The 57671-nt window shown below is 59.1% G+C and carries 48 protein-coding genes and 1 tRNA gene (1 of these 49 running past the window's edge); 12 read left to right on the top strand and 37 right to left on the bottom strand.

The window, feature by feature from the left end; translation table 11 throughout:
• The 3 genes in view from panF to NFR19_RS02465 are tightly spaced (each overlapping or abutting the next) and all read right to left on the bottom strand, a layout consistent with a single transcriptional unit that may run on beyond the window.
• Window positions 1–1383, bottom strand: partial view of a sodium/pantothenate symporter gene (panF, locus tag NFR19_RS02475; RefSeq protein ID WP_251212202.1) — the 5' portion only. The gene continues 99 nt to the left of window position 1, outside the view; only the first 1383 of its 1482 coding nucleotides appear in the window; the start codon lies at window positions 1381–1383; its stop codon lies beyond the left edge, outside the window.
• Window positions 1376–1657: a DUF997 family protein gene (locus NFR19_RS02470; RefSeq protein WP_251212201.1), complete on the bottom strand. Its 282-nt coding sequence runs from the start codon at window positions 1655–1657 to the stop codon at window positions 1376–1378. Before NFR19_RS02470 ends, panF begins: the two co-directional genes overlap by 8 nt.
• Window positions 1638–2912: a YkvI family membrane protein gene (locus tag NFR19_RS02465; RefSeq protein WP_251212200.1), complete on the bottom strand. Its 1275-nt coding sequence runs from the start codon at window positions 2910–2912 to the stop codon at window positions 1638–1640. Before NFR19_RS02465 ends, NFR19_RS02470 begins: the two co-directional genes overlap by 20 nt.
• Window positions 2913–3174: 262 nt before the next feature.
• Between NFR19_RS02465 and NFR19_RS02460 the strand changes: the two genes are divergently transcribed.
• Entirely contained in the window at window positions 3175–3807 is a 633-nt protein-coding gene (locus NFR19_RS02460) for a hypothetical protein (RefSeq protein ID WP_251212199.1), read from the top strand.
• A gap of 98 nt (window positions 3808–3905) precedes the next feature.
• Here the strand turns inward: NFR19_RS02460 and NFR19_RS02455 are convergent.
• The 5 genes from NFR19_RS02455 to NFR19_RS02435 all read right to left on the bottom strand — a co-directional run bounded on the left by NFR19_RS02455 (window position 3906) and on the right by NFR19_RS02435 (window position 9732).
• A tRNA-Leu gene (locus NFR19_RS02455) sits at window positions 3906–3992 on the bottom strand.
• Window positions 3993–4216: 224 nt separating this feature from the next.
• Window positions 4217–5500 (bottom strand): 23S rRNA (uracil(1939)-C(5))-methyltransferase RlmD, encoded by a 1284-nt coding sequence (gene rlmD / locus NFR19_RS02450; RefSeq protein ID WP_432762717.1) that lies wholly within the window; start codon window positions 5498–5500, stop codon window positions 4217–4219.
• A gap of 142 nt (window positions 5501–5642) precedes the next feature.
• Window positions 5643–6578, bottom strand: a complete 936-nt coding sequence (gene cysK / locus NFR19_RS02445) for a cysteine synthase A (RefSeq protein ID WP_251212197.1) — start codon at window positions 6576–6578, stop codon at window positions 5643–5645.
• A gap of 90 nt (window positions 6579–6668) precedes the next feature.
• Complete coding sequence (locus tag NFR19_RS02440; RefSeq protein WP_251212196.1) at window positions 6669–8825, bottom strand: HelD family protein; 2157 nt, start codon at window positions 8823–8825, stop codon at window positions 6669–6671.
• On the bottom strand, window positions 8806–9732 hold the full coding sequence (locus NFR19_RS02435) for a LysR family transcriptional regulator (RefSeq protein WP_251212195.1): 927 nt from the start codon (window positions 9730–9732) through the stop codon (window positions 8806–8808). The genes NFR19_RS02440 and NFR19_RS02435 overlap by 20 nt, the downstream gene beginning before the upstream one ends.
• Window positions 9733–9891: 159 nt before the next feature.
• On the opposite strand from NFR19_RS02435, the gene NFR19_RS02430 reads away from it, so the two are divergent.
• Complete coding sequence (locus tag NFR19_RS02430; protein WP_251212194.1) at window positions 9892–11277, top strand: sodium-dependent transporter; 1386 nt, start codon at window positions 9892–9894, stop codon at window positions 11275–11277.
• A 235-nt stretch (window positions 11278–11512) separates the two neighbouring features.
• On the opposite strand, the gene NFR19_RS02425 is transcribed toward NFR19_RS02430, so the two are convergent.
• From NFR19_RS02425 to arcA, 4 genes are all read right to left on the bottom strand, one after another.
• Window positions 11513–13180 carry a YfcC family protein gene (locus NFR19_RS02425; RefSeq protein WP_251212193.1) on the bottom strand — a complete coding sequence of 556 codons (1668 nt, stop codon included), beginning with the start codon at window positions 13178–13180 and terminating at the stop codon, window positions 11513–11515.
• A gap of 60 nt (window positions 13181–13240) precedes the next feature.
• Complete coding sequence (gene arcC / locus NFR19_RS02420; RefSeq protein ID WP_251212192.1) at window positions 13241–14197, bottom strand: carbamate kinase; 957 nt, start codon at window positions 14195–14197, stop codon at window positions 13241–13243.
• An 88-nt stretch (window positions 14198–14285) separates the two neighbouring features.
• A complete protein-coding gene (gene argF / locus NFR19_RS02415) occupies window positions 14286–15281 on the bottom strand; it encodes an ornithine carbamoyltransferase (protein WP_251212191.1) in 996 nt (331 codons plus the stop codon).
• 140 nt (window positions 15282–15421) lie between these two features.
• Window positions 15422–16645 (bottom strand): arginine deiminase, encoded by a 1224-nt coding sequence (gene arcA / locus NFR19_RS02410; RefSeq protein ID WP_251212190.1) that lies wholly within the window; start codon window positions 16643–16645, stop codon window positions 15422–15424.
• A 360-nt stretch (window positions 16646–17005) separates the two neighbouring features.
• On the opposite strand from arcA, the gene NFR19_RS02405 reads away from it, so the two are divergent.
• A complete protein-coding gene (locus NFR19_RS02405) occupies window positions 17006–18424 on the top strand; it encodes a PucR family transcriptional regulator (protein ID WP_251212189.1) in 1419 nt (472 codons plus the stop codon).
• Between the two features lie 34 nt (window positions 18425–18458).
• On the opposite strand, the gene NFR19_RS02400 is transcribed toward NFR19_RS02405, so the two are convergent.
• Genes NFR19_RS02400 through NFR19_RS02385 form a run of 4 tightly spaced genes read right to left on the bottom strand, consistent with a single transcriptional unit; the run spans window position 18459 to window position 24905 of the window.
• Complete coding sequence (locus NFR19_RS02400) at window positions 18459–19832, bottom strand: uracil-xanthine permease family protein (RefSeq protein WP_251212188.1); 1374 nt, start codon at window positions 19830–19832, stop codon at window positions 18459–18461.
• A gap of 53 nt (window positions 19833–19885) precedes the next feature.
• The gene (locus NFR19_RS02395) at window positions 19886–21388 is read right to left on the bottom strand and encodes a uracil-xanthine permease family protein (RefSeq protein ID WP_251212187.1); all 1503 of its coding nucleotides are present in this window, start codon (window positions 21386–21388) and stop codon (window positions 19886–19888) included.
• Between the two features lie 56 nt (window positions 21389–21444).
• A complete protein-coding gene (locus NFR19_RS02390) occupies window positions 21445–22272 on the bottom strand; it encodes a 4Fe-4S dicluster domain-containing protein (protein WP_251212186.1) in 828 nt (275 codons plus the stop codon).
• A complete protein-coding gene (locus NFR19_RS02385) occupies window positions 22272–24905 on the bottom strand; it encodes a molybdopterin-dependent oxidoreductase (RefSeq protein ID WP_251212185.1) in 2634 nt (877 codons plus the stop codon). Before NFR19_RS02385 ends, NFR19_RS02390 begins: the two co-directional genes overlap by 1 nt.
• A 219-nt stretch (window positions 24906–25124) precedes the next feature.
• Between NFR19_RS02385 and NFR19_RS02380 the strand changes: the two genes are divergently transcribed.
• Window positions 25125–26621 carry a helix-turn-helix domain-containing protein gene (locus NFR19_RS02380; RefSeq protein WP_251212184.1) on the top strand — a complete coding sequence of 499 codons (1497 nt, stop codon included), beginning with the start codon at window positions 25125–25127 and terminating at the stop codon, window positions 26619–26621.
• 39 nt (window positions 26622–26660) lie between these two features.
• Here NFR19_RS02380 and NFR19_RS02375 read toward each other — a convergent pair whose 3' ends face one another.
• Window positions 26661–27647: an ion transporter gene (locus NFR19_RS02375; RefSeq protein WP_251212183.1), complete on the bottom strand. Its 987-nt coding sequence runs from the start codon at window positions 27645–27647 to the stop codon at window positions 26661–26663.
• A 123-nt stretch (window positions 27648–27770) separates the two neighbouring features.
• Here NFR19_RS02375 and NFR19_RS02370 point away from each other — a divergent pair, with 123 nt between their 5' ends.
• Together NFR19_RS02370 and NFR19_RS02365 are read left to right on the top strand one after the other, a co-directional pair.
• Window positions 27771–28478: an ABC transporter ATP-binding protein gene (locus NFR19_RS02370; protein ID WP_251212182.1), complete on the top strand. Its 708-nt coding sequence runs from the start codon at window positions 27771–27773 to the stop codon at window positions 28476–28478.
• On the top strand, window positions 28472–29326 hold the full coding sequence (locus tag NFR19_RS02365; RefSeq protein WP_251212181.1) for a hypothetical protein: 855 nt from the start codon (window positions 28472–28474) through the stop codon (window positions 29324–29326). The genes NFR19_RS02370 and NFR19_RS02365 overlap by 7 nt, the downstream gene beginning before the upstream one ends.
• A 15-nt stretch (window positions 29327–29341) precedes the next feature.
• On the opposite strand, the gene NFR19_RS02360 is transcribed toward NFR19_RS02365, so the two are convergent.
• The 10 genes from NFR19_RS02360 to NFR19_RS02315 form a co-directional block, all read right to left on the bottom strand.
• A complete protein-coding gene (locus tag NFR19_RS02360) occupies window positions 29342–30262 on the bottom strand; it encodes a sensor histidine kinase (protein WP_251212180.1) in 921 nt (306 codons plus the stop codon).
• Between the two features lie 31 nt (window positions 30263–30293).
• Entirely contained in the window at window positions 30294–31217 is a 924-nt protein-coding gene (locus NFR19_RS02355; protein ID WP_251212179.1) for a hypothetical protein, read from the bottom strand.
• Window positions 31211–32131 carry an ATP-binding cassette domain-containing protein gene (locus NFR19_RS02350; protein WP_251212178.1) on the bottom strand — a complete coding sequence of 307 codons (921 nt, stop codon included), beginning with the start codon at window positions 32129–32131 and terminating at the stop codon, window positions 31211–31213. The genes NFR19_RS02355 and NFR19_RS02350 overlap by 7 nt, the downstream gene beginning before the upstream one ends.
• Window positions 32132–32228: 97 nt before the next feature.
• The gene (locus tag NFR19_RS02345) at window positions 32229–32948 is read right to left on the bottom strand and encodes a response regulator transcription factor (RefSeq protein WP_251212177.1); all 720 of its coding nucleotides are present in this window, start codon (window positions 32946–32948) and stop codon (window positions 32229–32231) included.
• Window positions 32945–34198 carry a chloride channel protein gene (locus NFR19_RS02340; RefSeq protein WP_251212176.1) on the bottom strand — a complete coding sequence of 418 codons (1254 nt, stop codon included), beginning with the start codon at window positions 34196–34198 and terminating at the stop codon, window positions 32945–32947. Before NFR19_RS02340 ends, NFR19_RS02345 begins: the two co-directional genes overlap by 4 nt.
• A 93-nt stretch (window positions 34199–34291) precedes the next feature.
• Window positions 34292–34555, bottom strand: a complete 264-nt coding sequence (locus tag NFR19_RS02335; protein WP_251212175.1) for a hypothetical protein — start codon at window positions 34553–34555, stop codon at window positions 34292–34294.
• Window positions 34512–35780: a Y-family DNA polymerase gene (locus NFR19_RS02330; RefSeq protein ID WP_251212174.1), complete on the bottom strand. Its 1269-nt coding sequence runs from the start codon at window positions 35778–35780 to the stop codon at window positions 34512–34514. Before NFR19_RS02330 ends, NFR19_RS02335 begins: the two co-directional genes overlap by 44 nt.
• Window positions 35781–35822: 42 nt before the next feature.
• Window positions 35823–37169, bottom strand: a complete 1347-nt coding sequence (locus tag NFR19_RS02325; RefSeq protein ID WP_251212173.1) for a DUF2252 domain-containing protein — start codon at window positions 37167–37169, stop codon at window positions 35823–35825.
• A 150-nt stretch (window positions 37170–37319) separates the two neighbouring features.
• The gene (locus tag NFR19_RS02320; protein ID WP_251212172.1) at window positions 37320–38249 is read right to left on the bottom strand and encodes a SufB/SufD family protein; all 930 of its coding nucleotides are present in this window, start codon (window positions 38247–38249) and stop codon (window positions 37320–37322) included.
• 12 nt (window positions 38250–38261) lie between these two features.
• Window positions 38262–39035: an ABC transporter ATP-binding protein gene (locus NFR19_RS02315; protein WP_251212171.1), complete on the bottom strand. Its 774-nt coding sequence runs from the start codon at window positions 39033–39035 to the stop codon at window positions 38262–38264.
• Between the two features lie 258 nt (window positions 39036–39293).
• Here NFR19_RS02315 and NFR19_RS02310 point away from each other — a divergent pair, with 258 nt between their 5' ends.
• Complete coding sequence (locus tag NFR19_RS02310) at window positions 39294–40784, top strand: MFS transporter (protein WP_251212170.1); 1491 nt, start codon at window positions 39294–39296, stop codon at window positions 40782–40784.
• A 3-nt stretch (window positions 40785–40787) separates the two neighbouring features.
• Here NFR19_RS02310 and panD read toward each other — a convergent pair whose 3' ends face one another.
• The 4 genes from panD to NFR19_RS02290 all read right to left on the bottom strand — a co-directional run bounded on the left by panD (window position 40788) and on the right by NFR19_RS02290 (window position 43848).
• Window positions 40788–41195 (bottom strand): aspartate 1-decarboxylase, encoded by a 408-nt coding sequence (panD, locus tag NFR19_RS02305; RefSeq protein ID WP_251212169.1) that lies wholly within the window; start codon window positions 41193–41195, stop codon window positions 40788–40790.
• Complete coding sequence (gene panC / locus NFR19_RS02300; RefSeq protein WP_251212168.1) at window positions 41186–42046, bottom strand: pantoate--beta-alanine ligase; 861 nt, start codon at window positions 42044–42046, stop codon at window positions 41186–41188. Before panC ends, panD begins: the two co-directional genes overlap by 10 nt.
• A 5-nt stretch (window positions 42047–42051) precedes the next feature.
• On the bottom strand, window positions 42052–42882 hold the full coding sequence (panB, locus tag NFR19_RS02295; RefSeq protein ID WP_251212167.1) for a 3-methyl-2-oxobutanoate hydroxymethyltransferase: 831 nt from the start codon (window positions 42880–42882) through the stop codon (window positions 42052–42054).
• Window positions 42883–43056: 174 nt separating this feature from the next.
• Window positions 43057–43848: a ZIP family metal transporter gene (locus NFR19_RS02290; RefSeq protein ID WP_251212166.1), complete on the bottom strand. Its 792-nt coding sequence runs from the start codon at window positions 43846–43848 to the stop codon at window positions 43057–43059.
• Between the two features lie 232 nt (window positions 43849–44080).
• Here NFR19_RS02290 and NFR19_RS02285 point away from each other — a divergent pair, with 232 nt between their 5' ends.
• Window positions 44081–44626 (top strand): methylated-DNA--[protein]-cysteine S-methyltransferase, encoded by a 546-nt coding sequence (locus NFR19_RS02285; protein ID WP_251212165.1) that lies wholly within the window; start codon window positions 44081–44083, stop codon window positions 44624–44626.
• 162 nt (window positions 44627–44788) lie between these two features.
• Window positions 44789–45505, top strand: a complete 717-nt coding sequence (locus tag NFR19_RS02280) for a DUF554 domain-containing protein (protein WP_251212164.1) — start codon at window positions 44789–44791, stop codon at window positions 45503–45505.
• Between the two features lie 83 nt (window positions 45506–45588).
• Here the strand turns inward: NFR19_RS02280 and NFR19_RS02275 are convergent, their stop codons facing one another.
• Both NFR19_RS02275 and NFR19_RS02270 read right to left on the bottom strand, forming a co-directional pair.
• Window positions 45589–46263 (bottom strand): HAD family hydrolase, encoded by a 675-nt coding sequence (locus NFR19_RS02275; RefSeq protein WP_251212163.1) that lies wholly within the window; start codon window positions 46261–46263, stop codon window positions 45589–45591.
• A 326-nt stretch (window positions 46264–46589) separates the two neighbouring features.
• Window positions 46590–47240, bottom strand: a complete 651-nt coding sequence (locus NFR19_RS02270; protein WP_251212162.1) for a metallophosphoesterase — start codon at window positions 47238–47240, stop codon at window positions 46590–46592.
• Between the two features lie 277 nt (window positions 47241–47517).
• Here NFR19_RS02270 and NFR19_RS02265 point away from each other — a divergent pair, with 277 nt between their 5' ends.
• From NFR19_RS02265 to NFR19_RS02255, 3 genes are all read left to right on the top strand, one after another.
• A complete protein-coding gene (locus NFR19_RS02265; RefSeq protein ID WP_251212161.1) occupies window positions 47518–47769 on the top strand; it encodes a type II toxin-antitoxin system Phd/YefM family antitoxin in 252 nt (83 codons plus the stop codon).
• A gap of 3 nt (window positions 47770–47772) precedes the next feature.
• Window positions 47773–48066: a Txe/YoeB family addiction module toxin gene (locus NFR19_RS02260; RefSeq protein WP_251212160.1), complete on the top strand. Its 294-nt coding sequence runs from the start codon at window positions 47773–47775 to the stop codon at window positions 48064–48066.
• A gap of 251 nt (window positions 48067–48317) precedes the next feature.
• The gene (locus NFR19_RS02255; RefSeq protein WP_251212159.1) at window positions 48318–49634 is read left to right on the top strand and encodes a hypothetical protein; all 1317 of its coding nucleotides are present in this window, start codon (window positions 48318–48320) and stop codon (window positions 49632–49634) included.
• A 102-nt stretch (window positions 49635–49736) separates the two neighbouring features.
• On the opposite strand, the gene NFR19_RS02250 is transcribed toward NFR19_RS02255, so the two are convergent.
• The 4 genes from NFR19_RS02250 to NFR19_RS02235 all read right to left on the bottom strand — a co-directional run bounded on the left by NFR19_RS02250 (window position 49737) and on the right by NFR19_RS02235 (window position 57253).
• A complete protein-coding gene (locus NFR19_RS02250) occupies window positions 49737–51686 on the bottom strand; it encodes an NAD(P)/FAD-dependent oxidoreductase (protein ID WP_251212158.1) in 1950 nt (649 codons plus the stop codon).
• Window positions 51687–51754: 68 nt separating this feature from the next.
• On the bottom strand, window positions 51755–53695 hold the full coding sequence (locus NFR19_RS02245) for a PAS domain-containing hybrid sensor histidine kinase/response regulator (RefSeq protein WP_251212157.1): 1941 nt from the start codon (window positions 53693–53695) through the stop codon (window positions 51755–51757).
• 23 nt (window positions 53696–53718) lie between these two features.
• On the bottom strand, window positions 53719–55296 hold the full coding sequence (locus tag NFR19_RS02240) for an MATE family efflux transporter (RefSeq protein WP_251212156.1): 1578 nt from the start codon (window positions 55294–55296) through the stop codon (window positions 53719–53721).
• Window position 55297: 1 nt separating this feature from the next.
• Window positions 55298–57253, bottom strand: coding sequence for a DHA2 family efflux MFS transporter permease subunit (locus NFR19_RS02235; protein WP_251212155.1), 1956 nt, complete (start codon window positions 57251–57253; stop codon window positions 55298–55300).
• Between the last annotated feature and the right edge of the window lie 418 nt (window positions 57254–57671).

The raw sequence follows: 57671 nt of genomic DNA, 5'->3' as shown, positions 1-57671 counted from the left end.
GATCTGGTGCATCCCGGCCACCTTGAAGCCTGCTGCCATGCACGCGCAATAGGCAGCGACTCCGCCTATCATGCTGGCGAGCGCGCCCGTCCTGTTCGCCCGCTTCCAGAACAGCCCGCATACCAGCACGAAGAAGAAGGCCGTTTCAAGACCACCGAATGCGAACATGTTGATCTTCCAGATAAGGTCGGGCGGCACCACCGAGAGCGCGAACACCAGTGCACCGAGCACCAGCGTGATAACCTGACTCGATGCCGCCACGCACCGCTCGGCCGGTTGACGCCCGCGATCGGCGCACCAGTGCAGATACAGATCCTTCACGATGGCCGAACTGGCTGAGATCAACAACGAAGAAACGGTTGATATGGAAGCTGCGATGGGTCCGATGATGGCAAGCCCTGCCAACACTGCCGAAAGCGTTCCGACCGTCACGAGCGGAATGATGTTATCGACACTGCCACCGTAGGTTGCTAAATCTTCTGTGAGCACACCTGATGCCAGCACGCCCAAACTCGTCATGCCGATCATCATGATGCCGATCACAACGGTACCCACGATCATGGCGTTATGCAAGGCTTTCGTGTCTTTGTATCCCATGGTGCGCACCACTGACTGCGGCAACACGAACGTGAAGACGCCCACGAGCAGCCACTGAGTCAGATACAGCGTCCACGGCATGCCGCCGCCGCTGAACGGCTCGAGCTTGTGAGGGGCTGTTTCTTGAATGGTCTGCATGATGTTCTCGTAGCCGCCACCCGCATTCAGAATGCCCAGCGCGAGCACCACCATGCCGATAATCATCATGATGCCGCACAGCGCATCGGTGACAGCGACCCCACGAAAGCCTCCGATGGTGGTGAACAGAATAGCCGCAATGCCGAACAGTGTCAGGCCAACGAGATACGGGTATCCCGTCACCGCCTCGAATATCTTGGCCCCTCCCACAAATTGCGCGACCATGGTAGCAACGAAGAAGACGACCACGACCAACGCGGACACATTCGCCAAAGCGTTCGATCCGTAACGCGCCCGCACCACATCCACCACCGTCACCGCATCGAGCTTGCGTGCGATCAGGGCCATCTTCTTGCCCATGATGCCATAGAGCAGCACCAGCGCCGTCACCTGCACGACAGCCATGTACACCCAGCCAAAGCCGATCTCCCACGCCTGGCCCGGACCGCCCACGAACGAGCTGACCGAACCGTAGGTAGCCACGGTGGTCATCGCCAGCACGAAGCCACCGAGCGCCCGATTGCCGATGAAGTAATCCTTCACAAAGCCGCCACCTGCGCGGGCAGCGCGCCTGCGCACGATCACAGACGCCACGAGCGTCACCACCAAGAAGAGCGCAAGGGGCGCCAAACCTATCAGATCAGTCATCCCCATCCGCCCTATCATCTAAATCAAAATTCGCGAACACCCGCTTGGCCAGCACCACCGCCACGATCACTGCCACCAACCATGTGCCCACCGTGCCACCAACGATCCACAGAGGGGTTGACGCGATGCGCACATCACTGTCTGCCAAACCGAACCCGAGCAACAGCCATGCAATGGCTATCACCCCAAGCGCCACCACCGTATAGGCTGCCTCACGGTTCGCGCGGCGCAGTTTGTCGCGATAGGTCCTGTATTTACGTCGATCGCGATCCATGGCCGCCTCCTTCCTCAGCACTACGGGCTGCGTCCTCGCTTGCGCCCGTCGGGTCGCCCGCAGACTGACAAGGAGCAATATCCATACCACTGCCGCACCGCGAAGCGCCCGCATCGGCCATGCGGTCGCAGTGTCGGGATACCTGATCAGAGATCGTGCGCACCACCATGAAGATCAACAACACCGCACCAATATAGCCATTCACCACGTACACGACGTTCACCAGCATGCGATACGGGAAGAACAGCCCGATCACCAGCCCGGTGACGCCCAGCACCGCCGCCAGCACGCGAAAGCGCAGCGTACCCTCTTCGGCAAAGCGCGCTACCGGGTTGTAGAGCAGCGGCACCGATGTCGCGCATGCCCCAATAAACACCACCACCGCATAGATGAAGGCGAGGGGCGGCCAGATGCGCTCAGCCAAGATCAGATTGGGAATGGGCGCATTCCATACAAACAGATCCCCCGTACCGGTATTGATGTTGGCCACCTGCGCCATGAAGATGATAGCGATGGCAGCGCAGATAGCCACCACTGCGATGATGAGGCCCGCACGCAGCGTACGTCGCTCGTTCTTCGCTCCCAAAAGCGTCATGAAGCTCGCGAACCACAGCAGCACGAACCCCGCATACGACAACCCCGCCACCAGCCAATGCTCGCCTGCGCGCACGATGCCCTCACCGTCACGCGCGCCAGCGAGCGTGCTCGCTTGGATAGCAGCAAGATTATCAGCGATCTGCGGCCAATCCATCACCACTACGATGAGCCCCACCATGATGAAAAATGCTATGTTGATCGGTCCGATAACGCCGATGATCTCGATCAGGCGATTGAGCCCCAGGCTCACCACGAGCACCACGATGATCGTCAGCAAGGTTGCGCCAGCCCATGCAGGAATGCCGAAACCCTGCTGCAAAGCCGAGGATGCCCCACCCACCATCACGAAGAACGACAGATAGCAGAACAGCGTGGAATAGTAGTCGAAGAAGGCGCCGATGCGCTTGCCGCAGTAGTAGCGAAAGACATCGTTGCCGCGTTCGTAGCGCTCGCGAGCCCCTACCTGCGCGAAGTTGAGGTTGTAGTAGATAAAAAGCGCAGCGAACACCGCGATGACCGCGAAGCCACCTAAACCGTACGCGGTGAAGTACTGAACCAGCTCTTGTCCAGTCGCAAAGCCCGTACCCACTACCAGCGCGATGATGGCGCCCGCTAAAACGAATGCCTTCCTGAGACTGAACCCTTCGCCCGATTCCACACGCATCTCCTTTTCGATCGAGATAGCAAAAGTCTAGACCATAGCCGCGCCGCCTTTTACGAGAAGTAGCCCAGATGCCCGATGCATTGGCAGATGCTTCGCCGTTCAACCATACGTGGCAACAAGTTCACGGATCGGTGAAGCATCCGAGCACGCCTGTGCTTTGCTGCGTTCAAGCTTATACACTTAAGGCAAGTCCGGAGTACGGCCGGATACGAAGATGGTTCTCTGCGCTGTCAGAGAAGAAAGAAGGTACACGAAGATGGCTGAATCAACGAAGGCGATCGCCAGCCTTAAGAAAGCGGCGAACTACACCAAGCTCGCCATGCGTGCCGAAGGTCCGCGCAGCTTCAAGCGCGGCCAGGGTGCTCTCATCAAGGTCATTCACAAATTTGGCAATGGAACGCTTGGCAAGGACGAAGCGAAGAAGGCGCTTGAGTGGCGCGGATGCGATGTGCGCACCGTAGCGCGAAAGGCCGAAGAGAACGGATATCTAACCATCTCCGATGCCGAGGAAGGCTTTCAGATGACGCTTACCAAGCTTGGCACTGAGGTAGTGAAAAAGCGCCTTGCAGCTGAGGATAAGGCAGCCGATGCGGTGCTGGCGGGTCTGACCGATGCGGAAAAGGAGCAACTGGTTGCTCTCTGTGACAAGATCAGCGCAACTGCCGAAGAGATGGGCATCAAGTACGCCACCATCCATAAGAAGCGCGGTCGGCGCTGCGCGCGCAAAAGCGAACATGCGGGTACCGAGAAGTGCTGTCGGCGCAAAAGCCACGGGTGCAAGCACCACGGGCACCACGGGCACCATGGCGCCCCTCAATACGTGTTCGTTTTCGAGAACGGTGACAAGCCCGATCATAGCAGCAAATGTTGTCGGCGCTCGCGCAGATAGCATCGCCTCGCACGAAGGCAACCCTAGAGCGCGCCCATCACGCTCATCGGTCATCACGCAAAAGAGCCGCCCGTGGGCGGCTCTTTTCATGTCTGAGATGGTGCGGGCGAAAGGACTTGAACCTTCATGAGCCGAAGCTCACATGGACCTGAACCATGCGCGTCTGCCAATTCCGCCACGCCCGCACGAATCGATGCTCCTCAACGAAGCGTTGCCCATGATAACCCACCGTCTAGCTGCGGGCAAGGGCTTTTTCTTGTCCGGTCGGCAAACCGGCTAAACAGCTCTCGTCTCATGCCGACACAACCTCCTCGCACATGAAGATGTCTCACGCAAAGCTGCCTTCACGGGAAGCAACGAACGCAAGGAGAACCATGCCTCGCATTGGCTTTCACCGCATCTTCTTGCGTTAGCTGCGCTCGAACAAGACGATGTTCTCCACATGGTCGGTATGGGGAAACATATCCACCGGCTGGATGCGCACGATGCGGTAGCCACCCTCTAACAGAATGCGGGCATCACGGGCTTGGGTAGCGGGGTTGCATGAGATGTAGACGATGCGCCCGGGCGCGAGCGCACAGGCGGCTCGCAGGAACTCCGGCGTAGAGCCTGCGCGCGGCGGGTCCATCATCAGCACGAGACCGCCTTCGCTCGAGGTGCCCGCTTCCCCAACACCCTCGCAAGAGGAAGGTACCCCCGAAGAGGCGGAGATGTCGCGCGGCACAGGCGGCCCCTCCGCTGCCATGCGCTTCAGAAAATCCGTCGCATCCTCAACGAAGAACTCCGCATTGTCAATGCCGTTGTGGATCGCGTTCTGACGCGCATCGCGGACAGCGGAGCCCACACTGTCAACGCCTATCACGCGCACAGCACCACGGCGGGCAGCCACCAAGCCAATGGTTCCTGTACCGCAATACGCGTCGATAACGGTCTGGCTGCCATCAAGACCGCACAATCGCACTGCTGCCTCATACAGCACAGCAGCCTGCTGCGCATTCACCTGATAAAACGACTGCGACGAGATGCGAAACGACAGCCCGCACAGCTCATCCAAGATGAACCCAGGCCCATAGAGCGTGCGCTCCTTCTCGCCCAGGATAACGTTCGTCTGTCGCGTGTTCACGTTCTGCACCACGGTGGTCACCTCGGGCACGCGCCGTACCAATTCGCGGCAAAACGACTTCGACGAAGGAAACTCATCGGTATTGGTAACGATGGTGACCAGCACTTCCCCGCTCTGCTGCCCCGCGCGCACCACCGCATGGCGTAAAAAGCCCGCATGAGCATCTTCGTCGTATGGTGCTATCTTCCATTTCAGCATGAGAGCTCGAATGGCTGCAACGACGCGCTTGCCGATCTCGTTTTCTATCACGCAGCTGTCGGTGGGAACGAGGCGATGCGTGCCCCGCTGATACATGCCCGTTGCCACTGCGAAGGCACCTTTGCGTTTCCCGCGTCCCGGTGCGAAGGGCGAGGCCACCTTGTTCCGGTAATGATATGGTTCGTCCATTCCGATGATCGACTGAAAGGCGTCATCGGGTGCCATGCCTTCGAACAACTCACGAATGCGATGCTGCTTATCGGCGAGCTGCTCTTCATACGGCACCGCGAGCAAGCTGCACCCGCCGCATTTCGAATTCACCTCGCATTGCAATCCGAGAGAGGATTCAGAAGCCTTCAGTCGCTCAGACAATCCTCGCTTGAGAAGAGCGCCACTGGCGCTCTTTGTCGCTGCGGAACTCGCTTTATGAAGGCCACCGGAACCCCTTGAATGAGTAGCACTCGAAAGTTTTCTGGAGGCCTTCGAATAATCTTTGCGCGATGGCATCAGTGGCTTACTCCGAGAAATCGAACATCGCGGTGGTCAGATAGCGCTCGCCTGTATCAGGCAGAATAACCACAATGTTTTTGCCCTTGTTCTCTGGTCGCTGCGCCACCTTCGTAGCGGCTGCTACCGCAGCGCCGGAGGAAATGCCAACGAGCAGCCCGTCGTGCGCCGCCAACTCGCGGCCTGCGGCAAAGGCTTCTTCATCCTCGATAGTGATGACTTCGCCGTATATCTCGGTATTGAGCGCCTCCGGCACAAAGCCCGCTCCGATGCCTTGAATCTTATGCGAGCCAGCGCATCCGGTAGAGAGCACCGGACTTCCGGCAGGCTCCACCGCGATCACCTGCAGATTGGGATTCCGCTCTTTCAGATACGCACCGGCGCCGGATATGGTGCCACCGGTACCCACGCCCGCAACAAGAATGTCCACCTTGCCACCGGTCGCTTTCCAAATCTCTGGGCCGGTCGTCTTGTAATGAATCGCCGGGTTCGCCGGGTTCGTAAACTGCGATGGAATAAATGAATTTGGAATCTCTGCCGCAAGTTCCTCGGCGCGGGCGATAGCGCCCTTCATGCCCTTGGTGCCATCGGTCAGAACGAGCTCTGCCCCATAGGCGCGCATAAGGTTGCGCCGCTCGACCGACATGGTCTCAGGCATGGTGATGATGATGCGATTGCCACGCGCTGCTGCAAGAGCGGCAAGCCCGATCCCGGTGTTACCCGAGGTGGGTTCGATGATGACGGTGTCACGGTCTATCAGGCCGTCAGCCACCGCCTGGTCGTACATAGCCTGCGCTACGCGGTCCTTGACGCTGCCGCCCGGATTGAAGCTCTCCACCTTGCCGACGATGGTGGCATCAAGCCCATGGGCGCGCTCATAGTGCGTCAACTCGATCAATGGGGTGTTTCCGATCAGTTCGGTCATGCTCGTGTAGATGGTCATAGCAGCTCCCTTATCTGCGCCAACAGTGATCTTGCCAGCATCCTAACGGCATGGGGCAGCTTCGTAAACCATCTGTGCCATAGGCTTTTTCTATGCCAGCGTTGCCTTCTCGACCTCGGACAGGAGCGCAGACGCCTCGCCCACATACAACATCCAAACCTGGTGCGTTGCCCGACTGATGGCGGTGTACAAACGTCGACGGGATGCATCCGTTGCAGGGTAGACCGCATCGCTCACATCCGGCAGAATCACCTGGTCGAACTCCAGTCCCTTCGCTAACTTGAGCGTGATGGCGAACGGACCGCTTTCGGGCAAGCTATCTCGGTCCTCGACAAGGGGCAGCGCATCGCCGCACACCTCCCGCAACCCTTTCAGATGCGCTTTCCACGGCACGATGACCGCGGTCAACCCGGTGCGCTCGTGCGCCTCTTCGATCAGATGCATCAGGCGCATCCGATACGCGCGCGCATCATCGCACGCCACAAGAGCAGGCGCTGGCCCGTCGGGATGAACCGACTGGATCTGCATGCTCTCATCGCGCGCCAGCCGAGCGAACAGCGCTGTTATCTGCGGGGTCGATCGGTAGCTGATCATCAGGTCGCACCGGCTCACCGCACCGCAGAGCCGCTCGAATACGGCGCGCACCTGATCGAAGGTGATGGCCGTATCTTGGATCGCCTGGTTCTCGTCCCCCAAGAGCATGAAGCGCGCACGCCGGAAGTACTTCGCCATGCAGGCAAGCTGCGCGGCCGTGTAATCCTGCACCTCATCGATCATGACGTAGCGCGCATCCGGCTCAGAGAGCCCCGTGAGCGCCATCTTCGCGTACAGCCACTCCACCGGCGCGGCACCGCTCGTCTCCGCAAGGCGCGCGGCGATGCGGTCGATGCGCAGCCATTCATCGCGCTCGAGAGCGGCGCGCACCCCAGCGTAGCGGTCACGTAACATGCGCAGCGCCAGATCGCACACCTCAGCTTCGCTTTGAGGGTGCAGCGTTTCATGGAATATGCGCAGCTGTTCTTCGATGCTGAGCGCTTCAAGGTCGTCTGCCGCACTCTCGCTTGCCGCCATGCGCTTCAAGCGTTGATCGAAGCGCTTGAGCAGCTCTTCGCGCACGAGCGTGACGCGTCGCGGTCCGAGCGGCACACGATCGAAGCGCCGCATGAGCGAATCCACCTGATTGGGAGTGACGAAACGGACCTTGTCCGCGCGAATCTCAGCGTAATCGGCATGCGTGAGGCGCAACGTGCTCACTCGATCGTCCATGCGGTAGAGCCGCTCGACGTCCACCTCTCCCTTGCCCGGGCTCATGCCCGCCGGTAACAACGTGCGCGCCAGCTCGTCCCACGTGCACGTATGGGGGTTGCGCTCGCCCATCTCGGGAAGCACGTTTTGAATATAGGAGGTGAACACCGGATTTGGCGTTATGAGATGCACCTGATCGGGCACGAGATCATCACGATGGGTGTAGAACAGGTACGCGATGCGCTGGAGCAACACCGATGTCTTCCCGCTACCAGCCACGCCCGACACCAGAAGCGTCGGCACGTCAGCATGGCGAATCACCGTATTCTGCTCACGTTGGATGGTCGTGGTAATGGCTTTCATGTGCGAAGAGCGCTCAGCGGAAAGCGATGCGAGCAGCAGCGGATCCTCGATGGCCACCGTGGTATCGAAGCACGCGCGCAACACGTCGCGCTCGATATCGAACTGACGGCGCAACTCAAGGTCGACCTCGATGGTGCGCCCGTTCGCCTGGTACGAGGTGCGCCCGTTCGCCTGGTTGTAATACACCTCGGCAACCGGGCTGCGCCAATCTACCACCAGCCGCTTGAAGTTCTCGTCGGCCACACCGGCCGCCCCGATGTAGAGTTCGCGCGGCTCTTCGTCGGCCTGATAGCACAGGACGACCTTCGCGAAATACGGCTGGCGCAGCAACAGCTCAACATCGGCCAGCTTCGCTGCCGCGGTCTCCGCAGCGATGTTGTAGCCCTCTATCACCCGGTTAGCGGCATTGATGGCCGCATAGGTCTCCAGCGCCTCGTCGAAACTGGTCGCATTCAGGGTCATCTCTTCTGCCATGACCCCTTTGTCAGCTGCTGCATCCGCATCGATCGCAGCGAGCTTGCGCACGAGGGCATCCCGCATGCGCACCAGATCGCCATAGACCGCACTGAGGTGCGCCTGCTCGGCAGCCATCACCTCTTCGTGTGCTGCGCGGGCGCTCTTAGAGTCCTGAATAGCCAACCTGATACTCCTCTATGAACAATTGCAGCTTCTCTATGTATTTCAAGGCCAAGCTAGAGAGCTGCCGCTCGTTATGAACGATATATCCCACCGTCATGATCTCTTTGGTGTCTACGGGCACCGCCACCACGCCCGTGTTCATCTCCGAGGACATGACGCCTGTGGACACGATGTAGCCCATATGGTGCGTGAGCAGGTTCGACAGCGTTCCGCGGTCGCTGACGATGACCCGCTTATTGGCAGGCAATTCAGCGAACGGCTCTTCGGAATAGTAGAAGGAATTGGCGTTGCCCTGCTCGAAGGTGTAGCGCGGCCACGTCGCCAGATCGTCAAGGCTCACCATCTTCTCGGATGCCAGCGGATGCGCCGCGTTCACGAAAATGTGCGGGCGAGCGGTGAACAGCGCATGGAACGCGCAGTTGGCATCTTCTAGAGCACGCCCGATCACCTGTTTGTTGAACGACGATTGGAACAGGATGCCCACATCGCTGCGAAAGTCACGGACATCCTCGATGATCTCAGCAGTGCGGCACTCGCGCAAGGTGAAGGTATAGCCAGACCCCTCATACTCGTCGACGAATTCCAAAAACGATTCCACGCAAAAGGTGTAGTGCTGGCTACTGACCGATAGATGCTGCTCCACCGGCTCGGCAGTGCGGCTGTAGCGCTGCTCCATCAGATCGGCTTGCTCAACCACCTGACGCGCATAGCCAAGAAACTCCATGCCTTCGCGCGTCGTGGTGATGCCGCGATTGCTGCGCTCGAAGATGGTGACCCCCACTTCGGCCTCAACATCTTTTACGGCAACCGACAGGCTGCTCTGCGAGGTGTAGAGGTTATGCGCTGCCTGACTAATAGAGCCGCACGCGGCGATCTCTATCAGATATCGGAGCTGTTGGAGCGTCATGGATCCTCGCCTTTCGCTGTCGTGCGCTTGCAGTGCAGGCTATTATAGTCGCACCCGCTGCGCGGAACCATCCTTCCTGCGGCTGCTCCTTGGGCTATAATCGGGCCGAGCGGGGCCTGTCCCCGCTTTTGCATATCATCAACGCAGGGAAGGCATCATATGGAACGCGAGCGATTCAGCAGCCGACTCGGATTCATCCTCATCAGCGCCGGATGCGCCATCGGACTGGGCAACGTGTGGCGCTTTCCCTACATCACCGGCCAGTACGGCGGTGCGGCGTTCGTGATCATGTTCCTGATATTCCTCGCCGTGTTCGCATTGCCGATTCTGGTGATGGAATACGCGGTGGGGCGCGCGAGCCAGCGCGGTGTGGCGCGCAGTTTCGACGACTTGGAGCCATCAGGAACGAAATGGCATTGGTTCAAATGGCCAGCGCTCGCAGGCAACTATCTTCTCATGATGTTCTACACTGCGGTGTGCGGGTGGATGCTCGCTTTCATGGTCAAGAGCATCACCGGCACGTTCGACGGGCTTTCCTCATCTGAAGTGGAGGGCGTGTTCAATACGCTTTTGGCGAGCCCACTCGAGATGGCAGCCTATACCCTCATCACCGTCGCCATCGGCGTCGCGGTCACGAGCGCTGGCGTGAAGAACGGCGTTGAGCGCGTCACGAAGCTCATAATGGTGGCGCTTTTCGTCGTGCTCGCCGTGCTGGTGGTGCGCGCGGTCACGCTTCCTGGCGCAGCCGACGGCCTTGCCTTCTACCTCATGCCCGATTTCGGCAAGCTGTTCGCAGGCGGGCCGAGCGGCTTCTTCGATGCAATGCTGGCCGCTATGGGCCAGGCGTTCTTCACCGTCTCGGTAGGCATTGGTTCCATGTCGATCTTTGGAAGCTACATCGACAAACGCTACGCGCTCACCGGTGAGGCGGTGCGCATCGCCGGTCTTGATACGCTCGTTGCCATCATGGCTGGCCTCATCATCTTTCCGGCCTGCTTCGCCTTCGGGGTGGAGCCGGGCAGCGGTCCGGGGCTGGTGTTCATCACGCTGCCCAGCGTCTTCAACCAGATGCCGTTAGGAAGTTTGTGGGGAGCGCTCTTCTTCATTTTCATGAGCTTTGCAGCTCTCTCTACTGTTATTGCGGTGTTCGAGAACATCATGAGCTTCAGCATGGATCAATGGGGTTGGTCGCGCGGGAAATCATGCGCCATCAACGGCGTGGCGCTTGCCGTGCTGTCCATGCCCTGCGTGCTCGGGTTCAGCGTATGGGCCGGGGTGGAGGTTCCGGGAATCGGCAACATCCAAGCCATCGAGGACTTCATTGTGTCGAACAATCTACTGCCGTTAGGCGCGCTGGTATTCCTGTTATTCTGCACTTCGAAGATCGGTTGGGGCTGGGATAAGTTCCTGGCCGAGGCCAACACGGGCCAGGGCATGCGCTATCCGAAGATCCTCAAGCCGTATTTGCGCTATGTGCTGCCTGTGCTCATCGTAGTGGTCATCATCACCGGATACGCGCCCATCATCCAGACCTGGCTGGCATGATCGCTCTCTGATATGCACCTTCCCTCTGAGGCGCGCTTGCCCCTGATACGCTGCCCGGGATGACCGCACACATGCGCACATCTGAGCACGGGTGCACTTCCGAAAAGCCGCAGCCGCACCCTCTCAAACACACATCTCTCAAACACACATGAAAGCGAACGGCGCCCCCGAAGGGGCGCCGCAGAACAGGGAGCGCATCGGAGCGCTCATGGGCAGGAGCGCGAGATCGGATCGGTTATCCAACCACCGGCCCTGGCACAACCATCATGGCTATGGTCAAGATGATCATGCAGACCACACCCAGTATCAAGAACAGCTTCCAGCCGAACTTCAACCACGTGGTGTATTCCACCTTCGCCAGCGCCAAGCCGCCCATGATGGCGCCCGATGTTGGCGTGAACAGATTCACCAGGCCGTTGCCTGCGCTGTAGATCATCGTCATAACATCAGGCGAGAATCCCAGCTGGTTGGCCAGGCCACCCATGATGGGGATGGATACCGTCGCCATACCCGACGAAGACGGAATCAGGAACGACAGCACCACGTAGAGCAGGAACGACAGTGGTGCGAACACGATGGCCGACAGGCCCGTCAAAGCCGCAGCCGCATTGGTCAGAATCCACATATCCAGACCGGTCTCGCCCATCAACACCGTGATGGAGCGCGCCAGCGCGATGATGAGCACGACCGACATCATATCGGCAGCGCCGCTGATGAACGTCTTCACGAAACGGCTCTCAGAAACGCCACCGATGACGCCGATGATAAGAGCCATGATGAGGAACCAGGTGGATGCCTCGTCGAAGTACCATTGCCCCAGCGGAACGCCTGTCAGGAAGGACGACCAACCAGCGTTGACTGTCTCTTCGGTGGTCAGGGTGCCATCAACGGTGCCGTCGAACTCAACCGTCGTAGCATCGCCGTCGATAGCGTACACCGTCGGGCTCGCATCAGGATCTTCGGCATCGGGTATTGATATCTCGGTAGCCATAGAGCTATCAACGGTCTCGGTGATCGTTTCGGTCTCAGAACCGGCTACGAACACATCGACGCCCAGGTCTTCCCAAGGAATGAAGCTCACGATCATGACCACGAACGTCAGCGCGAACACGATCAGCGACCACTTCTGGCGGCCGGTCATCTTCGGAGTAGCTGCAGCGTCATCGGTGGCAGCCTCTACCTCGGACTCGGCCATGCCCCACTCGTTCATCATGTCTTCCTGCTCTTGCAGCGATAGGATGGTGGAGCCTTTGTCGGCCTTGACCTTCTTGGCATAGCGCATGACGAACACGATGGCGATGGCCAGCGTTGCGAGCCACAGCACCACGCCCAAGCCCATGACCACGATCTGGTTGGGCACGATGCCCATGCTAGAGAGCGCGTCGTTTGCAACACCTACCGCGAACGGGTTCACCGTAGAACCCAAAACGCCGCAGCCAGCGCCTAAGAGCACAACCGCCGCGCCGGTGATGCTGTCAAAGCCCGCAGCCACCATGGTCGCTGCCAACAGCAGATAGAACGGCACCGTTTCCTCGCACATACCATAGGTGGTGCCGCCAATGGAGAAAATGAACATGAGGATAGGAATGAGGACGAGCTCATTGCCCTTGAGCTTATGGACGAGTGCCGCGATGCCCGCATCCAAAGCGCCCGTCTCGGTGATGATCCCCAAAAAACCACCAAGGATCAACACGAACAAGCACACGCCGATGGCGTCTTGGAATCCGAACACCGGTGCGGTGACGACGTTGGCAAGTGTCGCGCCCTGCACGCCTTCCACCCCAACAGCGCCCATGATCATGGTGATGACTGCGAGCACCACCAAAATGATAAGAAGAATGGTAAACGCCGATATGGTCGAACGCTTTTTCTTCTGCTTCGTGTCAGTAGTTGCGGCTGACATGATCTTCCCTTTCTACTATGCGACCCCAGCACGCGCCCGGGATCGATTCGGCACGCGCGATCAACCGGCGGTGATGATGGTTCCCGTCTCGCCGCGCAGGCCCTGCGCCGCCTTCTCCAGCGACGTGATGAGGGCGGTGCCCTTCGGGTATTCAGTCAGGTACTCGATGCAAGCCTGAACCTTCGGAAGCATAGAACCGGGTGCGAATTGACCCTCTTCTATGTAAGCCCTGGCCTCAGAGATGGTCATGTGATCGATCTCTTGCTGGTCGGGCTTCCCGAAGTTGATGGCTACCTTCTCCACTGCGGTCAGGATGACCAGCATATCGGCATCGAAACCTGCTGCAAGCTTAGCGCTCGTACGGTCTTTATCGATGACGGCGGGAACGCCATGGTAGGAGTCGTCGTACTCGAATACCGGCACACCGCCGCCGCCCGCTGCGATGACCACATAGCCATCGTCCATCAGATCCTTGATGGCATCCAGCTCCACGATGCGTTGAGGCTTCGGGCTTGCTACCATCATCCTCCAGCCGCGCCCCGCATCCTCGGCATACGTGGCGCCCGTTTCGGCGGCGCGCGCCTTCGCCTCATCCTCGGTCAGGAACGGACCGACCGGCTTGGTCGGATGCTGGAATGCGGGATCTTCGGGATAGACGACGGTCTGAGTGATAACGCATGCGGTAGAGCGCAGGATGGACCTCCGCTTCAGCTCGCCGAGCAATGCCTGCGAGAGCTGATATCCGATGTATCCTTGGCTCATTGCTCCGCACTCGGGGAACGGCATCTCAGGGATGGAGCTATCGTGCCCGCATGCCTCGGAGAACGCGTTGGATATCATGCCGACCTGCGGTCCGTTACCGTGGGACACCACAACATTGATGCCCTCGGCGATCATGTCCACGATATGCACCGCGGTCTCTTCGACCAGCTGGAGCTGCTCTTCCGGGGTGTTCCCCAAAGCGTTTCCGCCCAGAGCGATCACGACGCTTTTGCCATCGCCTTTCTCATATGCCATCTGTCTCACCACCCTTCCTGTTCATGTTGGATACTTCAAAAAAGAAAGGGAGCCCGCTGCCCCTCTGGCCGCGAGCTCCCGATAAGCCTTACCTCAAGGTCGCGTACATGATGGCCTTGATGGAATGCATGCGGTTCTCGGCCTCGTCGAACACACGGGACTGACGGGACTCGAACACATCGTCTTCCACTTCCATCTCGGTAACACCGAACTTCTCGGCGATATCGGCGCCGATGGTGGTGTTGGTGTCATGGAACGACGGCAGGCAGTGCATGAAGATGGCATCCTTGTCAGCAAGCGCCATCAGTTCCTTCGTGACGCGGAACGGCTCGAGCTCCTTGATGCGCTGCGCCCACAGTTCTTCCGGCTCGCCCATTGACACCCAAATGTCGGTGTAGAGGACGTTGGCATCCTTGGCGGCTGCCTTCGGATCGTCGGTGAACTCAACCGAGCCGCCCGTTTCCTTGCAAATATCCTTGCAGGTATCCACCAGACTCTGCTCAGGCATGAGCTCCTTCGGACCGCAGCCGACGAAGTGCAGGCCCAGCTTCGAGCAGGCGACCATGAGCGAGTTGCCCATGTTGTTGCGGCAATCGCCGAAGAATACGAACTTCAAACCCTTGATGCCCGTGGGGAAGTTCTCCTTGATGGTGAGCATGTCGGCGATCATCTGCGTGGGATGGAACTCGTCGGTCAGACCATTCCAAACCGGAACGCCCGACTTCTCGGCGAGCTCTTCCACATCGGACTGCTTGAAGCCGCGGAATTCGATGCCGTCATAGAAGCGGCCGAGCACGCGAGCGGTGTCCTCGATGGATTCCTTTTTGCCCATCTGGGAGCTACCAGGATCCAGATAGGTCACGCCCATGCCCAGATCCATGCCTGCCACCTCGAATGAGCAGCGAGTGCGCGTGGAGGTCTTCTGGAACAGCAGGACGATGTTCTTACCCTCAAGATAGCGGTGGGGCGTTCCGGTGCGCTTCAGGTTCTTGAAGTCTTGAGAGAGATCGATGAGATAGTTGATCTCTTCGGGGGTGAAGTCGAGCAACTTGGTGAAGCTGCGGCCACTCAGATTGACTGGCATGATGGTTCCTTTCCTTGGGGGCCTCTGGCCCGTTTGATATCCGTACCGCCTTGGATGCTATCGCGCTCGCGTTGCGTTCCGCGGCGGTACGTCAATTCGAATACCGAGCCGTTTCCGCTCCGTGATGCTGTTGCAAATGACTACTTATCCTCGCGCCAGATCGGCATGCTCATGCAGCGCGGGCCGCCACGGCCACGGGAGAGCTCAGCCGAGGGCATCTCCAAGACGTTGATGCCTTCTTTGCGCAACACCTCGTTGGTGACGTTGTTGCGCTGATAGACGACTACCGTGCCAGGACGCACGCACAGCGTGTTGCTACCATCGTTCCACTGCTCACGCTCAGCTGCGATACGATCGCCGCCACCGCACGGGATCAACTGCACCTTCTCGCCCACATACTCGGTCAGGATCTCTTCCAGCGTCTCGTGGCGCTCGCGCACGTGGATGCCACCGTCGCCATCAGGCTTGATCTCGAAGACCGTCAGCGGTCCCATGATGCCTGGGTGGATGGTGAACTTGTCATGATCGATCTGCGTGAACACCGTGTCCAGATGCATGAATGCACGGGAGTTCGGAATGTTGAAGGCCAGGATGGTCTCCACCGGAGATGTGTTCGAGTAGAAGATGTCCTTGGCGATCTGATCGATAGCATCGGGCTCGGTACGCTGCGAGATGCCGATGGCCAGCGTCTTCTCGTTGATGTTGAGGATGTCGCCGCCCTCGATGTGGAACGTGTAGTCGCGCTCGTAGTACTGCGGCACGTTCTGATAGTCGGGATGATACTTGAAGATGTAGTCGCCATAGATGGTCTCGCGGTTACGCGTCTGGGAGTACATGCGGTTGATGGACACACCATTGCCGATCATGGCGAACGGGTCGCGTGTGAAATACAGATTGGGCATGGGCGCGCACACCAGCTTGGAGGTGTCGCTGACCAGATCGACCAGCGAGTTGCTCTTGTCGGTGTGCAGCTCTTGCAGGTTCACGCCCGCCATGGTTTTCATCACGAGTTCTTTGTTGGTGGGATAGTTGTCATTGATGTAGTCGTAGATGATCTTCTGGTAGCGCTCGGTGCGGATGCCCGCCTCGAAGATCCACTGCTTCAGGAACTTATCGCGCAGTTCAGGATACTGGTCGAGCACTTCTGCCATGAGGTCTTCCAGATACACTACTTCGACGCCCTCGTCGCGCAGGATCTTCGCAAAAGCGTCGTGCTCTTGCTGTGCCACCTCCAAGAACGGGATGTCGTCAAAGAGAAGCTCTTCTAGCGTATTGGGGGTAAGGTTGAGCAGCTCGTCCCCAGGTCGGTGCAGAAGAACCTTCTTCAGCGGCATGATCTCACTTTTTACGTTCACGCCTGACATGGTTCCCTCCTTCTTTCAACAGTGCTTCTCGGATACGTTCGCGCCCCTGCACAGGCGCGTTAACTCTGACATATATTGTAGGAATATGGCATTTTCATTACTATGTGCGACAATAACAGCATTTCGTTATTTTTATGGTTACAGTACACATGAGTTTTTGCTTTTCTTACGCTAAACTGCGCACAAGGAAACGCTCCGTCAACAGCGAAGGAGACTGCTGCAGCTATGATGTTCCCTCTTGATATTATTGTTGGACTTTGCGAGCGTGTAGGCATCGCTGTCGTCAAGGCACCCAAGCATCCCGAAAAGCTCTTCAGTTGGATCTCGGCCATACCAGAGAGCGGTCGGACAGGATTAGCGGTGGCTGAATCAACCGTTTCCGTTGTTGAGCGCTTCGCAGACGCTCCTGAAGGCGCCATCTGCCTGATCACCCACCCCGATGAAGCGCACGTCACCGATGCGAACTCCGATCACATCGTCATCAGCACCGACCTCGCTCCCACCGTGATCGCCGACCGCATCCAGCGCAGGCTGATGAACATCATCCAATGGAACGACGAGATGGCTCAGATGCTGGAAGAGGGCTGCATCAACCAGGACTTGCTGAAAGCAAGCGAGCCGGTGCTGGAATGCTACGTGGGACTCTCCGACTCCACGTTCTCTCATATCGCGCACACGCCCAACATTCCCGCGCTCGACGATTACAGCCGCTTCTTCGTAGAGCATGGTTACTACGAGCAGCGCGTCGTTGATGCCATTCGCCACTCCGGCGTCATGCGCAAGTGGAACCTGCAAGACTGGACGGCAGTAGAGAACGACTCGAACATTCCCGGTGGTTTCCCCTACGCACATCGCGTAATCAAGCAGCAAGGGCGCTACGCTGCCCACCTGATCATGGTGTCACCCAGCCGCATCGGACCTGAGCATGTGTTCTTGTTCAACCTGCTCGCGAAAAAAGTGGAAACGTGCCTTGCGCGTCACTGGCGCTTGGAAAACCCGCTCGAGCAGCGCTATACCTACTTCTTGAAAGAGATCTTGAGCACGAATGCCTATGAGGCCAGCAACATGGAAGAGCGGGCGCGCATGCATGGGTTATCCATGACGGGCCGCTTCGAGCTGTGCCTGGCCGACAATGCATGGAAGACGATGCCCACCGAGTATTTCGCCAAAACAGTGCTCGAAGAGATGCCCGAATGCAAGGTCGCCGTGAACAACGAGCAAGTGGCTATGCTGCTCTGCGTTCCCGAAGAGCACGAGGATCGACTCGACCGCATCGAATCCCAACTACGGGCGCTCGCCTTGAAGATGGAGGTGCAGTTGGGCATCTCCGAGCGCTTCGATAGCTTGGGCAGCGCCGCCTTCGCGCTCGAGGAAGCGCGCATCGCCCTGCGCTATGGGCATCGGTATTCGCGGCGCTACATCTCCTTTGACACCTCCGATGTGCAGGCAGAGTCCATTTTCCGGTTTCGCCGCTACTTCCCCTACTTCGCAGTGGATCCCTTCGCGCGCTCGGAGAAATTCATCACGAAGCTTCTGGCCAGCAACAATCCTCTGGTGCGCCTGCGCGCCGCCGACCGCGAGAAGGGCGCGAACGACTGCGAGATCCTGCGCGTCTACCTGCGCAGCGAGGGTCGTATCAGCACCGTGTGCGATGCCATGCACATGCACCGCAATACCGTGACGTATCGACTTGAGAAGATACGCGCCCTTGTAGGAGACGATCTGGACGATGGCGATATGCGCATGTACCTCCGTATGCTCTATCTGCTGTCAGACTAGAACAGCCGACCAACTGTGCCAACATGCCCCTCTTTCAGGAGCCATCTCCAAATATGGCCTCGTCGTCTGCGATCGCCTGCTCAACCACAGCCTCTTCTGTCTCCATCACCCATTGAGCCGACTGCTTGCGTCCAGGCAGTATCAGATTCAGGATGACCGCCGTAAATGCAGTGCCTGGGATACCGCAAAGGAACATCGACACCCAGAAGGGGAACTGCGCGAGCGCTTCAGGGAATGCGTTGAAGCCAAGCCCGATAGCGATGGAGACCGCCACGATGGTCACGACGCGCTCGTTCGGGCGCGACTCCATGATGATCTTGATGCCATTCACCAGGATCACCCCGAACATGAGCAGCACTGCGCCCCCGAACACCGCTGTGGGGATGACCGAGCACAGCGCGCTCACCTTAGGGCAGATACCGGCAAGGATCATGATGGATCCTGCCAGCGCCACCACGTACCGGCTGCATACCTTGGTGAATCCCAACAGCCCCACATCGGCGCTCGCTGAAATGGTGGGACCGCAATTGAACAAGCCCGACAGGCCGCTCGTGATCGCCTGCGTGAAGATGACCCCGCGCGTCTCGCGCTTCGTCGGCATCCGGTCAGCCGCTATCTTCGTCGTCGCCGATACGTCACCCAACAGTTCTGCGACTCCGCATATAGCCAGGAATCCGATCGTGATGCAAGCATCGAGCGGGAATTCGATGCCCCAGTAGAGCGGCTGCGGGAATCCGAACCAAGCCGCCTCTGCCACCGGAGCGAAATCGACGCGCCCCATGCAGACCGCCACGATGAAGCCGACGAGCAAGCCGAGCAACGGTGCCGCCCCGTGCAAAAAGCCCTTGCCGAGCACATGGAAGACGAGCACGGTGACGAGCGTGATCCCTGCAAGGGCGAGATTCATCGGATCTCCGAAATCATCGTTGCCGCTCCCGCCACCGCAATAGCCGAGCGCCACGCCGATCAAAGTGGCGCCGAGCACGAACACCACCGAGCCGGAGACGAACGGCGGAAAGATATGGCGCAGCTTATCGGAGAAGAGGAAGAACACGAGCCCGCATATCAAGCTGCCTACCAGACATGCACCAACATAACCCGCATACCCCACCTGAGGCGCGATAAGGAGCGCGGGCGAGACGAACACGACGCTGACCGTCATCGCGATGGGCACCCTGCCTCCGATCGGCCCTATGCCGATGGTCTGCAAGATGGTCGAGAGGCCGGCCACGAAGAACGCGCACGAGACCAGCACGGCAGTCTGCACAGGATCGAAGCCCAAGCCCGCCGCCACGAGCAGCGGGTAGGGCAACGCTTGGAATGCAATGAGCAGCGCATGCTGGATGCCGAACGGGATCAGCTCTCGAACAGGCGGCCGATCGTTGATGCCATAACCTTCGGCTTTCATAAGCCCATCCTTACGTCGCGCCGGTGCGCATAAGCGCACCGGCTATCCATCGTTCACTTCTTATTCACGGGTTCCTTCTCCGCTTCAAAATCGATCGGAGAGATGACCTCGCCCGGCTCAGGCGCCTTCAGGTCGCTCACATCCACTTCCACGCCCATCAGATTCTCGCGATGATCGGGATCATCCGATAGCGCGACAGCCTCGCCGACGCTCTCCTCTTCGAGCGACTGCTTTTTCAGGTTCCTGCCAGGCAGCAGCACGTTGAGGATGACCGCGACGAACGCCGTGCCGGGAACGCCGCAAAGCATGGTGGAGACCCAGAACGGGAATTGAGCGAGCGCATCGGGAAACGAGTTGAAGCCGATGCCCACCGCGAGCGCCACCGCGAGGATGGTCTGAGTACGGCCGGTCTGCTTGCTCTCCATGATGATCTTCATGCCGTTGACGAGAATGGTGCCGAACATCATGAGGACCGCACCGCCGAACACCGGGTTCGGGATCACTGAGAAGATCGCGGAGAATTTCGGGCAAAGGCCCATGACGAGGACGATCACGCCAGCGCAGGAGACCGCGAAGCGCGAGAATACCTTCGTGATGCCCATCAGGCCGATGTTAGCTGAGCCGGAGATGGTGGGCACGGCGTTGAACAGCCCTGCGAATACGCTGGTCACCGCCTGCGTCAAAACGGTCTTGCGCGTCTCTTCGAGCGTTGCCGGACGATTCGCCGCAGTATCCACGGTAGCCGAGGTGGTGCCCAAGATCTCGACAACGCCGCAGACCGCCACCAAAGTCATGACGAGGCAAGCATCGATAGGGAACGAGATACCCCATGCCAGCGGCTGCGGAACGCCGAACCAAGCAGCTTCCTCAACCGCAGAGAAATCGACCATGCCCAAGCAGATGCTGATGATGAAGCCGATGACCATGCCGATGAGGGGAGCGGCTCCTTGAATGAACCCGCGCCCGAAGATACTCAGCACCAACGTGATCAGGAACGTGATGCCAGCGAGCGCCAAGAACATCGGATCGCCGTAGTTCTCAACACCGGCACCACCAGCGCAGTTGTTGAGCGCGTTGCCGATCAGGCCGGTTCCCAGCACGAGCAGCACCGCACCGGAAATGAACGAGGGGAATATGACCTTGAGCCATCCTGAGAACAGGACGAATATCACGCCGCACACGATAGCTGCCACGATGCACGCGCCCATATATCCGCCGAATCCCGATTGAGGGATGATGAGCGCTGCAGGCGCGATGAACACGAAGCTGCCGACCATGACCATGGGTATCTTCGCGCCGATAGGACCTACGCCGAAGCTCTGCACGAAGGTGCAGATACCGCTCACGAAGAGCGCAGACGCAACCAAGAGGGCGGTCTGAACCGCATCCATTCCCACAGCTGCGGAGATGAGCAGTGGAGCAGGCAATGTCTGAAACAGAATGATGAGCGCATGCTGTAGCCCGAACGCCAACAAATGAGGGGTTTTGGGCAGCTGATTCATGCCATACCCGCGCTCCAGCTTCTGCTTCTGTTCCACCTCTACCGTTTCTGTCATTTTGATATCAACTCCTTAGGTTGATCGCATCAACAGTCCCGCCGATGCGATACCGATCATTTGCGAACAGGGACCCTGAAAAACGGGAGCTCGGGGATAGCGTGGTCCCCCTCTGTGACATCCGCATCAACGGCCTGATCGAGGTATCCTTCCTTTTTGAGCCACAGACGATACGAATCAGGCGCAACATCCTCGAACCAGATATCGCCGAACTCATCCGTTTCAGCCGTCATGACCACCGCGTCATCGCTTATGCGCTGCAGCAAGCCAGTCGCACCCTCCACCACCTCATCGGCATCCAGATCGACCACGGTAGCCGCCACGAAGCGCTTCGGCTTGTTCAGATAGTAGACGCGCGGCACAGTGCCGAAATCAGCGCCCAACACCTCAGCATCCTTCAACTCATCGCCGAAATCAGCTTCCTCACCGAAGCGGAGCGCCCCAGTGCAGCATGCGTCAACGCAGCGGGGAGCGTCCCAACCGTCATCAAGCAGATGCGCGCACCCCGTGCATTTCTGGGGGATCTGAAGCTCCTCGTTCCAATAGATGTGGCCATACGGACACGACGCTACGATATCCTTCTGACCCTTCGCCTCTTCGGGATCGATGACCACGAGGCCATCGGCGCGCTTGTGCACCGCAGGATGCCCCTTCATGCACGGCGCCTCATCGCAATGGTTGCATTGGACGGGCAAGTAGTTCACGCGTACATGGGGAACCTTGCCGCACACCTCTTCTTCCACTTTGCACCAGAACTGGCCCGTGTCAGGCTGCGGCATCGCATAGGGCAGCCACTCGTTGTCGACATGCTCATCTTTGCAAGCTATCTGGCAGTTGTGGCAGCCATTGCACTTTTCAAGATCGTACACGAATACTTTCATCATCAGCTCCTCTTGCACGTCTCATCTGCGATCCACGCAGATACGCGCAGACCGTCTTCGGGTTGGTATTCACGGGAGAACTCCTCGGGGTACTGAGCCGCCAGAGCCTCCACGTCCACCTTCCTCACGTTCACCAGAAAGCCGTTCGTGGCTTCGGAGAGCGTGTTCTCCGAAGCGGTGGCGAGGGGGCAGATGAGATTGTTGGCACCGCCTCGATCGAGGCCACCCTTCCCACGGACGATGGCATCAACGCGCGCTCCATGATCCTGATAGACCGAGCCCGGCATGATCCGCTCGGTGACGATAGCGCCTCCGAGCACGCTGCCGCGTTCGTTATAGACGCTCACCACATCGCCATCGCTGATGCCGAGCTTTCCCGCGTCCACCGGATTCAGCCACACCGGCTCATAGAGATAGCCATCCGGCCCCTTGACCTTGCACGTGGATATCTCCCGGAGCCATGTGATATCGTCGTGTTCTGAATGGACTCTCCAACGCGGGTGGTTCGTTACCATCAAGAACGGATATTCCTGCGCGCGGGCGCATGAGAGGCGCTCTTTGAGGTCGTCGGATTCCTCGATCCAGTGAGGCACGACCGGGCGGGTCTTGTCGTCGGGGAAGAAATCCGCGAGCCCGGTGGAATAGATCTCTATCTTTCCTGTAGGAGTTTGCATGGGCTGCGAAGCGAAATCCTCATACCAGGCCGCGAGGGCGACCGGGTCGTCTTCCCATCCTTCAGCGGTCGGCGCAAGGCACAGCTTCTTCTCAGCGAATTCCTCATACGTCATGAGCGACGGATCGACGTTCGCGCTCTCGAACCCCGCCTTGATCCATTCGTCAACATCCATGCCCTTCGTGTAGCGCTCGACCAGATTCTCGTATATGCCGCCGAACCTCTCGAGCTTCTTGGCCACCTCGATCGCGCACTCCCAGTCGGACTTCGACTCGCCGATGGGGTCGATGCAGTGGTCTTGGATGTACATCATGTTGTACTGGCCCGTCCAGTTATCAACAGCGATATCCTTTTCTTCGAACATGGTGTTGACCGGCAGGATGAGATCGGCGAACACCGCATCATTCTCGAACCACGGATGCTGCATGATGATCGTTTCGATGCGCTCGTTGCGCAGAGCATCCTGCATAGCATTGCCACAGTTCCAACACGTCGTCCAGCTGGGTGAGTCGGACATGATCATATGGATATACGGCGCGTCATCGAGCGGCCACTCGAACGGGATGAACTGGTCGCCGCGCGGGGCAGTGCACACACCATGACCATGCCAGCGGAGCTTCTCGCCCTCGGGCAGCGTGAGCGCCTGCGGGATCATGGTCTTAGGGATGAAAGACGGATGCCCATCCAACAGTTCCATCCATCCGTGATAGGCGCCCGGCACTTCGAAGTACTTCTCAGAGCGCGGCATGGGATTCCACTCCGCAAAGCCGAACTGGCCGAACTCGATGAGATGGAGCTGACCGACTCCGGGACGCCCGATGCCCTGCATGGCGAGCAAGACCACCTCGAGCCGCGCCGGCTCAGCAGAGAACGGAGACCGGATCATTCCGCCACCATCGGCATGCGCGATGGATACTGCGTGCGTCGCCCAGTACCGCGCGAACGCCTTGATGGTATAACTCGGCACACCACACTTGGATTCAGCCCATTTCGGCGTCTTCGGTACACCATCCTCGCCTCCGAGCACGTAGCGCTCGAACCAATCGAACCCGATGGTATGAGTCTCAAGATAATCCCGATAATAGGTGCCTTCAGTGATCCACACATATGCGATAGCCAGTTGCAGTGCAGCGTCCGTATTTGGCAACACCGGTATCCATTTGCCCTTATGCGCCGCACCGGTATAGTTCAGATCGGGCGAGATGAAGAACGACCTCAACCCCAAATCCTCCAAAAAATACGCCATGCGACTCGGCTGCTCGCCGCCCCAGCCCCACGGCGTTGTCTCAAGATCGCAACCCCAATACAGGACCGCATCACCGTGCTCGGCGATATCCTTGAAAAGGTTGCGCTGGTTGACCTGCATACCCACCGGCTCGTTGCCCCAGATATGCTTTCCGCCCCAATACCAGCCTTCCCAGCTGTCCGGTTGGCGCGATTGCAGGGTATAACCGCCTACCAAGTCGAGCATGGTGGCCTGCGCTCCATGCGGAGCATGTACCACCTTCGTCTCGCCATGCCCATCAGCTTGGCAGAGGATGGCATACGGGCCGTATTCGTCATGAATGCGCTTGATCTCCTTGGCGATAATATCGGTCGCCTCATCCCAGGAGATGTACTCGAACTTCGAGGCACCACGATTCTGCGTGTTACGCTCGCCAGTCGGATCCCAATCAACACGCTTCATGGGACGCAGGATGCGATTGGGCGAATAGATGCGCTTCTTGTAGCTGAGCGAAAGCGGCGGAAGCATCGTCTTCTCGCCGGGCTCGAACGATCGGCCACGCGCTTCTATCTTCCACGGCCGACGCTGCTCACTGCTCGATACATCATCGAAGTGCAGCGGACGGATGCGAAGGATCTTGCCATCCTTCACATCCACGCATGCCGTATTAGCACTGCACGCGAACGCGGACCAGGAGATTCCCCTGAAGACGGTGTCTCCCCTTGTCTTCCCCTCCATAAGCTCCCCTCTCATTCCATGGAACGAATCAAGATCCGTGACGGGATGTCACGGACACAGCCGTTCCCCTCTAGGCTGAGAGCATACGGTGAGCTGCGGAGAGCTCATATAATCTATGGGGTAGATATCGCTTTTACGACTTTTAGTTTATAGGCATCATGCCGCGTTGATAGTTGTATATACACGAGGTTCAAGCACTACCCGAGAATGAGGTGCACCATGGAGCGAGGTGGTCTCTTCCCCGCAAGAATGCTCGGCTTCGGCTTTTATTGGGCGTGGCTCTTCCTTACCTGTGTGAGCCCTTCTCTTATCGCCGACGAAAGATATGTGATCGGCTTGCCCCTTGAGGCAACCGAGTTGTTCGTGCGCCTTGTGTTCGTCATCGTCATCGTCGTTACTGCTCGCGCTCTCTCGCCTGCTCTCATGGAGCGGATTCTCTTCCTCATATCCCTCATCGCGGGAGCTGTGGCTTCGCTTATGCTCATATCCGGCACTGAGGGGCTCTCCATTCCCATGATCATCTGTATGGGTGCCGCCGACGCATCCATGTTCATGCTGTGGCTCTGCTTCTTCGGCAACGACCGCGTCGGTGAAGTCGCGGTATTCTTGGCCGCTTCCTATGCGCTCGGGGCTGCCATCACCATCGTAGTGAGCTTCATGCCGGAGCAGATGACCCGCACGTGCGCCGTGCTACTGCCGCTCCTTTCCTGCATCTCATTCAAGCTCTCAGCTGCTCGCTACGCCACAGCGCCCGACAGCAGCTACAAGACACCCCTTACCGGCGATGCCTTTCCCTTCAGGCTCTTCCCCTCCATCGGGCGGTTGTGCGGCGCTATCGCCCTGTATGCGCTCATCTTCGGAATGATGACCTCGACGTTGTTCGCGAACGGCATCGAGGTGCTTCTCATAGGCCCCGCCATCGAGGCGCCCTGCTGCTTATTCCTCGGCGTCATCCTCGCCCTCCTCTTCTGGAAAGCCAAAGACATCCAGGCGGTATACCGGGGCTATCGGATCGCGCCTTTGCTGCTCGTCGCAGGCATCGTGCTCTTCCTCATCCCTGACGCGCACATCCTCACCGGCGCGAGCGCGCTGGTGATGCTCGGGTATCTGCTCTTCGAGATGCTCGCCCTCAACGACCTCTGCAACGACGTCAAGCTGTACTCCCTTTCGCCTCTGGAGGTGTTCGGGGTCATCCGCATCGCGATCACCTGCGGTATGGTCATAGGATGGCTCATCGGCACCGCATCTCCCATAGCAGCTCCCCTCTTGCCACCCCTTTCCTTGATCGTGACTATCGGCGCTCCCGCCGTTATCGTTGCCTCCACTCTCCTATTCACCGAAAAAGAAGTGTTCGCGGTGCGCTCAGCTACCTATGAGAGGATCGACATCGAGAAAGAGCGGGCAAGCGACCACGCTGGCCTCTCCGAAAAGAAAACCGCCATCCTCCAAGAAGCATCAGCGATAGAAAGCGAGCTCGTGCGCTCGTTCGGCACGGATTGGAAGCTCTCGAAGCGCGAGATGGAGGTGCTTCCGCTGCTCCTCCAAGGCAAGACAGCCGTTTACATATCCGAACAGCTCTACATCGCACCTGGCACCACGAAGACCCACATCTACAATATCTATCAGAAGCTCGGCATCCACACCAAGATGGAACTACTGGATATGTTCGCATCGTATCGCGATTCCTTTGAGCACGACGATGATGCGGCAGAATAGGCCCTTGGTGTGATCTGTGCGACGCCCATCGGCACCGATCTACAAGCGCGACTCGCTCTCACCCTCCGGGATGGCCCGATCCATCCGCTCATGCTCATCTACGCGATGGCGCTCGCTCCCTTTTCCGTCGTCGGAGCGCGTGTGGGAACGCTCGCGCGCTTCCGGCTCGCGCTGGATCCTTCGGTTGCTCGCATTTTGGAACTCAGCGACGAAGCCCGCCGAAAAGATGCCGCCTGGGATCGCTACGAGCGCAACCGAAAGAAACATGATGAATGAGCCCACGATGCGCCCGAGCGGCGTGATGGGAACCAGATCGCCATACCCGGTTGCCGTGATCGTAGTAACAGCCCAGTAAATGCCCGAGAGCAAGTTGTTGAATCGATCGGGCTGAGCGGGGTGCTCGATCTCGTACATGATGACGCTCGATACCACGATGAGAAGCGCGATCACCAAAAACGATGCAACGATCTCATGTCGCCGCTTCTCCAGCACACGTCCGATAGTGCGCAGCCCGCGCATATAGCGCGATATCTTCACGAGGCGCACCAAGCGCACCACGTTCACCAGCGTGCGCAGCGCGGGCGTCATGGGAACGAACCAGGCGACCACATTGGGTGCGAACGACAAGAGGTCGATGATGCCCAGCGGGGAGATGAGGTAGCGCAGACGCGCGCGGGCTCGCGTGCAGTCACCGAACGCAAGATCGGCTATCCAGATGCGCACGAGGTACTCGATGAAAAAGCAGACCGTAGAGAACGTGTAGAAAGCGACGATCACGTTCGAGGTGATGGGGTCAAGACCTGGCTGCGCTGATACGAAGACCACAATGGCGTTGAGCACGATCAACACGAACAGCGCATACCCGATGATGCGCGCTGGCAGATGCGCGCGCGTCACATCTTCAAGCGCATAGAACGCCTGGCGCTTCAACTCGGAAGCATCGGCGAGCTTAACGCGACGCGAGGCGCGCTCTGCTCGGCGGGCAGACGACTCCTTGCGTACGGTATTCTTGCGCTCGTTCGGCATCGCAGAGAAAGCCTTTCTCGGCACTGGGGATGCGTGCCATTATAGGCCATGTGTCGGGCGTTCTTTGGTCGCAAGGCGCATCCGTGGGATAATAGGGAAGCACGTCAACGAAACGAGGACACCATGGATGAAAGCTTGCCAGTGCTCGAGTGCATCGGGCTGACGAAGTCGTATGGGGCGGCCCCCGCGCTGCGCGATGTTTGCATGCAAGTGCCACGCGGACGCATTGTAGGCCTGCTCGGTCCTAATGGGTCGGGCAAGACCACGCTCATGAAGCTCATCAGCGGCCTGCTGCAGCCAACCTGCGGCCAGATCCGCATCTGCGGCCTTACTCCTGGCCCACAGAGCAAGGCCATCGTGTCGTATCTCCCCGAGCGCACATATTTGGCACCTTCTATGAAAGTGGCTGCGGCGCTCGATTATTTCGCTGACTTCTACGCCGATTTCGACCGCGCAGCCGCTCTAGATATGCTGACGCGCTTGGGCGTGGGCACCGCGCAACCCATGTCCGCCCTCTCCAAAGGCACCAAAGAAAAAGTGCAACTAGTACTGGTCATGGCACGACGCGCTTCGTTGTATCTGCTCGACGAACCGATCGGCGGCGTTGATCCAGCGGCACGCGACTACATCCTCGACACCATCATCAGCAACTACCACCGCGATGCCAGCGTCATCATATCCACTCACCTGGTGGCCGACGTCGAGCACGTCCTCGATGATTTTGTCTTTTTGCGCGGAGGCATCGTTGAACGATGCGCACCGGTATCCTTCGCTGCCGAAGCGGGATATGCCAGCCTTGACGACCTGTTCCGGAAGGAGTTCCGATGCTAGAGAAGCTCTTTCGCACTGACTTCAAGGCGCTCAGCCGGATCCTGCTGCCCCTGCATTTGGTTGTCGTTGGCATTGGAGTGCTTGCGACCTTCGCCGGATTCGCTGGCTATAGCCTCGAAGGGTTAGACGAGCTCTTCGGGGCGGCGGGCGATCAGATCGTCACCCTGCTCAGCGGCCTTGCTGCGCTGTTCTTGGCATTGAGCATGTTCTTGCTCTTCTGCGCATGCGTGACCACGTTCGTCGTGGTGGTAGTGCGCTTCTACCGCAATCTGTTCAGCGACGAAGGGTATCTCACGCTCACCTTGCCAGTCACCGCAGGCCAGCTGGTAACGGCCAAAGTGTTGGCAGGATTGCTTTGGATGGTCATCGATGCACTGGTGGTGCTCGGGTGCGTAGCAACCCTATCCGCAGGTGCAGAAGGTTTCACCGGCGATATGAGCTTGAATTCCTCCCTGCCTGCATGGCTCCTAGGATTATCCACCAATGGGCTCGCCTCTCTCGGAGAAGACAGCATTACCGTTTTGGTACTGATGCGCTGGTGGGCTCAGACCATCTTGCAGATGCTCTTCGCGCTGCTCGTGGCTTATCTCAGCTTCGCGCTTGGAGCCGCTCTGGCAAGACAGCATAAGGTGGCGGCGGGCGTTGGGCTTTTCATCGGCATCTGGTGGGTCTACGGGATGGTGGTTGGCGCCATCGACATCTTCCTCGTCATCATGATGGCCTATGTCTCTACCGACCTCATCATGGGCGCTATGAGCGCTGCGAGCGCACTGATCCAACTTGGTGCCGTATGCGGGTGTTGGGCGCTCTGCGTCTTCCTGCTGAAGCATCGCGTGAACCTCACCTGAGACGCTCGCTCACGCTCAACGGGAAACGCCGCGCCCCGCATCTAAAGTAGCATCGGGAAACCGCATGATCATGCGGAACGCGCCCTGATCGGCTTGGGCGGTCACTTGAATGCCCATCGCATCGCAAAGCTCGCGCACCACCGCCAAGCCCAACCCTGCACCCGCGGTGCCACGCGCGGTATCCAAGCGATAGAAACGCTCGAAGATGCGCGTAACATCAAGAGCAGCAGCGTCCCCGACCGGGTTCTCGAATACGAGACGATGCCCCTCTTGGATGATCGAAGGCGCGCCTGCTGCATGAGCAAGTTGATTCTGAACGATGTTCTGGAACACGCGGGTGAGCGCATCCGAGTCAGCTGGCACGCAGAGGCTGTCCTCAAGGCTGACATGCGACTGCCATCCGCGCGCCTCGAACTGAGGAACCGCGCTCGCCAAGACCCCTTCCAAGAGCGAGACCACCTCGACCGAATCAGTGCGCAGAGTTCGATCGGGGTCGGTTGTGCGCATGTACGAGAAGAGCTGATCGAGCAGGTGTTGCATGGCATCCAATCGCTCGGAGGCCATACGCAGATCGGCGCGCTGACGTGTAACGTCCTCTTCGCTTTGGGCAAGCTGCACATATCCCTTCGCACCTGCAAGCGGCGTGCGGATATCGTGCGAAAGGCTGGCGAGGTCGCGCTGGAACGCCTTCTGCTGCGAGAGCATAGCGCGCTTTTCCTGCGCAGAGGCATCCATCAAAGCGTTGATCGCCTGCGCGATGCGCGTGAACCCCCCTCCGGGAAGCGTCGTGGTCAGCCGCTCGTTGCTAGCAGGATCGCGATCGGTCAAAAACCGCGCCATGCGCTCAAGCTCGCGCCGATGGAGCACTACCACCGCACCAGCCAATGCCACGCACAGAGCAGCAGCGATCCATCCCAGCACCATCAACCCTCCCACCTTCGCTCCCGCCAGCTTGCAAACCGTGGCCCTAGCTTATATCCTTGCGTCGACACACGGCAAACACCACCGCGATGCACGCGCTGATGAACAACCCTTCAACGAGCAGTATATGCCACGCTGGCAGCATCCAAGCAGGCACCAGCGCTGGATCGGAAACGAGCAGCGTGGCAGCGCCGCTTCCCAACAGCTCGCCCATACCGCTGGGCAGCCACGCGTGCACCTGCCCAAGCCACGGCATTGCAGGCGCGAACGAATCGCAGAGCATCAGCACGATGCTGCCCACAAGCCCTGAGCAGATCAGCACCACCACCGTGGTCGTTCCCCAATTGCTGCGCGTCAACCAGGCCACGCAACAACCGATGAACGCATACACGCTGGAGAACAGCCACCCCAAAGCTAACCAGAGCGCTATCTGGGTCGGCGTGTCGGCTACTTGATAGGTGAACCCATACACGGCAAACCCTATCGTCGTCGTCAAGGTGCACAAGGCAAGGAATATCGCCTGCAACAAAGCCGCGAACAGGAGCTTCTCACCGTAGTAGGCACGACGACCCGCACGACCCATCGGTACGTTCTTCACGAAACCGCCCTCGAAATCAGCGAGCAAGAATTGCGTGATCACCAGTGCCCCGATCAGGCCCAAGAACCCACCAGAGAGAAACGCCTGCGCCCACGTGTGGGTCAAGCTGAGCATCACCTTACCATCGAGCAGCGCCGCCGCGTCCATCTCTTCTTGCATCTCAGCATCCATCTCGGCGCGCTCAGCGGGGCTCATCTGACCGTCTGCTTGCTCGTAGGCAGCCTGTGATACCACGTGCGAGAACTCAGGGCTCGCAACCCACGCGATCATGGCAGCTTCGGCAAAGCACACGATGATCGTGATGGCGACCAACGCCCAGAAGAAGCGACTGCGCACCAATCGGTAGAGATCGGATTTCAATAGGTTCAGCATGAAGGCGCCTCCTTATCCATCAGTGCTACGAAATATTCCTCCATATCGCGCTCGATCTCGGACAGCTCGAGCACCGAAGGTTCCTGCGCGTGGAGCACCTGCGCTATTGCCTCTGCGTCAAAGGTGCCGGTGATGCACAGGGAACGATCGGGATCGACGCGCGCCGCTATGTGCGGGAAGGCCTCCTGAAGCGCCACCAGCGTCAATTCGGGCGCTGAGGTGCGCACGCGAAGGCTGTGGCCGCATTCCTCCTTGACCTCCTGCGCGCTCATCTCGCGCACCATCCGACCTCCCGAGATAACGCCATAGCGCGTTACCATGCGATCGAGCTGGTCGAGCACATGAGAGCTCACCACGACCGTAACGCCGAAGGTCTCGTTCAGGCGCATGATGAGGCTGCGTATGTCGCGCGTACCCTCTGGATCGAGGCCGTTGAACGGCTCGTCCAAAAGCAGAAGATCGGGCGATCCGAGCAGCGCAAGCCCGATGCCCAAACGCTGCTTCATGCCTTGGGAGAACCGTTTCGTGCGCTTGCGTCCTACTGCGGAAAGCCCTACCAAGCGCATGATCTCTTGGCACCGATCGCGCGCATCCGGAAACCCGAGCGCCAGCGCTCGCGCCATCAAGGTATCGAATGCCGATGAGGCGGGCAGCAAACCGGGAGCCTCTATGAGCGCACCGATGCGGCGTCGACACGCATCACCGTCCGCCGCCACATCTTCACCGAACAACGCTATCGTACCCGCCGTGGGAGCCACCAGGCCCATCACCATCTTCATGACAGTTGATTTGCCCGCGCCGTTCTTTCCCACGAAGCCGTACACATCGCCTTGCTGCACGTGCATATCGAAACGATCCACCACGCAACGGCCGCCATACGCTTTGGTAAGCCCGCACGTTTGAAGAACGTACATCCCGCACCTCTTCCTTCCTTATCTTGTCGGCCGCACCGACACCCATGCCATACCTCTGAGTATGGCCGCCAACAGTGCAGAAAGGCTCGGATAATCGTTAAGAAACCTTTAAGGAATCCGCAGCATCGAATTTGAAACCGATGCCCCAGACCGTCTGGATGTACTCGGCCGTGCCCGTGGGTTTGAGCTTCGCGCGCAAATTGGATATGTGGGCGTTCACGGTACTGCTCTGCGCTTGATAGGGTTCTCCCTGCGCATGCTCGAAGAGCTGCTGTTTGGTGAAAACACGGCCAGGATGCGACGCCAGCAACTCAGCCATGTTGAACTCGGTACGCGTGAGCGCTACCGCGCGTCCATCGACCGAAAGCGTGTGAGCTGCCCGGTCTATCACCCAGCGCCCAGCACGTATCGCATCATGCGCCGCTGCAAACGCCGTAGCGCCTCGCCGACGCAGCTGTACCTGCACCCGCGCCGCCAATTCGTCCAAATCGAACGGCTTTCCCAGGTAATCGTCGGCGCCCATCCCCAACAGCGCAACCTTATCCGCTGCTGATGCCTTCGCCGAGATGACGATGACCGACACGTCGCACTGGGCGTCACGGAGCGAGCGCACCACGTCCTCGCCCATCATGCCGGGCAGCATCAAGTCGCAGATAACCAGATCGACGGGGCGCTGATCAAGGAGAAGGCGCGCCTCGGTGCCCGAGAACGCAGCGGTCACCGACAAGCCCTCGCGCTGCAAGCGACGCACGACCACTTCGTTGATGGCCGCATCGTCTTCCACCACCAGAACCGTCGGGAGCGCTGCGTCCCTCATTTTCCCAACCACGCTTTCGGAACGGGCAACACCGACCCGAGTACAGCAGCCACCAGCAGCACGAGGCCTCCCTTCACCGGAAACACCAAGAACAGCAGCAACGCCGTTAGGATGGGTTGGCGCATCACGGTACCCATCAGCGCCCCCGCAACAGCGCAGAGCGCGAAGACCGCATCGACGCCAGTGAGCGCTGCCAGCCCATAGCCGAGCGAGATGCCAGCGAAGATGAGCGGAAAGAAATGGCCGCCGCGATAACCCAGGTTCAAACAGAGTTGCGTCGTGAACACCTTCGCGCATCCCGTAGCGATCAGAAGAGGTGCGGCGAACGTGGTCCAGCTTTGTGCCAGCTGATCGGTTTGCGCTTCCCCGGCGAACAGAACGAATGGCAACGCCACCCCCATGCATCCGAGTACCAATCCAGCGATAGTTGGCCCCAGCACCACCTTGCCCTCAAGCCGCTTCGCCACCATGCGAAAGAACGCGCCGAAGGGAAAGTACAACCACCCGACCGCAGCACCCGCAAGCGCAAGCGGTATGCCCCACAGAAGCTCAGCGTACCCGATATTGATACCGGAGAAGTGCGGCAACCCACCAGCCGCACCGAACACCTGCCCGAGCGCCTCCATCGCCGCCAACGCTCCCGCCACGGCAAGCACGTAGACCGCCCATTTGCGCGCACGAGGTACCCGCAAAGCAAGGTCGCTCACGGGACTGCCCTCCGAATCATCCGCCGCGCCCACCAGCGGCACCACCATGCCGAACAGCGGCGTTGAGAACAGCGCCGAGACGACCGCTGCCGTACCCGCTTCGGCCAGCTGGCGCATCTCAGCGCCCATGAAACGCAGCCGGTCTCCCACCCAGGTGCACAATCCTGCTATCACACCGGTCAAACCTGCCTCAGGGCCAATGGAGCCGCCGAACAACAACGGCAAGAGAGCACCGAAAAACGAGGCGCCCACATGGTCATATTCGTAGCGACCATGCTCTTTCACCTGCGCCATGACGGTATTCATGTCCTGCGGATACGCGCCGAAGCGCTTGGCGAACAGCCCGATGACCACCCCGCCAAGCGTGCAGAATACGATCGGATACGCTACCGCGGGCAGTCCCGCCTGCGCTAACGCCGCTGGCACTGCGTTCCAAAGAAGGTTGATGCCCGCATCCATCAGGAAGAAGAACGCCCACACGAACGCACCCGCGAAGGCGCCGAAGACGACGGTGCCTACCATGAACACGATGCGATTGGCCACGCTCTTCCTCTCTTTCGATCGAATGCCCTGCCCGCACCTATGATATCCGTTACGCTCGAAACGCGCAGGCGGCTCCCATACAGACTCCCGCTCTCAACAGGGATCCTCCGGCTCGGTGAAATCGCGCGACGCCGAGGCTTTTCGTATCTGCTGCGCTACCAGATCCTCGTAGCCTTTCAACGCCGCGAACGGCTTGAACTGCTTGGCCCGATCGGGATGCGGCTTTCCCAAGATAGTGCGCTCGGGATACGCCGATACCAACACGGGCATGCCATATTCCTCTCGGCTGCTCCCGAAGCTCTGCGCACTGCCCTCATGCATGATGCCCTCCAACTTGATGCGCGCGCTCGCGCCCACGCGCCTTCTCCTTGAGCGATGTGCCCCGCATCACCGCATCTTTGCCGAACTTGCGCTTGATGGCCAAAAGCGTCTCTTGCCGCGCCCGCTCATCGTGCTCGGCTTCCGCATCGGCAAACAGATCGGCTGTAGCGTACCCCTCGGGCATAAGGTGCCCGAATGCCACATTCATGCGCCTGATGGGGCGATGGGGGTCCGTAATCTCGCAGAAGAGCTCATCCATGAACGCCATCAGCTTATCGAAGGAATTAGTATGGCCGGAAAGCGTGCGGCTCGCGTTCGCGTGGGTTGCAGCACCCTCGTCTTTCCCGTATCCCACATGCAAACTGGCATGACCGGCAACGACGCGCTTCTCCACCAGATCGAGCACCGTTTCATCCACCATCTCGCGCAGGATCATGCGCGCCTCGTCGAACGTGTAATCGCACGGGAGCACCTGCCCGTTGCCCACCGAAGTTGCCTGCGGCTCATAGGCATGTATCTCGGCGATAGTGCACGGCTCCACACCCCACGCGTGATCGATCAGGTATTCCGCGTTCGCACCGAACTCCCGATACAACAGGTCAACGTTGGCATGCGCAAGACCATGCAGATCCTCAATGCCGTAGGTGCGCAACCGCTCAGCGATATGGCTGCCGATCTGCCAAATATCGGTGATCGGACGATGCGGCCACACCTGCTGGCGAAAGGTTCGCGCATCGAGCATGCCGATACCATCCTCGGCATGCTTGGCCGTTATATCCAAAGCCACCTTCGCCAAGAACAGATTCGATCCGATGCCCGCGGTGGCGGTAATGCCCGTTTCGCGCAGCACCTCATCGCGCAGCATGCTCACCAACTCTTTCGCTGACATGTGGTAGAGCGTGAGATATGGGGTCAGGTCCATGAAGCACTCGTCGATAGAGTACACATGCAAGTCCTGCGCGCTGATATGGTTCAAGTAAAGCCCGACAATGCGCGCAGAATACTGCATGTATAGCTTCATGCGGGGCTTTGCTTTGGTATAGCGAATGCCCTTCGGTATCTGAAAGACACGACAACGACCGGGGATGCCCAGCGCCTTCAAAGCGGGCGATACCGCCAAGCAGATGGTTTTCTCCCCGCGCGCGGGATCAGCCACCACCAAGCGCGCCTTGAGCGGGTCGAGCCCGCGCTCAACGCATTCCACGCTTGCGTAGAAGCTCTTCAGATCGATGCAGCAATATGTTCGCTCGTGCTCTTCCATACCCCGATGGTAGCACATGATGCGAACAAATGTACTTTTATCCTACGAGATATCGAGGCTCTTCAAGAACACCTGATAATCCTCTTCGTTTTGCCGTGCGTAGGCGCGCGCAAAATCAGCGATGGCGTTGTCGAAGGTGTCAGCCGCACCTATATAGGCCGCGATGGCACCCCGATCGCCCGAACGCGCATGAGCGCGAGCCAACGTCCATCCGCACAGCTGCGCCACCATCTCGATCTGTGATGCGCTCGCCTTCGCGTAGTCGATGCTCATCTTCCAATTCCAAAGCTGGCGCACATAGTAATCGCGCACCGTACCATCATCTGCCGTAAGGCGCGCCCAACCGAGGAAGCGGTCCGGTGTTGACTGCATGAGCCGCTGCCCGCAGATCACGCGCTGGCCGCTGTTCGGAAAAGCGCTCGCCCCGCAGAACGGCTCGAGCACCGAGGCGCGCGCTTGCTTCATCTGAAGCACCAGCGGATGCCCCGTCTGCTTGTCGGTCAGCGCGGCAACCCAAGCCCGCATTCCCACGCTACCAACACCAACCACCTTCATAGCACCATCCAAGAATCGGTATTGGTCGAACAGATGCAGATACTCAGGAGGAAGGCTCGCGCGGTAGCTCACCAAGAGCGCCTCCATGGCATCCCGCAAGCGCTTTGCGCCATCGCCTGAGAAGAACTGCTCCAAAGGCACGATGGACGGCGGATCGTACACCATCTTCGGTACGCCATCGCTCACACGAACAAGCCGCTCGAAAGCGGTGGCGTTATTCTTGCCATACGCTGCCTCCAACTGCCGGGCGATGGCCTTGCGATCGGAACCGCGCACGGTCTTGCGCACCTGCCGCAGGGTATCGTTCAAGTCGATATAGCGCCGCCATACCGCCAGCGCGCTTCGCTGAGCGAACTCTCGCATCGCCTCACGGTAGCTCTTCACAGCGCCCTTCACCGCACGGCGACGCCACCGGTGTCCGAACCCGCGCTGACGCCCGCATATCTCCACGCTGGTCGCCATGCGCTTCACGTCCCACTCCCAGGGCCCCGGCAACGTCTCATCGAAATCGTTGATATCGAAGACCAGATGCGATTCAAGCGAACGGAAGCCGCCGAAGTTGGCGATATGCGCATCCCCGCAGAGCTGTACCGATATGCCGGTGGTGGGCAACGTGGCAAGGTCTGCCGCCATGAGAGCAGCGCTACCGCGGTAAAAGGCGAACGGCGACGCCGCCATGCGAGCATGACGCAACGGGAGCAACTCCGAAAGCCGCCCTTGCTCCTGGTCGCTCAGAATGCTGAGCACCTCTTCACGCCCGGGCTTCACCGCCCATGCGCCTTGCTGGCTGCGCGGCAGCTTTTCGCGCAGTGCCTTCCCTTGCGCCTTATCCACGAGCACCTCCGATCGTCATCGGTTCCATGGTAGGCGCTCACCGGCGCGAGCGCACCGACCGGAACCGATCCGTTGCCCACACTGAACCTTTGCTGAACCTGTCTACCGATCGCAGATGCGCTGCACGCGCGAGCGCTTCACTCGCTCCGATCAATTCAAGAAGTCGTTCAGGATCTCCTGCTCGGCTTCCTCCTCGGTCAACCCCAGCGTTTCCAGCTTCACGATCTGGTCGCCCGCGATCTTGCCGATGGCCGCCTCATGCACCAGCACCGCATCTTCGCTGGCAGCCTCAATACCGGGAATGGCCTTCACCTTAGCGTTGCCCATGATGATGGCATCGCACTGCACATGCCCACGGCATGCCGCCTGCCCGATCACGAGCGGATTGAATACCTGAACGGAATCATCTTGGGCCACCGAGCGCGATATCACCTGCACCGATGAACCATCTCCGGTCAGTTCCACTTTCATGTTCGATTCAGCCGTCTGATGCCCGTGCGTCAGCAGCTTTTCCGTCAACACCAAGCGCGCATCGGGCCCAAGCGTTGCGTTCGTGTCGCGAATGGTGGAGGTGACGCCGCCGATCTGCGTGAGCTCCATCTCGCAAACCGCGCCTTCATCCATATGCACATTGGTCGTAGGGTTCAGAATGCGATCGCCCTCGCCGCTGCCCTCGCCGTAGTGTTTTTCCACATAGACCACGCGACTGTTCGCCCCACAGTAGAACGTGTGAATGCCGTCATGCTGGGCAGCCGCATGCCCATCGTTGTGAATGCCGCATCCCGCGATGATGCGCACATCGCAGTCCTCGCCGATATAGAACGTGTTGTACACCACGTCCTTGAGCCCCGCCTGCGTGACGATAACGGGGATGAACACCGTCTCGTTCTTGGTGCCGGGCGCGATCCTGATATCGATGCCCGGCTCGCCGGTCTTCGTGGCGATCTCGATGTTCGCCGACGAATGGCGCTCTACCAGCTCGCCGTCGCGGCGGATGTTGAACGCACCTTCTGGCATGCCATGCAAGCCAGCTATCTGGGATAACAGGTCTAACTCAGCCTGGGTCAATTCTTCTGCCATAGGTATCGTCTCCTAGCACGTGGTGGGAATCTCGGTAAGATGCAGCTCGGTAGGCTCTGTCAAAGGACAACCATCCGACCCGCGCGTGGACAGCGCCAAACGCGGCATCATCTCGGCGGGCGTGCCAGCATCGGCCACCCGTCCTTCGCGCAGCAGCACGATCTCGTCAGCAAGTTGGATGATGCGCTCTTGGTGCGAGATGATGACGATGGAGCGCCCATCGCGCGCTTCATGAATGTCGCGGAACGTCTCGGTCAGACGATCGAAGCTCCACAGATCGATGCCCGCTTCGGGTTCATCATAAATGGCAAGCTTTGGATCGCGCGCCAGAATGGTGGCGATCTCTATGCGCTTCACCTCGCCGCCCGAAAGCGACTTATCCACTTCGCGCGTGAGATAGCTGGCCGAGCAGAGCCCCACTTTGCGCAGGTACTCATTGCAGGCCAACATGGGCAGTTTGCGCCCTGCGGCAAGGTCGAGCAGCTTCTTCACCGTCATGCCCTTGAAGCGGGCTGGCTGCTGGAATGCATACCCTATCCCGAGCCGCGCCCGCTCGGTGATGCCGGTCTGCGTGATGTCGGTGCCGTCGAAGAGTATCTGCCCGCTCGTGGGCTTCTCGATGCCCATGATCAACTTTGCCAGCGTTGATTTGCCGCCACCATTCGGGCCCGTGATGACCGTGAGGCGGTCGTCAGGAATGGAAAGCGACAGCTCGTCAATGATGCGCTTCGGTGCGCCGCCATCGGGCGCGGGCACTTCAAACACAAGGTCTTTCAACTCTAACATGGAACGCCCTTTCTCTATTTTGAGCGCATTGTATCGCATAGCGGCGCTGTGCGGGCCTCTCAGCAAAAAGAGCACATCGCTTTCAAGCCGCCGCCCAGCAACCCTGAAACGTAATCATAGCCATTCTAGAACCTGCTGCCGTATCGGTTCGGTTTCGTGCGGAAAACAACCGCGCTGCACGTCGCTGAGCACCCCGGTTCAGCGGATATGGTGAAAGCAGTGCACCAAGGGCCAAACCGGCACGAGCAGCAAGGAGACATGATGGAAAACGGCGTGAACCGAGCGGCCATACCTCAAGGCAAAGCCATGTGGGCGATGATGGCCCTGATGCTCGGCAGCAATCTGCTCGCATCGTTCAACCAGTCGCTCATGAACATAGCGCTCGACCAGGTTGCCACCGATTTTCAAGTGAGCCTGTCGGTGGCGAACTGGATGGTGCTCGGCTTCACCATCGTGGCCGCCACGACCATCACCATGGCAGCATCGCTTTTGAAGCGCTACGGCATCCGCAAGGTGATGATCTTCGGCTACGCCGCGTCGCTCGCAGGCTCGCTCGTCGGTCTGTTCGCCCTCAATTTCCCCATGATGCTGGCAGCGCGGCTCGTACAAGCGCTCACGGTAGGGCTGTTCTTCCCCGTGGTCACCAGCGTTATTCTGACGATGGCGCCACAGGGCAAAGGCGGCACGCTGCTCGCCATAAACAGTGGGGTCATCGGCGTGGGCTTGGCGTTCGCTCCCATGCTCGCAGGGCTTTTGCTCACCTATGCCGGACTGCGCGCGCTCTTCATCATCCCGGTGGTCATGTCCGTGGCGCTGATCATACTGGGCGCGCGGTTCTTGCACGATATCTATGAACGCGAGAATCGCCGGATCGACCTTATCAGCGTCGCGCTCAGCTTCGTGGGGCTTGGCGCTGTCATCTTCGGGCTCAACGAGGTATCGCGCGACCCCCTGCCCTCGCTTGGCATCATGGCAGCAGGAGCCGTGGTGCTGGCCCTGTTCGCGTGGCGGCAATTTCGCATCCCTGACCCGCTGTTGAACCTGACTCCGTTCAAGCATCGCCAGTTCGTGGTTGGCGAATCGCTCATGATGCTCGGCTACATGGGTTCCATCTACATGAGCCTGCTCGTGCCGCTGTACTTGGAGGGCACCGCAGGATACACGGCGTTCGTGGCGGGGTGCTTCCTCGCTGTGCCCATCCTCTGCTATGCGGCGGCCTGCTTCGTAGGCGGGCGCATCGAGGACGCGCGCGGCATTTGGCCTCTCGTGCCCGTTGGCTTCTTGATGCTGCTCAGCGGGTTCGCCCTGATGGCTGTTACCTCATCGCTCATGCTGGTGATCGCCATGATGGTGTGCGTAGCGCTGTCGTATGCCGGTGTGGGTCTGGTATTCCCCACGCTCAAGGCGGTTGATCTGGGTGCGCTGCCGAAAGAGCTGTACGCACACGGCTCATCCATCCACTCGACGCTTGTGCAGATAGCCGGTTCTATTGGATCGGCTTTGTTCGTGGGCATCATGTCAGCCGATGTGGACCGCTTGATGGCAACGGGTATGAGCAAGGCGCAAGCCTATGCGGCCGGGTTCTCGCACACGCTGGTCATCGATATTGCGATCGTTGCCGCAGCGTTCGTGGTCTCTCTTTTCTTCGCGCGCATCATGCGCACCCACCGCAGCAAGAAGGATGCCTCATCTGCCCTACCGCACAAAACCGCAACGGTTGCCCCTCACAGCGGCGGCCACCGTGCCTGATGCTCAATCTGCGTCAAGCATGTCTTCCAAGCGCCCGTGGGCCTCATAGCGCGTACAGCGCACGATGGCGTTATGGTCATCCACAAACACCACACGGGGAGCATGCTCCTGTGAAGCTGCCTCGGCAGGGTCTAAGGCCGCATACGCCATGATGATCACCTTATGCCCCACTTCCACGCAATGCGCCGCGGCGCCATTCACGCAGATCATGCCGCTTCCCGCATCCCCGAAGATGACATAGGTCTCGAAACGGTTGCCGTTATCCACATCGGCCACGCATACCTTCTGGTATTCCACGATGCCAGCCGCCTCGCACAGCAGCGGATCGCAGGTGATAGAGCCCACGTAGTGCAGCTCGGCTTGCTTGACCGTGGCACGATGAATCTTTCCCTGCAATACCTCTATGAGCATGACTGCCCCTCTTCAAATATGAAATTATCGATCAGACGCGTCTCGCCGATGCGCACCGCCAGAGCCACCAGGGCCGTCTGCCCGATCGTATCCACCGGCTCCATGGTGAGCCCGTCAACCACCTGCGCGTAATCAAGGTACGCAAGAGGTTCTGAGGCAATCTCTTCTTCCAGGATCGCACGAACGCGCGCCGCATCGCGCTCGCCTGCGCGCACCGTCTGCTCAGCAGCGCGGATGGCACGCGAAAGCACGAGGGCCGCTTGGCGCTCCTGCGCGCTGAGGTAGGTATTGCGCGAGCTTTTCGCCAAACCGTCCGGCTCGCGCACGATCGGGCAACCGACCACCTGCACGTCCATGTTCAGGTCAGCCACCATGCGCTTGATGACCGCCAGTTGCTGAGCGTCCTTCTGCCCGAAGAACGCCCGGTGCGGCCGCACGATGTTAAACAGCTTGGTAACTACCGTGCACACACCACGAAAATGTCCCGGACGCGAAGCGCCGCAGAGCGTTTCGGTCAGACCTTCCACGCTCACATACGTGCTAAAACCCGCCGGATACATATCGTCTCCTGTCGGATGGAACACCGCATCGGCCCCATGCGCCGCGCAGATGGTCGCATCGCGCTCAAGGTCGCGCGGATAGCTCCCCAAGTCTTCGGTCGGCCCGAACTGGATAGGATTCACGAACACCGAAACCAGCACCCTATCGCAAGCTGCGCGCGCGGCGTCGATGAGGCTCTCATGCCCTTCGTGCAGGTACCCCATAGTGGGAACAAGCCCTACGGAAAGCCCCGCTTCACGCCACGTGCGCGCGAGCTGTTGCGCCTCTGCCACCGATCGTACGATCTCCATTGCCCCTACCCCTCAATCTGCTCGAGCACGCCCTCGGGCATACCATAGCAGTGCTCAGGGCCTGGGAAAGTGCCGTCCTTCACGCAGCGGTCGAAGTCAGCGTACGCTTCACGCATGAGCGCACCCGCCTCTGCGAATCGACGAACGAACTTGGGCATGAAGCCATCGAACATGCCGAGCATATCCTGATTGACGAGCACCTGCCCATCGCAGCCCGCACCTGCCCCAATGCCAATGGTAGGAATCTCCAAACGGCCGCTCACAAGCGTTGCCAGCTCGGCCGGCACCGCCTCAAGCACCACCGCGAACGCGCCTGCCTCTTGGATGGCCTGCGCGTCAGCCAAAAACTGCCGAGCAGCCTCTACCGTTTTGCCCTGCACCTTGAAACCACCGAAGGCGTTTATCCCTTGCGGCGTGAGACCAATATGGGCGCACACGGGAATCTGCGCTGCCGTGATGGCTGCGATGCGGTCGGCCATGGCCACGCCGCCTTCCAGCTTTACCGCATGCGCGCGTCCTTCTTTGATGAGGCGCCCGGCATTCGCCACCGCCTCGCAGACAGACACCTGATACGACATGAAGGGCATATCCGCGATGACGAGCGCATTCGTCACGCCACGCGTCACCGCAGCCGTATGGCGAATCATGTCCTCCATGGTGACCGGGATGGTATCGCCCAGCCCCAGCATCACATTGCCCAGAGAATCGCCCACCAAGATGGAGTCCACACCTGCCGCATCCACCAACCGCGCGGTAGTGTAATCGTACGCAGTGAGCATCGAGATGCGCTCGCCAGCTCTTTTCATCTCTTGGAACGTAGCTACGGTCACAGCCATGGGATGCCTCTCTTTCATGCAATGCACCAGGCCACTGGCGGCGCTAGCGCAGCGAAGATTATAGCGGTCGTCCTAGGAAAACCGAGCAATATATATGCCAAAAGGGCGCCCTCACATGCCAGAGCGCCCGGTTATCTGGACGGGCGGCGTAGGCAGCACAGGCAGCTGCACAGCCTATCCCAGCGCCACATCCAAGATCATCATGAGCACGAATCCCACCGCTACGCCGATGGTGCCAATGTTGGTATGGCGTCCTTCTTGTGTCTGCGGGATAAGCTCTTCGGTGACCACATACATCATGGCGCCCGCGGCAAAAGCCAGCACGAACGGCAACAGTGGCGTAGCAAGACCGGTCACGCCCACCATCAGCAGAGCGCCAAGCGGCTCAACCGCACCGCATGCTGTGCCAAGTGCGAACGCCTTCGCTTTGGAATATCCGTTTGACGTAAGCGGCAACGACACGATGGCGCCTTCGGGAATGTTCTGAATAGCAATGCCCACAGAAAGCGCCGCGACCGCAGCTAAGGTGATGCTAGCATCTCCGGCAAGGAACGCCGCCAGCACCACCCCGACCGCCATGCCCTCGGGCAGATTGTGGATCGCAAGCGCAAGCAGCATCATGGTGGGCTTCTTCAAACCTGCATCCATGCCCTCCGGCTCGTCGGCGCCTATGTGCAGGTGCGGCGTGAAGTGGTCGATGATCAACAACAGCACGATACCTGCAAGAAAACCCGCAGCAGCGGGCAGCCACACGGGAAGCCCTGTGCCCTCCGCCGCCTCCAGCGAAGGCATGATAAGGCTCCAAACGCTGGCAGCGATCATGACGCCTGCCGCAAACCCAAGCAACGCTTTGCGAAAACGCTCGCCCATGCCGTGGCGCAGCAGGAACACGAGAGCAGCGCCCAACGTGTTGCCCGCGAACGGCACTATCAACGCGATGCAGATACCAAGAGCGACACTATCCATGCGCACCCTCCTTCCCGCCAAGTCGGCCCAAGCCTTGAACCGCCAGCGCCCTTTCCACGATCCTCTTGCCTTGAGCATCGCAAATACCGTAGCGAAACGCGACGGCGCAGATGGTATCGTAGGTGAACTGTATAGGATACTCTTCCAACTGAAAGCCTCATCAGCGCAAAGAGGAACACTTGTTTGCTATACTCGTGCGCACGGGCAGCGCGCACCGTACAAGGAGGTTGCCATGACCACATACAGCACCACCTATCCAACTGAAGCGTTCGGCACCATCACGCTTGCAAGCGACGGAGCGAACATCGTGGGGCTCTGGTTGCCCGGGCAGAAATACTTCGCTGGCACCGTGAACGACGCCATGATACCCGATGCAACCTTGCCGGTATTCGCGAAAGCGTGCGCGTGGCTCGACCGCTACTTCGCGGGCGGGCGGCCCGCCATCGCAGAGGTGTCCCTTGCGCCTCAGGGAAGCGCTTTCCGCCAGCGTGTTTGGGAAAAGCTCATGCAGATCCCCTATGGGCAGACCCGAACCTACGGCGACATTGCAGCCGAGCTGGCACGTGAAGATGGTGTTGCCAAGGTTGCCGCACAAGCGGTGGGTGGCGCGGTGGGCCACAACCCCATCTCCATCATCATCCCCTGCCATCGCGTTGTTGGTGCACGCGGTAGCCTGACCGGCTATGCGGGCGGCATCGATAAGAAGGTGCGCCTGCTTGCCCATGAGGGCGTCAATATGGATGGCCTTTTCGTACCCAAAACAGGAACCGCGCTTTAACATAACCCCGCACAGCCTATTCGCTCCTGCCGCTCCCTCCCGATATTGGAGCCATGCTCTACCGATCGGCAGAAACCCGAAGCGCCCCGCTTGCAGTACCATACGCAAAGCACGATCATGCGAATGCACCGATCGCATCCGCTCAGACTATAAGGAGCCGCCTTGATAGGCACCATCGCCAATACCATAGCCATCATAGTTGGCAGCACTGTCGGAAGCATCGTGAAGCGCGGCCTAGGCGAGCGCTACCAGGAAGTGCTGTTCGCCGCTATGGGGCTTGCTGCGGTAGGAATTGGCATCAACGCCGTGGTCACCGGCATGGCCGACAGCATCTATCCGGTGCTCTTCATCGCAAGCCTCGCCATCGGCGGTGTCATAGGCACCGGGTTGGACCTCGCTGGACGCTTCGATCGGTTCGTCTCCAAGCGCGCGAAGCAGGAGGCGGGCGATCCTGCCGGGCTGGCACAAGGCCTCTCCACGGCCATCATGCTGTTCTGCTTCGGAGCGCTTTCCATCTTAGGTCCCGTGAACAGCGCGCTCTATGGCGACGAGACCTATCTGTTCACGAATGCCATGCTCGACCTAGTCACTTCCATGGTGCTTGCCAGTTCGTTCGGTATTGGCATAGCGCTGGCAGCCGCCGTGCTGTTCTGTTGGCAGGGTGCCATATATCTGCTGGCCAATCAGCTGGCCCCCCTGCTCACCGCCGACCTTATGGCCGAGATCACCATCGTGGGCGGTTTCTTGGTGCTAGCATCGGGTTTAGGCATCCTGAAAGTGAAGGAAATCCCCGTTATGAACCTGCTCCCAGCCATCTTCGTACCGCCCGTATGGTTCGGGATCGTCTCCCTCATTATGAACGTCGGCCTGATCGGCTAGCTTCGGCAGCGCAAGACACCTTCATTACCGCGCTCATTCAGTTCTAGCGCGAGCAACACGCTCGATCGGCGAGCGATTCGCCACTATTCGGCGCAATCGTCTCCCTTTCCGCAGTGAAGCATGGTGGCGAGTTCCGCCATGGATTTGCAACAGAAATCGGGATGCTCGGCTTTGAGCGCATCAGCCGGGAACATGCCCCAGAGCGCCGCATACGTCGCGCATCCCGCCGCGTTTCCCGCCTGGATATCGTAGGGGCTGTCGCCGATATAGGCGCATTCTTTCGCCGGGATGCCTAGAAGCTCGCACCCATGCACGATGGGTCCAGGGTCAGGCTTGTGCTCGGGCCAATCGTCTGATCCAATGATGAACTCGAAGAACTCGAGGATGCCCGTCAGTTCGAGCCCGCGCTCCGCCATCATGTGGCGCTTGGACGTGACGACCCCCATCCGGTACCCAGCCGCCCGCAGCTGCGCGAGCGCCTCGCTTACGCCTAAGAACGACTTGATACCGGCATCGTGGATGCTGTCATTATGCTCGCGATAATCCGCCACCATAGCCTCAGCCTTCGCCATATCGCCGCTCGCGAAGACGGCCATCTGGTCGAGCAGCGGCGTGCCGACCCCCTGCATGAGCTGCGCATCGGTACAGTCGTAGCCGTAGAGGTCGCACACCGTGCGCCTCATAGAGGTCAGTATGATGTCCTGCGTATCGATGAGCGTTCCGTCCGCGTCGAACAGCAACCCCTTGAGCGTGCTCATGTGCGCCTAGCCTCTCCTTGTTGCTCCGGATCTCACATCAAGATAGATACTACAACAAGGCCATGGAAACCGAGACGCGAGGCCGGATGAGAGAGCGGCCTTATGGCGGGCTGCGGCTTGGAGGGCTTCCTTGCTCTTGCGTCGGCGGCTTTCTTCGCCTGCGCACCCTTCTTGCCCGCGTTCCTTGTTGCCATCGTGGCTCCTTACGTGTTGAAGATGCGGTGGCGAAGCGCTTGCATGCCATGATCAGCATTTGGAATCGCCACCATGCTACGGGGATGCAGGGGTTGCTCCCTGGGTTCCTTAACGCTTCGCCACTTCCTACGCTAGCGACGCGGCGGCTCAGGTTCGTATTCTTCGGCGTTGCCGTCGCTGTCGAAGGAGAACGCCGTGTAGCGCTGGTGCTTGGTGTCGTACTTTAGCACGGGAATCTGACCCGACTTGTGCGTTGTGTCATCCAGGTAATAATGGCTCGCGCCGTCCCAGTAGACATCATGGAATGACTCGTCTTGGGCCATGTTATACGTTCCCGTATGCCCCGCGATGACATCCTTCAAGAACTTGCCCTCATTCCACGGGAACATCTCGCACATGTCCTCTTCGGAGGTGCCCCATTTCCAAAGGTCACCGGCCTCTTCGTCAATGCCCGCATGCACGAAGATCTGCGTGGGCGTCTCGTAGTAGAACGGCAGCTTCTTCATCCATTGGAATGCGGGGTCGTCCTCGTAGTTGATGAAACGATGTTCCTCGACGAAGCGATACTCGTGGTTCCCCATGAGCGCGACGACCTGGCCTGGATGCTCGTCCTGCAGGCGCATGATCTCGCGGATCATCGTGAAGTCGCCATCGGGTGGCGGCATATAATCGCCGCAAAAGATAAGCTTGCTTTCGGGGTCGCTCAAGTCGACAACCGCCATGGAGTGCTCGAATGCCTCCATCTCACCGTGCATGTCGCTCATTGCGTATAGGTGTGGCATAGTGCATCCCCCTTCAATGCGCGAGGTATCGGAGGTTATGCCAAGGGTATTTGACACCCTGACACGTTGAGTTTCTCGGGTATAACAATCATATCGTCTGCATAGGACTTTTTCGCACCATGCATTACTTAACATTAAAGTCAATCATGAATTATGATCGACTGGGCAAAGACCATCATCCAATAGTGCAGGCTACTCGGCTTATCTGATTCTTCCTAACCATTGACGTACGTCATTACGCACGCTACACTTGAAGCGAGCATTCTAAGGAGTTCTTATGACGAGCATAACTGCTACTGCAGCACGTAAGGACATCTACAATCTCATTACGCGCGTAAACGAGGACTGCAAGCCCGTCGCAATTACCAATTCGAGGGGCAAAGGCGCCGTGCTAGTTGGCGAAGACGATTGGGCAGCCATTGAAGAGACCCTTTACATCATGGGCGTCCCCAACATGACCGAGAAGCTCCTTGTCGCCAAGGAAGAGGGTATCGACAGGTGCGTTACAGCCGACCAGCTTGATTGGTAGGCCATGTATCGCGTTGTGTTCAGCAAAGAGGCAGCCAAGGATGCCAAGAAGCTTCGTGCCACTGGGCTTGCCGAGAAGGCGAAGAAGCTGGTTGAGAGAGTAGGCGAAGATCCCTTTGCCCACCCGCCTGCATTCGAGCCGCTCGTAGGGAACCTATCGGGTATGTACTCCAGGCGCATCAATCGACAGCATCGCTTCGTCTACGAGGTGGTTGAAGAAGCGATCATCGTTGACGATTGCACCTTTGAGGGTACTGTCAAAGTGCTCAGCATGCGGACTCATTACGAAACGCTATAGAAAACATCGACTCGGCACCTAAGCCTTATCGAAAAGTCAAATGTGCCCCAACGACAGCCTTGTGCTCGACAAAAGGAACAGCAACCATGCATTTCAAGTATCGCAACGGACTATCCGATCCTGGAACCATCGAGCAGATCCGAGCTCTTCTCGCAAAGTATGATAACGCCTTCATTCCCCCTCTTTCGCAGCGAAGCAGCTCGACTCAAGCAGCCTTGGGCCCGAATTCCGGTACACGATCCGAGGGAACCGTGGATGCCTATCTCGATTCGATCAAAGGGCAGGGCTTCATCCTCGCTATCGACTCCGATTCTGACGTCGAGCGTGTGGCGGGATTCCTTGCCTTCAAGCAGGATTATGAGTGCGCCGCGCTTGGTGGACGGAGACACCCATGCCACTATGTGACAACCGTGCTCATCGACGAGGACTACCGCGGGTTGCGTCTAACCTACGACCTTTACAACGAGTTGTTCGCCTTCGTGGTTGACGAGGGAGGCATCCTGAATCCGATCGCCACGCGAACCTGGGACAGCGAAACCAGCGAACATGCAAATGGTGCGCATATTCACATTTTGGAACAACTCGGATTCGAGCTAGTCAAGCGCATCAAGGACGACCGCGGCGATGGCATCGACACTGTTTACTACCGCAAGGAGTTCTCCGAGCAGCAGGCCGGGTTGCTCCAACGGCTGATAAGCACCCACACGCTCAGCGCCTTCGCTATTGCGGGCATACTGATAGCCCTTACGGTATTCTCAGCCATCGCTTACCTGTGCAACGGCCTCGGCGAAGAGGCTGGCGAACTGATGCTCGCCTTCACGACATCTCTTCTCGTATCAGCAGTGTGCCTCATCATCGATGCCGTCTCACAATACAAACTGGCACGCAACGAGAAGTACTTGACGGACATGAGGAAGTTCGGCATCGACGGACTCAACTTCGACAAGCAATTGCTACTCATAGAGCACATCCACAACGCTCATGATACGATCTGGCTCTCTGGCTGCCGCCATATCCTCAACTCGAGCATCGCCGCATACCTGCAACGCGCCATATCCAAGGGCATGCACATGCGCGTCCTCTCGTCACCACCTTGGTCGGAGGCCTACAGGCTCATTTACGATGATGCAGAAAGCACCATCAACAACTACATCAAGCTCTTCCGCATGACGCTTATATGCGATGCGGATAACCGATGCTCCGACGTTATCGACCGATGTGAATTCCGCTTTAGCGACAAGCCCTTCTTCAGCGACATCTATCGCATCGACGACACTATAATCACCAGCGCATTCTCATACTATGGAGAAAAGCGCGGTTCTCACCTTGACGGCAAGACCGAAGCAACTGCGCGCGATTTCTTCACCATGGTCACCCATGACGGCAGCAAGCTCTTCAACAACATGTACGAGGAGTACATCACGCTTTGGAATTCATGCGAGCTCAAGTTGGACAATGAGAAGTTCATCAAGCTGTTCCCAGACATCTCATACCGCAAAATGAGCTTCGAGAAAAAATGCGACCGCATACGGGAATGCCTCGTTCCCGTATGCCAACAGCGTCAATAGGGTCAGGTCATTCGGGAGTACGGACTAAAACTTGGACCATATAGTTGGTCAGGTTTGACAGCAGTGCTCGATAGGCATATCGAAGAGGCGCTGAAGCGTGGCTCAGATATCCAGGGCAGCGTGATAGGCCTCATAGATGGCAAGGCAGATATTGGCCGGACGCAGCGCATCACCGACCACGCGCACGAAGGGCGCACCATCGCGCAATCCCTCCACCACAGCGCTGCGGCTACGTCGGCCGATCGCGCTGATGACCGACGTGCCAGGCACCACCCGCGTCGTCCCATCAGAGAGCGCCACCATCACACCATCGGCCTGAATAGCTTCAGCGCGAGCACCGGTCAGCACCTCAATGTCGGTATTCTCAAGCTCGGCCAGCAAAATGGGTCTGTTGCGAATGTTCGCATCAGGCGCCAATTCGGGTCCCATCTCCACCACGTGCACCGTGCGGCCCTGCTGCGCCATCAGCAGCGCACATTCGCAGCCGGTCAGACCACCGCCGATGATGACCACCTCATCACCCGGGTCGGCGTTCTCCAGATACAGCTCGTCAATGCCGATAACCCAGGCGTCCGCATCCGCCGGCATCGGCAGTTCAAGTTCCTCAGAGCCTACTGCCACTATGAGCGCATCGGGCTTGAACGTCTCGCAAAACGCCGCATCAACGGGCTGATTCAAGATAATATGCACGCCAGCATGCTCTATAAGCCGCGCATACGTGCGCGCCAGCTCGTACATATCATATTTGAACGGGAGCGCCGCCTCAGTGTTCAAGATGCCGCCAAGCGCACCGCTCGCCTCGCACAGCGTCACGTCATGCCCGCGCAAGGCCGCTGTGTGCGCCGCTTTCAAACCCGCGATGCCGCCGCCAACTACCAGCACGCGCTTGCGGCTTCCCGCGGGTACGATCTCAAGCCCCTCGAACTCACGCCCGATCAACGGATTGACCGCACAACGCCGCGTCTGCGTGATAGGCCGCTCGGCCATGCACACGAAACAGCGAACGCACTTCACCACATCGGCCCCGCGGTTCGCCATCACCTTGTTCGGCAGCTCCGGATCGGCCAAAAGCCCGCGTGCCATGGCCACCATATCCGCCTTGCCACTCGCAATGATTTCCTCCATCTGCGCCGGATCGGATAGGCCGCCGATGGTGGCTACCGGCACGTCAACGCACTGCTTGATGCGCGCCGCTAAGTGCACGTTCACGCCATGATCACGAAACATCGACGGATGCGTAAGAGAGAAGCCGAACTGATAGGACCCCGCCGACACATGCAGCAGGTCGATCTGATCCTGCAAAGCCTGCGCAATACGGCACCCTTCCTCCACATCGTATCCACCGTCGAACAGCTCAGATCCGCTCATGCGCAACTCAATGGGGAAACCCGGGCCAGTCGCCTCGCGCACCGCGCTGAGCACCTCGCGCACGATGCGCACACGGTTCTCAAGACTGCCGCCGTACTCGTCTTCCCGCTTGTTGAAATACGGCGAGAGGAACTGATTGAGCAGCCACCCATGCCCCGCATGCACCATGCACATCTGAAAACCTGCGCGCTTGGCAAGCGCTGCCGCCTCAGCGTAGGCCGCCACGATATCAGCGATCTGCTCGACGGAGAGCGCTCGCACCGGCATGCCATCTGGGCGCACCCCATCACTGGGACCCCACTGGCACAAGCTACCCTTCTTCTCTTTATCAACCATGTACGTGCCCGCGTATTGCCCCGAATGCGACAATTCAATGGAAGCCACCGCACCGTGACGCTTGATGGCATCGGCCACATACGCGAACGCTCCCAGCTGACCTGGCGTAGCAAGCGACAGGTGCAGCATCTGTGAGCCATCCGTAGCAGGGTGCACCACCAACTCGCTCACGGTGACGCTCGCAGCACCACCCTTCGCGCGCGCCTCGTAAAACCCCAACGTACGAGGCCCCGGCGTTCCGTCGGCCAAGATATCGGTAGCACCCATCGGCGCTGAAGCCATGCGATTGCGCAATGTCAGCTTCCCAAGGGTGATCGGCTTGCAAAGATTCGGATAATCGCGCTGCATAAGGCTTCCTCTCCGAACGACAAAGGCAGGATAGAGCCAGTGTAGCATCGCTGCGCCTTGCGCAGGCGTCACCTGAGGCAATCGATCAAGATATTAAGCAGATTCCTCACGTTCAAAGGCTTGGTCGTATGCGCAGTCATGCCCGCTGCTTTCGCACGCTGCGCGCTCTCTTCAAACGCATCGGCGGTTACTGCAATGACCGGCAGCGTAGCCGCATCGGCCCGCGGAAGCTCCCTGATAGCGCACGTGGCTTCGTCGCCATCCATCTGGCGCATGCGCATATCCATGATGACCACGTCGAAGGTGCCCGCCTGAGCTGCCGCTACCGCCGCTACCGCCGACGTCCCATCGTCGGCCTCTTCCACGGTGAAGCCGTATTGCTTCAAGATCTCGCACATCACTTCGCGGGACAGTTCGTCATCGTCGACCACCAGTGCATGCTTGCCCTCGAACGAGTACACATCACGCACATCGGCCTCGGTCGTCGGCACAAGCTCAGCAGCATCATCTTCGGGCGCCTGCGCGAGGCGCAACGGCACAGTCACCACGAACTCGCTGCCCTGCCCCACGTGGCTGGTTACCTCAAGCGTACCGCCCATCATGTCCACCAAATTGCGCGTAATGGCCATGCCAAGTCCGGTGCCCTCAGTGTGCTCCGTTCCGTCTGAGCCTTCGCGCTCGAACGGATTGAACAGGGTCTCTTCAAAGCCAGGCTTCATACCGCAGCCCGTATCGATGACCGACATGCTGTAGCGGCCATACCCCGACGGCGCCTCGGCATGCTGCCACATCTTCACCTCTACCAGGCCACCATCCGGCGTGAACTTGAACGCATTGCCGATAATGTTCACCAGTATCTGATTCAGACGCAACTCGTCAGCCATCACGCGCGCATCGCGCACCTCGTCGGTGGTCACTGCGAAATCCATGCCCCGTTCGGCCGCCTGACCCGAGAACATGACCTCCATGCCCCGCGCCATCTCAAGCAAGTCCACCGGCCGCTCTTCCAGCACCACCTTGCCGCTCTCAATGCGACTCATATCCAAGATATCGTTCACCAAGCTGAGCAAGTGAGCGCTCGACCGATTGATCTTGTCCAGACAATCGCGCACCCGCTCCGGTTCGTCCAAGTGGTTGAGCGCAATGCCCGCGAACCCCGATATAGAGTTCATCGGCGTGCGGAAATCGTGCGACATATTCGTAAGGAACGTGGACTTCGCGCGGCTCGCATGCTCGGCCAACGCCAGCGCATCCTCCAAAGCGGCCTTTTGGCGCCGCAGCAGCCGCATCTGCTCGGCACTGCCCTCTTCCACACGCTTGCGCCGCGTCACATCCTCAAGCAGCCCCATACCGAAACGATTGGTCTCTCCCACATGCCCCACGCTCAACTGAATCCAACGTCCATCAAGGGTCATGCCCTCGTAGAGGATATCGGCACCACCATCCTTGAACGCTAAGGCGCGCGTGCGGATCTCGCGTTCGCTCTCGGGGCCGAACAGCTCGCGCGTAAGATCCGTCAAGCTGGTGTAGTTAGAGCTCAACCCGTACGCCTCACAGGCCGAAGGCGTTAACATGATGAGGTTGGTGCGCATATCGTAGAAGAAGAGATACGCCGCCACCGCGCGCGTGGACAGATTGGCCTGCATCAGCACATCCGTCACGTTGCTGACCATGAATCCGCAATAGCCCTTCATGCTGACCGGAAAAGCCATCGCGCGCATGAATTGGTTTATCAGCGCCGATACTGCCTCGAATTCACAGGGCTCATCGTAGAAGGCAGCGCGATAGAACGCATCGAGCCAGGTGGTGTCGCCGCCCCACATCTCATAGACCTTGCGCCCCATCAGCTCATCAACCGTCTGATCGGTTAGCGCCGCCATAGCCGGATTGAGATATACATATGAGAAATCAACAGGCTGCCCTGTCTCATCAACGTGCAGACGAGCAACCCCGAACGGTTGCGGGCTTCGATCGAAGATCTCGCTGCATGCCTTGAGCATCGGCTTCATCGCCTCCTGAGGCGATTATACGCCTAATGATGAGCAGCTAAGTCAGTATTTTGCAGGCGGCGCAAACGACGCAGTTCCCAGATGATGAAGATCAAAACGGTGAACACCGACAGAAAATCCGATACCGGCGTTGCGAAATAGAGCGCATCAAGCCCATCGAAGCTCGGCGCGATGGCTGGCAGCACATGCGGCATGATGAACAGCAGCGGCACCAAGAATAGGATCTGCCGCGTCAGCGTCAAGAAGATGGACTTCGCAGGTTGACCGGTTGCCTGGAAGTAATTCGCACCGATGATCTGGAACCCAACGAACGGCAGCACCGCAAATTGCACCCGCAACGCGAATGCGGTGAACGCAACCAGCGCATCATCCTTGATGCCGAACGCACCGGCAATAGCCTGGGGGAACAGCATGATGACCAGCCATTCCACCACGCTGAACACCGTTGCCACCGCAATGCCAAGCCCAAGCGTTTTGCGCACGCGCGCGATCTTGCGGGCACCGTAATTGAAGCCAAGCAGCGGCTGCAACGCAATGGAGATGCCCACCAATGGCATGACCGAGAACATGCCAATGCGGTTCACCACGCCGATGGAAGCCAGCGCATCGGTCGTGCCGATCACGCTGAGCGCACCGTATTTGACCAGCTGGAAATTCAACACGAAGTTGACCACCGCCATGCCCGCCTGCACCGCGAAGCTAGGAAACCCATACGCCAGGATCGTGCCGACGATGCGCCACCGCGGTGCCAGATATCGCATATGGATGCGCAGCGGCACGTCCTTCGCGAAGAAGAAATACGACAGCACCGCCACCGCCGAGCACGCCTGGCCCGCAAGCGTGGCGAAGGCGCTACCGGCCACACCCCAGCCATTCAGGATGACGAACCAATAGTTGAAGCCCGTTGCCGCCACCAAACCGATCACCATCGTACCCAAAGCCGTGTTCGGCGACCCACAGGTGCGAATGAAGTTGTTCACGCCCATGCCGATGCTCTGCAAAATGAACCCGAAGCAGAGTATCTGAATGAACGTACGCGCATAGGGCCGCACTTCGTCGGTGGCGCTCGATGCGCTCAACAGCCCTTCCATCAGAGGCGGGCAAGCAGCCGCAGCAGCCACCAGCACCCACAGCACCACCGAAAGCGCGATCACATTGCCAAGCGCGCGCTCAGCCTGTTCCCGCTTACCCTCTCCCAAGCGCAAAGCCGCAAGCGCATTGCCGCCATTGCCCACGAGCATGGCCAGCGCCATGAACACGATCATGATAGGGTTGGCCACCGTCACCGCGGACAGGCCCACTTCGCCTACCGCATGACCCAAGAAGATGGAATCGACCAGATTGTAGGACCCGTTCACCACCATGCCCACCACTGAGGGCACGGCGAACTCGGCGATCAGGCGCCCTACCGGTTCGGTGCCCATGCGCGTCACACGCTCAGCATGACCGGTGGGCCGACCATTGCCCGCCAGGCGTTTCTTACCCGCAACATCCTCTGGACGCTCGTGCGCCCGGCCGTCTACCGCATGAGGCGCCCGATTATCGCCCGCTCGGTGCGTTTTTTCATCTACTGCATGGTGTTGTTCTTGCTCTTCGGCCACCTCAACCCCTGTCAATATCCTCAATGGCATCCGCCAGCGAGCGCACGATGTTGCGCCGACTCAGCGTGCCTACCAAACGACCATCGTGTACCACCGGCACCTTCTTGATGCGCTTCTCGGCAAGCACGCGACACACCTCTTCGATAGGCGCTTCCTCATCCACCGAGATGACTCGCTTCGTGGCAATGCTCGCAACATCCAGCTCCAGAAGATCCTTCAAGCGCTGCTTCATGGCCTCATCGTCGGTGAACCGGTACAGATTGATGGATGCATCGAAGAAAGCTATTTCGTTCTTGCCCAAATACGATGCTACATCGCCATCCGATATGAAACCGACCAGATCGCCCTTGGCATCCACTACCGGCAGCCCACTGGTATCGTTGGCGGCCATGATGCGGATGACCTCGCGCATCTTCGTATCGGTGCTCACGCAGACCGGCTCGCGCGTCATAGCATCTTTGGCGCAGTAGTTGGTATAAGGGTCAGCCGGGCTCTCAGCGCGCGTGGCATCCACCGTCACTCCATCAAACCCAGCAGCATAATCGGTCAGCTCTGCCCCCTCAGCGGTACCGCCGCGCGCCTCATCGCCCACCGCAGCCGTGCCTGCACGCCGCGGATCGCGCGCGAAGATCAAAATGACCACACCCGCCACGCACATCAGCACGAACGTAGTGATAAAAGCCATGTGATCGCCTAGATAGGCCTGCTCGAGAGGCGCCGCCTCCGGTGCTACCGCTGGCGCCAGCGCCGATATGGAAACGAGCACCGCCGTGCCCAGCGAAGCCGCTACCTGGTTCAGCGTGTTCGAGAGGCCCTGAGCATGCTGGATAACGCTGTTGTCCAGCGAATTGACGCCCCACGTGTTCAGCGGCGTCATGGTGAACTGCAAGCCCACCACGAGCACCGTGTAGGTGATGGTCAGATTGATGAAATTGCTATCGATCCCCAGCCGCGCCAACCCAGATGCGCCGATCACAGCAACGATAACGCCCGGGATGACCACCCGCCGTATACCGAAGCGGTCGAACAGCCGCCCGCTCACCAGACCCATGAGCGCGCCGATCAAGGCTCCGGGCAGCATGGCGATGCCCGACATGGTGGCCGAGAAGCCCAGCACGCCCTGAATATAGAGCGGCGTGATGACACCCGTGCCCATAAGCGCCGCCTGCACAATGACGATCACGATGACCGCAATAGCGTACTTGCGCGTACCAAGGATGCTCACCTTGATCATGGGTTCGGGCAACACCAGCTGACGGCGCACATACAGCCCCAGAAGAATCAGGCCTACCACGATCAGCGCCAGTGTCACGATCAAATTCTGGCTGGACGAGAACGTGGAAAGTCCATAGAGCAAGCTCACCAGACCGAGCGATGAGAGCACCACCGAAGGCACATCGAACGTGGTACGCTTGAAGTCGCCGTAGTTGCGCAACACTGCGATCGACAGGGCGACAACTACCACCGCGAGCGCGGTGGTAATCGCGAACAGCGCGCGCCAACCCACGGTATCCACCAAAAGGCCTGCTACCGAAGGCCCGATCGCAGGCGCGAACCCGATGATCAAACCGATAACGCCCATAGCGGTGCCGCGCTTCTCGCGCGGGAAGATGAGCAGGATGACCGTGAACACCATAGGCATGGACATGCCCGTGCATACCGCCTGCAACACGCGCCCCAACAGGAGCACCCAGAAATTCGGCGCGAGTGCCGCCGCCAAACTACCAAGTGCGAAGATGATGAACGCGCTGATGAACAGCTGGCGCGTGCTAAACCGCCCGATCAGAAACGCCGAAAGCGGGATCACCACAGCTTCCACCAACGAATAGCCACTCGTGAGCCACTGCACCGTGGTGGCATCCACTCCTAAATCTCCCATGATGGACGGCAGCGCCGGCGAGAGCAACGTCTGGTTCAGCACCGCGAGAAGCGTGCCCGCCAGAAGCACTGCTACCATTACCATATCCTTGCGATCAACACCTAAAGCCATACGTCAAACAACCTCTCTTGTGTGCTCATATTCGTTTTGCGCATAATCTTTAAGTATATGCATATGCGCAACGGAATCATAGGGGGTTCTTTGGCGAATGGCGAGCAGGGACCCTCGTGCTCCTTGCCAGCAATCCGCGTCCCATAGTTCATCGGCGATAAAAAGAACAGGACCGGAAACGTTCGCTTCCGGTCCCACACGCAGGGCAACTCTCTTCTGATCCAGCTTCTTCCGCACTCGCACAGAGCAAGCGACGTATGCCTCCCTATCACGCTGACGATGCCCTCACGCACGCGCACGGAGCGCGCAACACCCAACGCTCAGCTCCACGCGCCCTTATGCCGCATACATCGCTTGCGCTTCGTATGCCCCTTACGACTCTTGC

It is taken from the genome of Adlercreutzia murintestinalis (assembly GCF_943192905.1).
GTDB lineage: Bacteria > Actinomycetota > Coriobacteriia > Coriobacteriales > Eggerthellaceae > Adlercreutzia_A > Adlercreutzia_A murintestinalis.
The sequence above is the reverse complement of the archived record's forward strand: the minus strand, read 5'-3'. Positions and strand labels throughout refer to the sequence as shown.

Coding starts and splice junctions, on each gene's coding strand:
- NFR19_RS02470 (WP_251212201.1), bottom strand. CDS start 1,657: ATGGATCGCGATCGACGTAAATACAGGACCTATCGCGACAAACTGCGC.
- NFR19_RS02460 (WP_251212199.1), top strand. CDS start 3,175: ATGGCTGAATCAACGAAGGCGATCGCCAGCCTTAAGAAAGCGGCGAAC.
- cysK (WP_251212197.1), bottom strand. CDS start 6,578: ATGACCATCTACACGAGCATGACCGAACTGATCGGAAACACCCCATTG.
- NFR19_RS02435 (WP_251212195.1), bottom strand. CDS start 9,732: ATGACGCTCCAACAGCTCCGATATCTGATAGAGATCGCCGCGTGCGGC.
- NFR19_RS02430 (WP_251212194.1), top strand. CDS start 9,892: ATGGAACGCGAGCGATTCAGCAGCCGACTCGGATTCATCCTCATCAGC.
- NFR19_RS02425 (WP_251212193.1), bottom strand. CDS start 13,180: ATGTCAGCCGCAACTACTGACACGAAGCAGAAGAAAAAGCGTTCGACC.
- arcC (WP_251212192.1), bottom strand. CDS start 14,197: ATGGCATATGAGAAAGGCGATGGCAAAAGCGTCGTGATCGCTCTGGGC.
- argF (WP_251212191.1), bottom strand. CDS start 15,281: ATGCCAGTCAATCTGAGTGGCCGCAGCTTCACCAAGTTGCTCGACTTC.
- arcA (WP_251212190.1), bottom strand. CDS start 16,645: ATGTCAGGCGTGAACGTAAAAAGTGAGATCATGCCGCTGAAGAAGGTT.
- NFR19_RS02400 (WP_251212188.1), bottom strand. CDS start 19,832: ATGAAAGCCGAAGGTTATGGCATCAACGATCGGCCGCCTGTTCGAGAG.
- NFR19_RS02395 (WP_251212187.1), bottom strand. CDS start 21,388: ATGACAGAAACGGTAGAGGTGGAACAGAAGCAGAAGCTGGAGCGCGGG.
- NFR19_RS02390 (WP_251212186.1), bottom strand. CDS start 22,272: ATGATGAAAGTATTCGTGTACGATCTTGAAAAGTGCAATGGCTGCCAC.
- NFR19_RS02385 (WP_251212185.1), bottom strand. CDS start 24,905: ATGGAGGGGAAGACAAGGGGAGACACCGTCTTCAGGGGAATCTCCTGG.
- NFR19_RS02380 (WP_251212184.1), top strand. CDS start 25,125: ATGGAGCGAGGTGGTCTCTTCCCCGCAAGAATGCTCGGCTTCGGCTTT.
- NFR19_RS02375 (WP_251212183.1), bottom strand. CDS start 27,647: ATGCCGAACGAGCGCAAGAATACCGTACGCAAGGAGTCGTCTGCCCGC.
- NFR19_RS02370 (WP_251212182.1), top strand. CDS start 27,771: ATGGATGAAAGCTTGCCAGTGCTCGAGTGCATCGGGCTGACGAAGTCG.
- NFR19_RS02365 (WP_251212181.1), top strand. CDS start 28,472: ATGCTAGAGAAGCTCTTTCGCACTGACTTCAAGGCGCTCAGCCGGATC.
- NFR19_RS02355 (WP_251212179.1), bottom strand. CDS start 31,217: ATGCTGAACCTATTGAAATCCGATCTCTACCGATTGGTGCGCAGTCGC.
- NFR19_RS02350 (WP_251212178.1), bottom strand. CDS start 32,131: ATGTACGTTCTTCAAACGTGCGGGCTTACCAAAGCGTATGGCGGCCGT.
- NFR19_RS02345 (WP_251212177.1), bottom strand. CDS start 32,948: ATGAGGGACGCAGCGCTCCCGACGGTTCTGGTGGTGGAAGACGATGCG.
- NFR19_RS02330 (WP_251212174.1), bottom strand. CDS start 35,780: ATGGAAGAGCACGAGCGAACATATTGCTGCATCGATCTGAAGAGCTTC.
- NFR19_RS02320 (WP_251212172.1), bottom strand. CDS start 38,249: ATGGCAGAAGAATTGACCCAGGCTGAGTTAGACCTGTTATCCCAGATA.
- NFR19_RS02315 (WP_251212171.1), bottom strand. CDS start 39,035: ATGTTAGAGTTGAAAGACCTTGTGTTTGAAGTGCCCGCGCCCGATGGC.
- NFR19_RS02310 (WP_251212170.1), top strand. CDS start 39,294: ATGATGGAAAACGGCGTGAACCGAGCGGCCATACCTCAAGGCAAAGCC.
- panD (WP_251212169.1), bottom strand. CDS start 41,195: ATGCTCATAGAGGTATTGCAGGGAAAGATTCATCGTGCCACGGTCAAG.
- panC (WP_251212168.1), bottom strand. CDS start 42,046: ATGGAGATCGTACGATCGGTGGCAGAGGCGCAACAGCTCGCGCGCACG.
- panB (WP_251212167.1), bottom strand. CDS start 42,882: ATGGCTGTGACCGTAGCTACGTTCCAAGAGATGAAAAGAGCTGGCGAG.
- NFR19_RS02290 (WP_251212166.1), bottom strand. CDS start 43,848: ATGGATAGTGTCGCTCTTGGTATCTGCATCGCGTTGATAGTGCCGTTC.
- NFR19_RS02285 (WP_251212165.1), top strand. CDS start 44,081: ATGACCACATACAGCACCACCTATCCAACTGAAGCGTTCGGCACCATC.
- NFR19_RS02275 (WP_251212163.1), bottom strand. CDS start 46,263: ATGAGCACGCTCAAGGGGTTGCTGTTCGACGCGGACGGAACGCTCATC.
- NFR19_RS02270 (WP_251212162.1), bottom strand. CDS start 47,240: ATGCCACACCTATACGCAATGAGCGACATGCACGGTGAGATGGAGGCA.
- NFR19_RS02265 (WP_251212161.1), top strand. CDS start 47,518: ATGACGAGCATAACTGCTACTGCAGCACGTAAGGACATCTACAATCTC.
- NFR19_RS02260 (WP_251212160.1), top strand. CDS start 47,773: ATGTATCGCGTTGTGTTCAGCAAAGAGGCAGCCAAGGATGCCAAGAAG.
- NFR19_RS02250 (WP_251212158.1), bottom strand. CDS start 51,686: ATGCAGCGCGATTATCCGAATCTTTGCAAGCCGATCACCCTTGGGAAG.
- NFR19_RS02245 (WP_251212157.1), bottom strand. CDS start 53,695: ATGAAGCCGATGCTCAAGGCATGCAGCGAGATCTTCGATCGAAGCCCG.
- NFR19_RS02235 (WP_251212155.1), bottom strand. CDS start 57,253: ATGGTAGCAGTGCTTCTGGCGGGCACGCTTCTCGCGGTGCTGAACCAG.